The sequence below is a fragment of the Solirubrobacter ginsenosidimutans genome, from assembly GCF_027587205.1.
In genome coordinates this window covers 57,672-115,342 of the sequence record NZ_JAPDOD010000007.1, presented here as the reverse complement: position 1 = coordinate 115,342, position 57,671 = coordinate 57,672, and the positions used below count along the sequence as shown (strand labels likewise).

Here is a 57,671-nt window from a genome sequence, read left to right as displayed (position 1 = left end):
AAGCGCTCCTCCGCCAGCAGCTGCTCGGCCTGGCTGTCGAGCCAGTAGCGCGCGGCCTGCGAGGGGTCGCCGGGGTCGCTCACCGCCTCGAGCTCACGGCGCGCGGCGGCGAGGTTCCCGCGTTCGCGCTCGACGGCCGCCAGCCAGGCGGCGATCTCCACGCGGCCATTGGTCGCACCTCCGAGGGTGAGCTCTTCGATCCCGTCGCGCAGCGACGCCTCGGCCTCGGCCAGCTCGCCGGAGCGCAGGAGCGTGTAGCCGCGGCAGATGCTCGCCGCCGATTTGAACCCCAGCGATCCGCTCACATGCGCCTGGGTGAGCAGCGCGTCCCACACGTCGGTCGCCTCGGCGCGATCGGCGAGCACGACGACGATCGTCGCCGCGACCGAGGGAAGCAGGTGGCCGCCCGCGATCAGGTCACCGCCGTCCAGCGCGGCCAGGGCCAGCGGCGCGCACTCATCCGCCGAGCCGCCGCTGTACGCCCACTGGTGCGCCGCGATGCCCGCGAGGACCTTCGGCCCGATCCCCGGCGCCAGCGGCAACCGCCGGTGGCGGGCGATGCGCTCGGGTGTGTCCGGCTCGCTGACGCCGAAGATGGCCCCGGTCAGCCGGAGCGCCTCGAGCGCGGCGAGCAGGACGCCGGCGTCAGGCGGAAGCGCGTCCGCGGTCCGGCGGGCCAGCGCGACCGCCTCTTCGGCGCGGCGGGTCATCAGGAGCGTGTGGCCCAGTTGCAGCGCGGCGGCGCCGCGGGCGGTCGGATCGTCGGTCAGCTCGAGCGCCTCGCGCAGGTGCGTCTCGCTCCGCGTCTCGTTCAGCAGGTTCTCCGCGCTCCCGAGCGACACCAGGACGTCCGCCCGGCGCTCGCTCGGAGGCGGCTCGTCGAGCGCGCGGGTCAGGTACGTCACGGCGCCCGCGGGGGCGCCCGCGCGCGAGCCGGCTCGCGCCGCCCGCTCCAGCACGTCGACGACCCACGCTTCGCCGCGCGGCGGCGCCAGCACCAGCTGCGTGGCCACGGTCCCCGCGTCGACGCCTCGATCGCGCAGCAGCTGAGCGGCGCGCTCGTGCGCGAGCGCGCGCTCGTGGACCGGGATGTCCTCGTAGACGGCCGCGCGGATCAGTGGATGCACGAACGTCATCGCCACCTGGTCGGCGAAGACCTCGGCGTCGACCAGTTCGCCTGCGGCCGGCACGGCGGCGGCGTCGTCGAGGCCGGCGAGCTCGGCCACCAGCGCCAGCGCGGCGACGTCGCCCAGGACGGCCGTCGAGCGCGCGACCGCCGCGGCGTCACGGCTCAACCGGCCGATCCGCACGAGCACGGCGCGCGAGACCGCCCGCGGAGCGATCGCCTCGACGGCCGAGACATGAGCCGCGTCGGGCGGCACGCCCTCGGCGCGCAAGGCCTTCGCCAGCTCGACGAGCCACAACGGATTCCCGCCCGTCGCCTCGTGGCACGCTCGCGAGAACACCGCATCCGCGCCGTCGGCGAGCAATTCCCCGGTCGCGGCCTCGCTCAACGGCTTGGGGTGCAGGGTGACCGCGAGCGGATCGCCGGTCAGCTCGGCCAGCAGGTGCGCGTGCGTGTGGTGCTCGAACGGGCGCACGCCGCACAGCACGGTCACGCGCAACCCATCCAGCCGGCGGACGAGATAGTTCAGCCAGCGCAGCGACGGCTCGTCGCACCACTGGAGGTCGTCGACCGCGAGCAGCAGCGGCGCCGGCTCCGCGAGGTTGACGGTCAGCCGGTACAGCGCGTGAAGGATCGCGAACGAGGCGTCGTCGCCCGCCACGCCGCTCGCGGGCCCCTCGAAGACCTCGCGCGCCGCCGCGGCGGCGCCCTCCAGCAGCGGCTCCGAGATCGTCGCCTCGAACAGCTGGCGCACGACCCCGAACGCGAGCTCCTGCTCCAGCTCGCCGCCGCGCGCGCTGAGCACGCGCACCCCGGCCGCGCTCGCTTCGCGGCGAGCCTCGCTCAGCAGCCGCGTCTTGCCGATGCCCGCCGGCCCCTCGACCACCGCCAGTCCGGCATCGCCCTGCGCCGCCGCTCCGGCGAGCGCGCGCAGCACGGAAAGCTCCCGGTCACGTTCGAGCAGCACCGGTAGATCATGGCGTGCTCTTGACCCGGTCCTCGTCGAGGAGCTCCTCGACGGCCCGGACGAGTCCGACCCAGCCGGAGAAGGTGTGCGGGTCTCCGCCCTCCAGGGACGCGTGCCCGGTCGGTGCGGTGCCGTCGATGCGCACCTCGAGGAGGATCGAGAGGGGTCGGTTCATCGGTAGGGCAGACCATGGCGTGCGGCGGCCATGCGTACATCTCGGCAGACCCGAGACGGGGACCCTAGGGTTTGCTGCGAAATGCCAAAACCTAGGGTGCGGGTCTCGGGTTCACCGAGATGTGCCGGTGACCGCCGTGCCGTCCCGCCCGAGAGTTCATCCGGTTCGGATGACGTCGCGACCGCGATCCGCTGGCACGCTGCGCTTGATGTGTCACGTCGACGGCGTGGCTGAGCGGCTGAAGGGAGAGAGATGGCCATCGGACCAGTGCAGCTCCTTGTGCTTGGTTTCACCCATCCGGAGTTCCATGGCGAGATCATCACTGAGCTCGAACGCCTGCGCGAAAGCGACACCGTGCGCGTCATCGACGCGCTGGCGGTGCACAAGGGCGCAGAGGGAGAGATCGAGGTCGTGCATCTGAGCAACCTCTCGAAGGACGAGGCGATCGAGCTCGGCACCAAGGTCGGTGCGCTCGTCGGCCTCGGAATCGAAGGCGAGGAGGGCTTGATCGCCGGTGCCGAGGCGGGTGGCGCGGCGGCGGCCGACGGGGTGGAGGTGTTCTCCGACGACGAAGCGTGGGATGTCCTCGAGGACATCCCCAACGACTCCGCCGCGGCGCTGATCCTGCTCGAGCATCACTGGGCAGTCCCGTTGCGCGACGCGATCGCCCGCGCGAACGGCTTCCGCATCAGCGACGGCTTCATCAGCCCGCTCGACCTGGTCGAGATCGGGCTGATCTCGCGCGAAGAGGCGCAGGACCTCCACGCGCTCGAGACAAGCCACCAACCCGCCTGAGTCACGGTCAAGCACAACGATTGGAGGCATGATGTTCGCATCCCGCAGAGTCGCCAGGCGCACCTCGAGACGAGTCGCGCGGCGCCGCTAGGCGGCATGGAGTGAGCGACGACGCTGTGATGCCGATCTGCGTCAAGATCCGGCCATTCCTAGGTAGCCGTGCCGATTCAGGAGGCATCGCATGCGTCGTCCCATCACACTGTTCACGGGCCAGTGGGCGGACCTTGCGCTCGCGGACTTGGCCGAGAAGGCCGCGGGCTGGGAATTCGACGGCCTGGAACTCGCGTGCTGGGGCGATCACTTCGAGGTCGACCGTGCGCTCGCCGAGCCCGACTACCTGAGACGCAAGCGCGAGCTCCTGGACCGCCACGGCCTTGCGTGCCACGCCGTGTCGACCCATCTCGTCGGCCAGGCCGTGTGCGACCCGCTCGACGAGCGGCACCGCAACTCGCTGCCCGCGGAGGTCTGGGGCGACGGCGATCCCGAAGGCGTGCGCGAGCGGGCAACGGAACGCATGAAGGACACGGCGCGCGCCGCCGCGGCCTTCGGCATCGACATCGTCATCGGCTTCACCGGTTCCGCGATCTGGCATCGCCTGTACGCGTTCCCGCCGCCGGACTGGGACGTCGTCGAACGCGGGTACGAGCAGTTCGCCGAGCGCTGGAGCCCGATCATCGACGTCTTCGAGCAGGAGGGCGTCCGGTTCGCGCTCGAGGTCCATCCGACCGAGATCGCCTACGACTTCGTCACGACCGAGCGCACGCTCGACGCCATCGGACGCCGGCCGGGCTTCCGGCTCAACTTCGACCCCAGCCACATGGTCCCGCAGTTTCTGGACTCGGCGCTGTTCGTCGAGGAGTTCGGCGAGTACATCGCCCACGTGCACATCAAGGACTCCCTGCGACGCCTGGACGGGCGCCGTTCCCTCCTGGGCTCCCATCTGAACTTCGGCGATCCGCGCCGCGGTTGGGACTTCGTCTCGGCCGGGCGCGGTGACGTCGACTTCGAGGCGTTGATCCGCGCGCTCGGCAGCGTCGGCTACCGAGGCCCGCTGTCGATCGAGTGGGAGGACTCGGCGATGGACCGCGAGAGCGGGGCGCAGGAGGCGCTGCGCTTCATCCGCGGCGTCGACTTCGAGCCGTCGAAGCTCACGCCGATGGGACAGCTGGGCGTGGAAGCCGCGGTCTGACCCCGAGCGGGGCCAGACCGCAGCTCGCGTGCGTCAGGAGTCGGCGCCGAGGTCCACGAACGGGTTGAGCAGGTCGAAGACATCGGGCGCCACGAACACGTCGTCGTTGCCGGCGAGCGTATTGAGACGGAGGACGTCGTTGGCCTTCTCGGAACCGGTGATGAACGTCTCGGTCGGGAGACCGAACTCGACGACCTTGTCGCCCTCGCGGGTGAGGTTGACGTGGTCGGCCTTGGCGGTGCCGTTGAGGATCACGGTGTCGCCCGCGGCGTCGCCGGCGCCGTCGAAGCCGGCGAGGTTGACCGTCGCGGTGTCCAGCGGAGTGCCGGACAGGTCGTTGATCGTGACGATGTCAGCGCCGCCGAGCGCGCGGACGGACCACGCCTCGACGTTGGCGAGGTCCATCGTGATGTTGGCGACGTTGCGGGTGACGGTGACGTGCCGGTCGGCGGCGGCGGAGACCGTGATCTCCTCGCCGATGTTGGAGCCGTTGAAGTCCTGCACGTCGAGGCCGGACTGGCCGTCCACGACGTCCGAGCCATCGCCCGGATCCCACTGGAAGTGATCGTTTCCGGCACCCATGCGGGCGGTGTCGGCACCGATGTTGCCGTCGATCAGATCGTCGCCGTTGCCGCCGAGCAACAGGTCGGCCCCGTCGCCGCCGCGCAGGATGTCCTCGCCGTTGCCGCCGTCCTCGGTGAGGTGCGTCAGCGCGCCGATGCCGTTCTGAGCGGCGATCGTGTCGTTGGCCTCGCCGCCCTTGACGACGAGCTCCTCGACCGCGGTGATGCCCATGAGCGGGGCGCCCGGGGCGAACGCGCGCACGACGTTGTTGGCGTCGCGGGCGACGCCGATCTGGTCGTCGTCGCCGGTGCCGGTGTAGGTCGCGGTGTCCGTGCCGGCGCCGCCGTCGGCGTCGACGCGCGCCTCGCCGGTGGCCACGGCGCTGGAGACGATCGTGTCGTCGCCGTCGAGCAGCGCCGCCGTGGTGCTGTCCTGCGCCTCGGCGCCGGTCACCCGCACGACCGGCTTGAGGCCGGAGATGACCGCCGTCGCGCCCTCGGAGCCGAGCGTGACGCGGTCGGGCCCGTCGGTGCCCTGGGCGATCACGTGGTCGACCGCGCCGTCGCCGTTGCCGTCGAACCCGGCGAGGTCGACGGCGACGTTGCGCATGTCGGTGCCGGTGAGGTCGCCGACCGTGACGTCATCGGCGGAGCCGAGCGCGCGGATCGTGGCCGCCTCGACGCCGTCGACATCCTGCGTGATGTTGGCGATGTTGCGGAAGACCGTCACGCGCGGGCCGTTCGCCGCCAGCGTGATCTTCTCGCCGGCGTTGGACCCGTTGAAGTCGAGCGTGTCGGTGCCGCCGTCGCCCTCGACGATGTCGGAGCCGTCGCCCGGATCCCACTGCAGGTGGTCGTTGCCCGAGCCGCCGTGGACCGTGTCGACGCCGATGTTGCCGTCCACGAGGTCATTGCCGGCCCCGCCCTGGAGCGTGTCCGCGCCGTCGCCGCCGCGCACGGTGTCGTCACCGTTGCCGCCGTCGACCGTAAGCGACGTGAGCGTGCCGATGCCGTTCTGGCCGACGAGCGAGTCGTTGCCGTTGTTGCCCTTGACGAGCAGGCTCTCGACCGCGGCGACGTTCATGATCGGCGCGTCGGTGGCGAACGCCGCGACGTTCGTGCCGTTGCGGGCGATGCCGATCTGGTCGTCGTCGGGCGTGCCGTTGTACGTGGCGGTGTCGGTGCCCTCGCCGCCGTCCACGCCAACCTGGTCGGCGCCGGTCGCGGCCGCGGAGGCCGTGGCCGTGTCATCGCCGCCGAGCAGCGCGGCGGTCATCGTGTCCGCCGGCTCCATGCCGGTGGCGCGCACTCCGACCGAGAGGCCGCTGACGATGCCCGTCGTCCCATCCGTGCTGACCGTGGCGCGGTCAGGACCGTCGGTGCCGTTGACGATCACGCGATCGGCCGCCGCGTCGCCGTTGCCGTCGAACCCGGTCAGGTCGGTGTTGACGCCGCGCACCCCGGTGCCGGCCAGGTCGCCGACGGTCATCGTGTCCGCGCCGCCGAGCGTGCGCACGTTGACCTGCTCGATCGCCGCCAGGTCCATGTTGATGGCCGCGACGTTGCGAAGGAAGCGCGCGTGCGTGCCGTTCGCCGTGAGCGACAGCTCCTCGCCGATGTTGGAGCCGTTGAAGTTGAGCGTGTCGGTCCCGCTGTCACCGGCGACGGCGTCGGACCCGTCACCGGGATCCCACTGGAAGGTGTCGTTGCCGGTGCCGAGGGAGACCGTGTCGGCGCCCTGGTTGCCGTCGATGAAGTCGTCGCCGGATCCGCCGGCGAGCGTGTCCGCGGCGGCGCCGCCGAGCAGGGTGTCGTTGCCGGCGCCGCCGTCGACGGTCACGCCATCCAGCAGGCCCTGGATGCGCACCTCGTCGTCGCCGCCGCCGGCGGTCACGTTGACTGCCGTGACCGCCGATCGCGCGAAGCTGAAGTCGATCGTGCCGTCCTCGCCGACATCGGCGACGACGGTGTTCGCGTCCGCGAAGAGCAGGACCTTGTCCGACGCGCCGTCACCGGCGAGCCGGAGCGTCGTTCCGTCGAGGTTCGCGGAGTAGGAGGCCATCGCGGGAGCGGCGAAGGCCAGTGCAGCTGCGAGGCCAACGCCGAACGCGGCGCCTCGCAGTACGGAAGGGGACATCAATGTCTCCTTTTCAGGTGATCGAGGGGAGGAGTCCGCGACGGTAGGGCAGCCGCTCCCCTCCAGACAATCGGGAACAACCCCTGAACTTTCATCACTCGCCGGTCAACCGAACGGCGGTGGAGTAGCCTCGCGCCGAGGGGACTTCTTGCCCAAGCACGTCACAAAGATCCAAGTCTTCGCGGCGTCGCCCGGCGATGTCGCACCCGAGCGCGAGATCTTGGCACGCGTCGTCGACCGCCTGAACCGGACGCTGGGCAGGTCCGAGGACCTCGTGCTCGAGCTCGTTCGGTGGGAGACGCATGCCTGGCCCGGGTTCGGCGCTGACGCCCAGGACGTGATCAACGTCGAGATCGAGCCGTATGACGTGTTCGTCGGCGTGATGTGGAAGCGACTCGGCACGCCGACTCACAGGGCGGACTCCGGGACGGTCGAGGAGTTCGAGCGGGCGTACGCGCTGTGGGAGCAGGCCGGCGTGCCGCTCCTGATGTTCTACTTCAGCCGGATTCCGTTCTTCCCGCAGCCGGACGAGCTCGCGCAGTTTCAGGCAGTGCTCAGCTTCAAGGAAACGCTCGCCACCAGAGGCGGCCTCTGCTGGGAGTATGAGAGTCAGGAAGCGTTCGAAGCCATGCTCCACGAGCATCTCTTCCAGCAGGTGCGGACCCTGGTCGCCGTCGCGGATTCCCGGCGGTTGAACCGTTCACTGTCGGCGAGCGGGTTGGGCTTGGTGGATCTCGCGACCGCCAGCCGGTCGTTGGACGACGGGCCCGCCGCAGACGAGATCCGTCACCTGCTCTCATCGCTCCTGGAGCGCGTCGAGCGCCTCGACCAGGCCAGCTCCAAACGCGGCGACACCGTGCCGGCCGCGGCGCTCCTCGAGGCAGCCCATGGGTTGATGGCGGCCAGGAAGTGGTCTGAAGCCGCCTACTACTTCGACAGGTACGTCCAAGTCGACGCAACGAACTGGGACGCGATGTTCTCTCGCGCGGTGGCGCACGCCAACTCGCGCTCCGGAACCGAAGGCGACACAGCGGCGCTGCGTTCCTACAACGACGCCATTGCCCTCCGCCCGCAGGACCTCGACGCCAATTTGCTGGCCCGCTTGTATTCCTATCGAGGCGCGATGTTCAAGCGACTCGGACGGCTCGAGGAAGCCGAGGCGGATCTGCGAGTCGCGAGGTCGTGGGCGACTCGGGACTACGAGCGCGACGACATTCGGTACAACCTGGCCTGCGTTTGCGCCATGACTGACCGCCGCGCTGAGACATTCGAGCTCGTCGAGTCCCTACGCGGAACGCGGTTCATCGGTGCGATCAGGGCGAACCTGCATCGCTACTTCGCGGCGTTCGCGGCCGATCCGGAGTTCCTCGCACTCCTCTGATCAACCTGACGGGGCGGGCAGTTGCACGGTGACGCAGAGCCCCCCGGTGGCCCGAGGGGTGAGGGTGAGCGTTCCGTCGTGTGCCTGGGTGATGCTCTTGACGATCGCCAGGCCGAGGCCGACACCCGCGTGGTCGGTGCGGATGCGTTTGCTGCCGCGCTGAAACGGCTCGGCGAGCGTGGACACCAACTGCGGGGTGAGCTTCTCGCCGGTGTTCTCGACGGCGAGCACCACGCTCTTGTCGTGCACGCTGGTCGTGACCCACACGGTGCCCTGGCCGGCCAGGTTGTGGACGATCGCGTTGTGCACGAGGTTCGTCGCCAGTTGCTGCAGGAGCGCAGGTGAGCCGACGGTGGGGGTCACGTCGCCGGAGGTCTCGATGTTGATGCCGCGTTCTTCTGCGATGGGGAGCAGCGTTTCGGTGGCTTCTTCGGCGATGAGCGACAGGTCGACGTGTTCCCGGACGAAGGATCGCTGGTCGGCGCGGCTGAGCACGAGCAACGCCTCGGTGAGGTCGATCGCTCGGCTATTGACGAAGTGCAGGCGGTCGACCAGTTCGTCGTTGCCGCGGCTCTGATCGTTGCGGGCCACGTCGAGCAGGGTCTGCGTGATCGCCAGCGGCGTGCGCAGCTCGTGCGAGGCGTTCGCGGCGAACCGCTGCTGTTCGGCGACGTGTGCCTCGAGGCGCGCGAGCATCGCGTCGAACGCGTCGGCGAGCTCGCGGAACTCATCGCTGCGGCCTTCCAGCCGGACTCGGTGGGCGAGCGATCCGGTCGCGGCCATGCGCGTGGCGTCGGTGATGCGGGTCAGCGGCGCCAGCATCTGGCCGGCGAGGAGCCACCCACCCAGCAGGCCGAACACGAGCACGAACACCAACATGATGGCCGCCTTCGGAACGAAGGCGCGCAGGAGATCGGAGCGGGTGGGAATCGAGGGGCCCGGGGCGAAGACCATCGCGCGGTCGGGTACGTAGCGCAGGAGGAACACCCACACGACGGCGAGCAGCATGGCGCTGGCGACCATGACGAAGCCGGCGTAGCTGAGGGTGAGCTTGAGGCGAACGCTCAACCCCGGGGCTCTATCCACCGTCGCCTCCCTCACGTCCGGCGCCGGGTGCCGTGTCGATGCGGTACCCCGCCCCGGCGACGGTGGCGATGATCCAGGGTTCGCCGAGGCGTTTGCGCAGCGCCGAGACCGTGATGCGCACGGCGTTGGTGAAGGGGTCGGCGTTCTGATCCCACGCCTGTTTGAGGAGCTCTTCAGCGCTGACGACGCCGCCTTCGGCAGCGACGAGCACTTCGAGCACGGCGAACTGCTTGCGGGTCAGCGCGACGTAGCGGCCGTCGCGAGAGACCTCGCGTCGGAACGGATCCAGCCGCAGGCCCGCGATCTCTCGCACGGGTGGCCGGTTGTGGGCGCGCCGGCGATCGAGCGCCCTGAGACGGAGCACGAGCTCCCGGAGCTCGAACGGCTTGGTGAGGTAATCGTCGGCGCCGAGCCCGAACCCCGTGGCCTTGTCGTCGAGCCGGTCGGCGGCGGTCAGCATGAGGATCGGCATGCCGCTGCCGGAGGCGACGATGCGCTTGGCGATCTCGTCACCGGACGGCCCGGGGATGTCCCGGTCGAGGACGGCGATGTCGTAGGCGTTGACGCTCAGCAGCTCCAAGGCCGCGTCGCCGTCGAGCGCGATGTCTGCCGCGATCGCTTCCAGACGGAGGCCAGCGCGGATCGCCTCCGCCATGAGGGGTTCGTCCTCCACGAGCAAGACACGCACGCTCCGAGGCTACGCGCTGGTGCATATCGTCGGCGTATCGAAAACCGCATGCGGGCCGGGGCCGGCGCGGCCGACGAGCCCGATGGACGCCCTCTAGGCCGGGCGCGCGTGGCCGATCGCCAGCGGGCGGACGATCGGAGGCATCGCCCGCCAGACCGCGCCGGCCAGCTCGTCGAACTCGAAGCCGCAGGCGCGGATCAGCTCCACCGTCGCGCGGTCGCAGCGACAGCCGCAGGCGAAGTGCCGCCACGGCTCGTGGAGTCGTTGCTGCCAGCGGGCGAGTCGCGGCGTGGGCGCCCGGACGTGTTCCAGGAACAGCAGCTTGCCGCCCGGGCGCAGAACGCGCGTGATCTCCCGCAGCGCCAACCGCGGGTCGTCGACGGTACAGAGCACCAGCGTCGCCACGACGGTGTCGACCGAGTGGTCGCTGAAGGGCAGCCGCTCAGCGGGAGCGTCGACGATCTCGGCCGCTCGTCGCATGCGCCGCAGGCGCCGCGCCAGCTGCCGGCGCATCGCCGGGTCCGGCTCGACCAGCAGCAGCTCGTCGACCCCGTCGGGATAGTGGCGCAGGTTCAACCCGGTGCCTGCTCCGAGCTCGACCACGCGGCCGTGCGCGGCGGCGAGGAGTGCTCGGCGCTGCCGGCGCAGCCCGGTCAGCTCGCCGAGGGCGAGCACCGGGTCATAGAGCGCGGCGAACAGCCGCGCCCAACGGCCTGATGTGAGATCTGGGGAGATGGCGACGACTCTAGGTCGCGCACGGCAGGTGCGCATCGCCCACACCGGCCATCCCGCGGGCATGGCCGGTTTCGGCTACAGCAGGCCGAGCCTGGCCGCCTCGGCGACCGCCGCGGTCCGCGTGGAGCGTCCGAGCTTGTGGCGGATGTTCGCGACATGGCGGTGCACGGTGTGCGGGCTCAACACGAGCAGTTCCGCGATCTCCTTGTCGGAGAGCCCGCGCGCGACGAGCGCGAGCACCTCCCGCTCTCGCGGAGAGAACAACGCGGCTTGCGGCGACGAGACCGGCTGCCGTCGCTCCGGCGCCAGCGCAGTTCGCAGCGCGCGCACGACCGAGGCGGCGTCGTCGAACCACGGGAAGTGGGCGCTGCCGGCGAGCGGGACGAACGTCGCGTCCGGCACCGCGGCGGCGAGCTCCCGCCCCAACCGGTACGGGATCGCGCGATCGCCCCGCCGGTGCGCGACCAGCGTCGGCACGCGAACGCGCTCCAGCTCGGCTCGGACGTCGAGCCGGTACACCAGCTCCAGCAGCGCGGCCGCCGTCTCCCCGGTCGCGGCCTCGCGCTGAAAGCGGGCGAACCGATCCTGCGCTTCGCGATCGGCGTCGCCCAGGAAGATGTCCGCGAGCACCCGCGAGCCGAGGCCCCAATGCGCCCGCACCGACGCGAGGATCGCCTGGCGCACCTCGGTCGTCGTGATCTCGTTCCCGTCGGCGAACGTGCCGTACAGGAGCAACTGCTCCACCCGCTCGGGCTGACGCGCCGCGAACGCGATCGCGGCCGCGCCGCCGCCCGAGGCGCCCAGCAACGTCACCCGCTCGAACCCGAGGTGGTCGACCAGCGCCGCCAACAGCGCGACCTCATGCTCGAGCGTCAGGTCGTCCTCATGCAGCGACCGGTCCGACAGGCCCACCCCGAGCTGGTCGTAGCGAACCAGCGTGAACCCTGCCGTCAACGCCTCCCAGAACTGCGCGACGCGCGTATCGCGCTGTTCGAGCTCCAGGTGGCTCACCCACCACGCCGGCGCGACCACCGGCGGGCCGGTGCCGCTCAGCTCATACGCGACGCGCCGATCGCCGAACGGCAGGAACCGGATCTCAGCTGCGCGCGCCATCACGCAATGTCATATCGCGCGCCACCCCCTTCAGCGCACCGGCACGACCAGCTTGCGTGGTGCCGTGGCCCAGCCGATCAGGGTCACGTAGTGCACGCCCGCGGCGGGCATTGTTGCGGTGAACCGCCGCCTGCGCTTGTCGTCGGCCAACCGGGTCTGCGCGACGGGAAGCTCGAACCTCGAGCGCGTCCCGGTGCCGTAGACGTCGAAGAAGGACATCACCCGTACGTCAGTCGTCCAGGAGACATCGATCCGGTTGCCGTGGCGGACCGCCCGCAAGCCGTGCGCACGCGGCACGGTCTGCGATCGCGGTCGTTGCTGCGACAGGCGGAGCGAGAACGTCCGTGTCGCGGACCGTGCGCCGCCGGGCGGTCCGTACGTCAGCGCGAGCTGGACCCGTCCGGGCCGGCGGGAAGCGATCGGTGACGCGTACGCATCGATGACGAGCGTCCCCTCGCCGCCGTGTTCGAGCGTGAGCGACGCGTCCGAGTCCGAGTGCCCGAGCAGCCGGCCGCGCACCTCGCACGGACCGCTGCAGCGGAGCGGGAGGCGGAGCTTGTCCCGGCTGGTGAGCGCGGTCTTCAGCGGGCGGCCGACCTGCACCTCCGGCAGTGGCGTGGTGGCGGTCTCGGCGCCCTCGACGGCGAGTCGCAGGCGATCCCGGTCATCGAGCCACATCAGTGCCGGTGCGCCGTCGGTCAGCGTGACGCGGGTGACCTTGCGGGCATCGGCGATCTGCCCGCCGACCGTCTGCGTCGTAGCGCGTGAGCCGTCGAACGGGAGCGTGGCGAGGGCCGCGGCGTCGTAGCGGAAGCCCGCGGAGGTTTGTGGAGACTCCCAGGAGACCCAGGCGCCGCCCGCGTCGAGCCCGGTGTGGACGTCCGCGCCGCCGAAGTACCAGCCGCCCGCGGGGATCTCGTAGCTGAGACCGCCGTCCATCACGAGGGCGACGTCAACCGGCAGGCGGCGCACCGCGGGCGCGAGCGCGACCGGCGAAGTGAACGCGCCCGACGGTGCGCGCGTGACTGCCGTCACTCCGCCGAACGCGACGCCGCTCCATGCGATCGCGGCGCGCCCAGCGGCGTCCAGCGCGACGCTCGTGCCCGCGCCGACCGGATCGGTGAGCTCGGCCACCCGCACCGGCTCCCCGAACGATTGACCCGGGGCGCGCTCGGCGGCGCGAATCGACGTCGCGTCGGTCAGTGAGATCAGCGCGTGGCCGTCGGGGGCGACCGCGAGCGAGGCGTGCGAGAGTCGCGGCATCGCGGCCAGCTTTTGCGGCGCGCTGAAACGCCCACCGGGCGGAGCGGTCACGACCATCACGTCGACGGTGTTGCGCCGCGGCCCCGCGTGCTCGCCCTCCGGCAACTCGTACAGCACGACCGTCTCACCGTCGGCGGTCATGGCCGCCTGGAAGGACTCGAGAGTCGGTACGGACAGGTCGAACCCGAGTCGGAACGGACCGGCCACGAGCTCCGGCGCACCGAACGTCGCGCCGGGCGCCCGGCGCACCGCGGACAGGCGCAGCTGATTGCCACGCGCCCGCGCGAACAGGACGATCGCGTCCCCGCGCTCGGACACGGCCGTCGTGAGCGCCCGGACGTCGCCGCCATCGTCGTCGGTCAACTCGGAGGGCTCGCCCCACGCCCCGCCCGGCTCGCGGACCGCGGCCGCCGGCTCGTACCCGTATTGGCAGCACGCGATCACGCCGGCGCCGCTCGCCGCGGTCGACGCCGCCGCGCATTCCGTGACGTCCGGCCCGCTGAACACCGGCGCGGCCGCGGCTTTGAAGCCCTCGCGCGTAGCCCCGAACAACCGTGGACCCGTCTTCGTCGCGGCAAGCACCTCACCCGCGGCACCCATCACCTGCACGCAGTCCGAGCGCGCGCCGCCGACCTCGATCGGCGGAGTCTCATCGAGTGCGGCAGACGCGCTCGCCGGGAACGCGAGCAGGAGCAGAGCAAGGAGAAGGAGTCGGCGCATGGCGGCCGCAAACTAAATCAAGACGCACTCAGCGAGAAGCAAACATCCGTCTAATCTCCCCTCGCTCAGCCGGCGGTGGCGCTGCTGCGCGCCGTCGTCGAGCAGGTCGCCTGAGCTGACGTGCCAAGGTCTGCGCGTGGGCGTCAAGCAGGTGAACATCGTCAGCGTCGCGTTGGACGAGGCTCTCGACGAGGCGGGCTTCCGTCATGTCGCGGCCTCGCTGGGAGAGCGGCTGGGCGCTCAGCGAATCGGCGCCGCCGTCTATGACGCCGAGGCCGGCACACCGATCTGGCCGTACCACTACCACCACGGAGTCGAGGAATGGCTCTACGCGATCGCCGGCACCCCGGTGCTGCGCGAGCCCGCCGGGCACCGGACGCTGACGCCGGGCGACCTCATCTGCTTCCCGTCCGGCCACCTCGGGGCCCACGCCGTGATGGGGCCAGGCCGGTTCGTGATCTTCGCCACCGGTCAGCGCCACGGCCCGTGGTTGAGCGTCTATCCCGACTCGGACAAGGTGAGCGGCCCGGGCGGCATCTTGCTCCGTAGCAGCGCGGTCGGCTACTGGCACGGCGAAGGAACGACGGGATCGTCCGAGCCGGTGGAGATCGTTCGCGAGCCCAGGAGTTCGCCGCCGCGGCCGGCCGTGAACCTCTTCGCCCTGAACGCCCGGACACAGCTCGGAGGAGTGTTGGGCGCCGAGCGGTTGGAGGCGACGGTGGTGGAACTGGCTGCGGGCGAAGGCTCTGAGCCGTATCACTACGTCTATGGGCGCGAGGAGTGGTTGCTGGTCCTGGCCGGCACGCTCGGCCTGCGCCACCCACACGGCGAGGATCAGCTAGAGCCCGGCGATCTTCTCTGCCTTCCAGAAGGCCCAGCCGGTGCACGCCGGCTGCTCAACCGCGGCACGTCGACGGCGCGTGCGCTGGTCCTCTCGACCACGGGCCTGCCGGCCAATGTCCACTCCCCCGACACCGGCGAGTGGACGATCTGCAATGCATCCGGCGTCGAACCCGTCGTCGTCCACGCGACCGATTCATCGGTGGTCGGGGGACGCCGAATTTGACGCGCCTCGAAGCAGTTCGCTGCAAGCATGCGCGCCGCCGCGCGAGCGGTGCCCCAAGCCCTTAGTATCCGGGATATGAGGAGACGCTCGCTGTGACGCCCACTGGTCTTGAGCCCTGGATACTCCCTGCGGTCAATGCATCGCTTGCGATGTATAAGAACCAGGATCAGATCAAGGATTTTTGGGGCAAGTTTCTCAAGCTCTTCGGCAGCAAGAAGGCAATTCTCGCGGTAACTGGGATGCCTGCGGTCGGGAAGACCGTCCTGCTGGAACACGTTTCCGGACAGGCGTATCGCGCAGGTTACGTCCCTCCTGGCAAGTCCGACAGGCCCGAGAAGGCAAAGGTCAAGGGCGCCAGGACCCTCGTTGTCACCGCCTTCCCCGGCCAGCAGACACCGGTTCGCGCCGACGCGATGAACAAGGTCTTTGAGGGTAAGACCCCGGTAGCAGGGGTTCTACACGTCGTCAGCAACGGGTACACGAAAACGCGCGGCGAGTGGTCGCCCGCAGTTCTCCAGCAAGCGGGAGCGGACACACTCGACAAATTCCGAAGCTGGCAAATGGCGGAGGAAGTCAAGGACTTGCAACGCACCGGCGTGGAGATCCGGCGCTCGTGGCAGAAACACAGGCGTCCGATGTGGATGATCGTTGCGGTGAACAAAGTCGACTTGTTCGCCGAGCCTGAGCAGCTCGCGGCCGCCCGAGATTCCTACACGGCAGCGTCTTCGCCATTTCGGGAAGAACTCGACCAACTCACTGAGCACATCGGCTCGGATAACTTTCATTGGACGACGCTCCCCGCCTGCAACTGGCTGGAATCCTTCACGTGGGGATCACAACAGATCCCGTCGACACTCAACGTCGGCCAGCGCGACGTGCTCGTGTATCAACTGTCGCGGAGTCTGCAGGCTCACGCGTCGGCATATGACTGAGCTTCGACGTTGCCGATGCAAGCCGAAAGCGGGAACGCACCGTCATCGAGATCGGGACCGGAGACCGGAGCGACTCTGCGGCGCCTCCTGGACCTGGCGGACGAACTGCAGGCCTCACGTGATTTCGCGATGCGAAGGCTCGGGCTAACTCGGGCGGCCGAGGCCGGTGTCGTTGCGGGCCTCGTCGTCGCGCTGGTCGTGGTGTGGACTTTGCTGGACGGCCAGTCGCCGTGGTACGCGTGGCTCTCGAGCGCAACGATTGCATACGCTGCCGGATTCGCTTTGTACTTCGTAGAGCGATTTATCGTTCGGTCGTGGAGAATGCAGATCAGGCGCGAGCGGTACGTCCTGCGCGAGGCGATTGCGACACTTCGCGAGACAGAGTCCGTCCTGATCAACCAGGTGCAATGGTCGGCGCTCGAGCGGGCGGAGTACCAGATGCGGCTTTCACGTCACGACCCGTAGCCGATGATGTCCCGCGAGCGATTCACTCTCGTGCGGGCAATGGCCTACTACGAAAGCGGTCGCGGCCGCAGCGCGAAGAGCATGAACCCGGCGGTCATCGCAGCCGCCACGCCGGCTATGAGATCGTCGCCGGCACCGCCTTTGATCAGGAGGTCGCCCGCCGCATAGTGGCGGTATCCGCGGTGTATCCACAGGTCGAATGGGGAGCCGAGCAGCCTGGCGGAACTCGAGGGCTCGCGGGATTCGCGAAAGGTCTCGACGAGTTGCGCATGTCGCAGGTGCGGGACACGGTACGTCACCCAGACGGTCGGTCGTAGCGGGAGTCGTGTGGCCGGCGCGCGAACGGGTTCACGCGCGTGGGCTCGCCAAGCGCAGTGAGCTGGGCCGGGACGTAGCACCAGTTGGCCGGGCCGGCGCCGGGCCCTCCAGCGCCGTGCCGCGGGCGGGAGCGGTTGCTCCGTCTTCGCGCTCCGCGATCTTCGCCTCGGCGACCTCGAGCGCGAACCGACGCGGATCGGGAGACCACCCGGGTGCGGCGGCCTCGAGTCCGTTCGGATCTCGACGCTCGCCGCGATGCTCTACGCCGCCGAGAACGCCGGCCGCCCGTTCCACGTCTGGCACTTCATCGGTCATGGCCGCCACGTCGAGCGCGACAACCTGACCTACCTGGTGTTCGAAAGCCCCAACGGCACGCCCCGGCTGGTGAGCGGGTTCGAGCTTGGCGCGTTGCTCGCTCCCCACTCAGGGTTGCGGCTGGCCATTCTCAACGCCTGTGAGGGTGGGCGAGCCGCGCCGGAGGACTCGCTGACGACGTCGGCGCCGCGCTCGTCGCCCGAGGACTCCCGGCAGCGATCGCCATGCAGTTCTCCATCACGGACACCGGGGCGATTCGCTTCGCCGACGACTTCTACCGCGCCCTTGCCGATCGCGGCTCGATCGATGGCGCCGTCGTCGATGCCCGGCGTTCGATCTTCTTCATGCCGAACGAGAGCGAGTGGGCGACGCCGGTGATCATTTCCCGCGCCTCCGACGGCATGCTCTTCGACTTCGCCGGGTCGGCCCGATAGCCGACGATCTCCTCCACCACGTCCCGGGGCTTGACCGACCGTGGACGCGCCGGGAAGGAATCCGTAGGCTCGCTGGCGATGTCCGAGGGCACGACCCCGACGCTCCGGACGCTGCTCGACGCACGCGCCGCGGACCTGCCGGGGCGCGATCGCGAGCGGGCGGCGCTCGTGGCGCTCGCGGAAGACCAGCAGCCGCTGGTGGCGATCGTGCACGGCATCGCCGGAGTTGGGAAGTCCGCGCTGCTGCGAGCCGCCGTTCACGATGCCCGCGCGCATGGCGCGACGGCGGTGCTGCTCGACGGCCGTGCCATCGAGCCGACCGAGCTTGGCTTCCTGAACGCGCTTGGGACCGCGCTGGGCGAGCACCTGCATTCCGTGGGCGAGGCAGCGGCCGCGCTCGCGGCGCTGCCCGGGCGGGTCGTGCTGCTGGTCGACGCCTACGAGCGCTTGCCGCTGCTGGACTTCTGGATGCGCGTCGTGCTCGTGCCCGCGCTGCCGGCCAGCGTTCGCCTCGTGCTCGCCGGCCGCGACGTCCCCATCGCATGGACGCGGGAGTTCGGCGATCACGTGCGGCTGCTGCGGCTTGGGAACCTCGAGCGCGATGCGGCACGGAAGCTGCTCGCTCGCGCCGGGATCGCGGACGGCGCGCGCGCCGACGCGATCGATCGCGTCGTCCGGGGGCACCCGATGGCGCTGCAACTGGCGGCCGCCGCGCAGCCGGACGGCGGCACGATGACGCCCGCGCTCGAAGAGTTGGCGGGCCGCTACCTGGAGGGGCTCGACTCGCGGACACGGCGAGCGCTCGAGGCCGCGTGCGTGGTTCGGCGGGCGACCATCCCCCTGCTCGCCGCCATGGTGCCCGACCAGCCGCCCACCGAAGCCTTCGCGGCGCTGCAGGCGCTGCCGTTCGCGGAGGTCGGCCCCGACGGCCTGCTCGTCGACGACGCGGTGCGCGAGGCGACCGCCGCGCTGCTGCGAGCGACCGACCCGGTGACATATCGCCACCATCGCGTCGCCGCGTGGCGGCAGTTGCGCCGCGAGTTGCGCGACGCCGCGCCGGCCGACTTCTGGCGCTACACGGCCGACATGCTGCACTTCGTGGAGCACCCGGTCGTGCGCGACGCGTTCTTCCCTTCGGGCGCCGAGCGCTACGTGGTGGAGCCGGCTCGCGGCGACGACGGCGACACGATCGCGTCGATCGCCGCCGCGCACCTGCCGCCCGCGGCGGCGGAGCGGCTGCTCGCCTACTGGGCCGCGGCGCCCGGCACGTTCCGTGTGAGCCGCGACTCCGACGGCGCCGTCGCGGCGTTCGCGTCGATCTTCGAGCTCGAGGACGTCAGCGGCGCCCTGCTGACGGGCGACCCGGTCGCGGCCGCGTGGCGTGAGCACCGCCGCCTCGCTCCCATGCCGCGCGGTCAGCGCGCCCTGCACGTGCGGCACGAACTCTCGCGCGAGAGCGGGACGTCGCCGTCGGTCGCGTCGGCCGCGTTGTGGCTCGACATCAAGCGCGACTACCTCGAGCTGCGCCCGGCCCTGCGGCGCGTCTACATCGCCGCGACGGACGTCGCCACGCTGGCGCCCGCGCTCGCGCCGCTCGGCTTCGCACCGCTCGCCGACGACCCGCTGGTCGTCGACGGCGTCGGGGTCGTGATCTTGCTCAACGACATGGGACCGGCGTCCGTCGACGGCTGGCTCGGCGACGTGGTCGGGCGCGAGCTCCAGGCGGCCGAGGACGGCGTGCTGGACGCGGCCCGTCGCCGGCTGGTGCTCGACGGCCGCGACGTCGACCTGACCCGGCTCGAGTTCGACGTCCTGCGCTACCTGCAGGAACATGAGGGGCGCGCCGTCGAGCGCGAAGCGCTGCTGCGAGACGTCTGGGGCTATGACTGGACAGGCGGCTCGAACGTCGTCGAAGTCGTGGTGAGTGCGCTGCGGCGCAAGCTCGGCGAGCGCGCCGGCGCGCTGGAAACGGTGCGCGGCGTCGGCTACCGGCTCCAGCGCCTCGCCTGACCTCATCTGGGCCTTAGGAACTCCTCAGCAAGCGGCCCGTGCGCGGCCGGACGATGGATCCATGTCCCTCACGATTGACGAGACCCGCGTGGAAGCCTTCGTCGGCCTCATCGCCACCGATGTCGGCGCCGCCCTGAACACCGCGCTCGTCGCCATCGGCGACCGGCTCGGCCTCTATCGCGCGATGGCCGACGCCCAGCCCGTCTCCGCGGCCGACCTCGCCGCGCGCACGAGCACGCAGGAGCGCTACGTGCGCGAATGGCTCAACACCCAGGCCGCCAGCGGCTACCTGACCTACGACGCGGCGACCGACCGCTACACGCTCCCCGCCGAGCACGCGTTCGTGCTCGCGGACGAGTCGAGCCCCCTCGCGATGGCCGGCATGTTCCACGCCGCCGGCGCCGTCATCGACGGCCGCGCGCGGGTCGAGGAGCGATTCCGCAGCGGCGGCGGCGTCGGCTGGCACGAGCACGATGACGGGCTGTTCTGCGGCACCGAGCGCGCGTTCGCCGCCAACTACCGCGCGCAACTCGTGCAGGCATGGCTGCCCGCGCTCGACGGCGTCGTCGAGAAGCTCGAGCGCGGCGCGCGAGTCGCCGACGTCGGCTGCGGCCACGGCGCCTCGGCGATCCTCATGGCCCAGGCGTTCCCGGCGTCGACCTTCGACGGCTTCGACACCCACGCCGCCTCGATCGACACGGCGCGGCGGCGCGCCGCCGAAGCCGGGGTGGACGACCGCGTGCGCTTCACGCTCGCCGCGGCCCACGACTACCCGGGCGAGGACTACGACCTCGTCTGCTTCTTCGACGCGCTCCACGACATGGGCGACCCGGCCGGCGCTGCACGGCACTCGCGCGCGGCGCTCGCCGCGGACGGCACGGCGCTGATCGTCGAACCGTACGCGGGTGACCGCATCGAGGAAAACCTCAACCCCGTCGGCCGCTTCTACTACGGGATGTCGACGCTCGTCTGCACGCCCGGTGCGCTGGCACAGCCGGGCGGCGTCGCGCTCGGCACCCAGGCCGGCGAAGCCCGCCTGACCGAGGTCCTGCGCGCCGGCGGCTTCACGCACGTCCGCCGGGCCGCGGAGACCCCGCTCAACCTCATCCTCGAGGCCCGGCCGTAGCGACGCCTCGTGTGGAGGTCGCGGCGGCCGGAACGACGATGACCTTGCCGGGCAGAGCGCCCGCGGCCGCACTGGCGTGGACCGTCGGCAGCTCAGCCAGCGGCACCCGCTGGGCGACGGCGACGCGCAACTCGCCGCGGTCGATCAGGGCCACGAGCCGCGACAGCTGTTCGGCGTCGCTGCGGACGTAGACGTTGATGCCGCGCACTCCGCGCTCCTCGTCGGCGGGCGCGGGCATCCACACGGTGGTGTTCACGACGACGCCGCCCGAGCGGACCAGGGCGGCCAATGCCGTCAGCTGGGCCGGCTCGATCGGCGCGAGGTTGAGCAGCACGTCGACCGGCTCGGTCACCGCCGCGGCCACGTCGGTCGCCGTGTGGTCGATGACCTCGTCCGCGCCCGCGGTCCTGACGCTCTCGCTGCTGCGCGGGCTGGCCGTGGCGATCACGTGGGCCCCGGCCCGCTTGGCGAGTTGCACGGCGTAGCCGCCGACCGCTCCGCCCGCGCCATTGATCAGCACCCGCTGGCCGGCCGCGAGCTTGCCGAGCTCGAACAGCGCCTGCTGTGCGGTGAGGCCCACCGACGGCAGGGCGGCGGCGTCGCCCAGCGGGATGCTCGACGGCGCCGGCGTCAGGATCTCGGCCGGCGCGACGACGTACTCCGCGGCCGCGCCATTCGCCGTCATCGGCAGGAACCCGATAACCGCGTCACCGAGCTCCAAGCCATCCACGCCCTCGCCGATCGCGTCGACCGTGCCGGCGACGTCGATGCCGGGGATGTGCGGCAGCGTCACCGGGAAGGCGTCGCGCAGGTAGCCCCCGCGGATGCCGTCGTCGACGGGGTTGAACGCCGTCGCGGCGACGCGCAGCCGCACCTCCCCGGCGCTCGGGGCGGGCAGGTCCACGTCCTCGTAGCGGAGGACGCCGGAGTCGCCGTACTCGTGGAATCGCATTGCCTTCATTGGGAGCCTCGCTTTCGCTGAAGTGCCGATGTGCTTCAAATTTGAAGCACCTGGTGTCCACCGTAGCACTGCTTCGAATTTGAAGCAAGTAGACTTCCGGTCATGCCCGACCCGCCGCCGCCGTCCCTCGACGCCGTCCAGCTCGGCGCCTACTTCGCGCTGATCGAAGTGACGAGCCTGCTTCGGCACGCGATCGAGCAGCAGCTGCGCGAGGCCGGCAACCTCAGCTACGTCCAATTCCAGCTCCTGGCGCGTCTCGGCGACGCACCGACGGGGTCTCACCGCATGACCGACCTCGCCGACGGGGTCGTCTACAGCCGCAGCGCCCTGACCTACCAGGCAGGGCTGCTCGAGAAGGCAGGTCTGGTCACGCGCGGCCCCGCCTCCGACGACGAGCGGGGCATCACGGTCACCATCACCGATGCAGGCCGCGCGCGACTGGCAGAGGTGTTCCCCGGCCACATCGAGATCGTCAGCAACCTGCTCTTCGAGCCGCTCTCACGCGACGACGTCGAGACCCTCGCCGGCGTGCTGGCGCCGGTGCGCGACCACATGCGCTCGACGCCGCCCCGCTCAGCCGCGCCGCGCCGCCGCAAAGGCGGCGGCGGGTAGGCGCGGGACCCTATGAACGCGTGGTGCGTTCCTAACCTCCAGCTCGAAAGCGCTGCATACATGCCATAAACGCGATGACTGAGCGCTCAACTTTGCCGTAGCGGATAGCGGCGGGCGAGACTCGCCCAATGGGCGAACGGAGGAGACGCGTGTGGCAGGCGGCGGGGCTGTTCGCGGTGGCCGCGTGCCTTGCGGCCGGCGCCGAACCGGCAACGGCGCGGGAGCCGTCGCGCGCACACGTGCTGACGAGCTACGGCGCGCTGCCACTCGGGTTCGTGCCGAACGCGGGACAGTCGGATGCGCGGGTGCGCTACATCGCGCAGAGCGGTGGCACGACCTTCTTCTTCACGGACCGCGGCGTGACGATGGTGGTCTCCGGGTCCCGGCGGGCGGTGGCCCTCAAGCTGCCGTTCAGGCATGCGAACCGGAAGCCGCGGATCGTCGCGTCGCGGCGTTCGGCCGCGGTCGTGAGCTACTTCGGGAAGGGGCGTGACGCCCAGCAGGCCGGCCTCCCGAGCTACGGGGCGATCACCTATCGCGGACTGTGGCCCGGAGTGGCCGTGACCTTCCGCGGCACGAACGCGCGCCTGACGTACCGGCTCCGCGTGGCTCCGGGCGCCGACGCGAGGAAGATCAAGCTCGCGTGGGAAGGGGCGGATCGCCTGCCCGGTCGCGATCGCGCGCGGGCGCTGCGGATCGAGTCCGCGGTGGAGTTCTCGACGCTGCTCGGCGGCGCGGGCTTCGACGCGGGCAACGACGTCGCGGTCGATGCCCAGGGCAGCGCCTACATCACGGGCGAGACGTTCTCGACGGCGTTCCCGACGACCGCCGGCGTCTTCGACTCGCTCCACAACGGCAGCGGCGACGTCTACGTCACCAAGCTCAACCCGTCGGGCACGGGGCTCGAGTACTCGACCTTCCTCGGGGGTGACGCGGTCGACAGCGGTGTGGGGATCGCGGTCGACGCACAGGGCAGCGCGTACGTGACGGGAGTGACGACCTCGGACGGGTACCCGACGACCGCCAACGCCTTCGACAAGACCTACAACGGAAGCTTCGACGCCTTCGTGACCAAGCTCAATCCGGCCGGCACCGGGCTCGAGTACTCGACCTTCCTCGGCAGCGCGAACGCGGACGAGAGCAACGGGATCGTCGTCGACGCCCAGCGCAACGCGTACGTCACGGGCGACACGCAATCGCCGGGGTTCCCGACCACGGCGAACGTGTTCGACTCGACCCACAACGGCAGCCTCGACGCCTTCGTGACCAAGCTCAACGCGTCCGGCTCGGGGCTCGCCTACTCCACGTTCCTCGGCGCCTCCGAGGCGGAGGACGGCTTCGGGATCGCGGTCGACGGCCAAGGCAGCGCGTACGTCGTCGGGTCGACGGAGTCGCCCACCTTCCCGACCAGCGCGAACGCGTTCGACAGAGGCTTCAACGGAGATCTCGATGGCTTCGTGACCAAGCTCGACCCTGTCGGCAGGACCCTCGGCTACTCGACGCTGCTCGGCGGCGCCGGCAGCGACGACGGCCGCGCGATCGCGGTCGACGCACAGGGCACCGCGTTCGTCGCGGGCGTGACCGATTCGCCCGGGTTCCCGACGACCGCAGGCGCATTCGACACCGGCCACAACGGCGGCGACGACGCCTTCGTCACCAAGCTCGACGCAACCGGGAACGGGCTCGTCTACTCGACCTTCGTCGGCGACGCCGCGTCCGACGTCGCGAACGCGATCACCGTGGACGGGCAAGGCGAGGCGTTCGTCACCGGCGTGACCGACTCGCCCGGGTTCCCGACCACCGGCGGCGCGTTCGACACCGGCTACAACGGCGGCGACGACACCTTCGTGACCAAGCTCACGCCGGCGGGCACCGGGCTGGCGTACTCGACGTTCGCCGGCTCCTCGCTCAACGAGGGCGGCTTCGGCGTCGCGCTCGACGGGCGGGGCGGCCTCTACGTCGGCGGCAGCACGAACTCACCGGGCTTCCCCACGAGCGCGGGCGCCGCCGACACCACCCACAACGGTGACTTCGACGCCTTCGCGATGAAGCTGGACGTGATGCCGCCGGACACGACGATCACCGACGGCCCGAGCGGGCAGACGGACTCGACGACGCCATCGTTCTCGTTCACCTCCGACGACGCGAGCGCCGGCTTCCGCTGCCGGCTCGACGGGCCCGGAGCCGCGTCCGGCAGCGAGCAACCATGCGGCTCACCGCAGGTCGTCGGACCGCTCGCCGACGGGGCGTACACGTTCAATGTGCGCGCCGTCGACGCCCGCGGCAACGCGGACGACACGCCCGCCTCGCGGACCTTCACCGTCGTCACCCCACCGCCGGCCCCGCAGCCGTGCACCGGCGCCGGCCGCAACGACGGCGAGCCGATCGGGGTCAGCATCGCCGCCGGCGCGCGCTACACCAAGCGCCCCAAGCTGCAGTTGACGATCATCCCGCCGGACGGCGCCACCGGGCTGTCGATCTCCAACGACGGCGGCTTCAAGCGACCCTTCGGCGGCCAGGTCGAACCCGGCCGCCGCTACCCGTGGGCGCTCGACTCGTCCGGGCCTGAACGGCTGCCGAAGACGGTCTACGTGCGGTTCAGCGGCCCGTGCCTCGACCCGTCGCAGACCTTCCAGGACGACATCATCCTCGACGAGACGGCGCCGACGCTCTCCACACCGACCGTCCGCGGCCCGGCCAAGGGACGCCGCGGCGCGTTGACCCTGACGCTGAAGGCCGTCGACAACGCCTCGGGCGTCAAGCGCGTCGAGGTGCGACGCCGCAACGCGCGGATCTTCGCCGCGGCCTATAAGCGCAGGCTCCGCCTCAAGGGCTCGCCGCGGAAGCTGACCGTCCGCGTCACCGACGGCGCGGGCAACGCGTCCCGCTGGAAGCAGGTCAAGGTCGTGCGGCGCTGACGACGCATCGCGCACGGTGCATTTCGCCAACCGCTCGCCGTGGACCGGGCGCCGGCCCGACAGGACCGGCGCCGTCGCGCCCGCATCTAACCGAGCCCGGTGAACGCGTAGGCGGCGCCGTTGCGCGGACCGTCGCCGCCGATCTGCGGTGCACCGAGCAGGCTCACGCTGCTGTCCGCGCTCAGCGCCGCCGCCCAGCCGAAGAAGTCACCGTCGGCGCGGTCGTCGGCCTGGAGCCGTTGCCGCTGGGTGAAGCCGCCGGCGAAGCCTCGCCCGAACACGTACGCCGCGCCCTTCTCGGCGTCGGTGCCGGAGGCGCCCACCAGCGCCCGCGTGCCGCCGCGGTCGAGCGACACCGCGTTGCCGAACTGATCGTTCGCGGCACGGCTCGCGGGCTGGAGCTGCTGCTGCTGGGTGAAGCCACCGACCACGCCGCGCGCGAACACGTACGCCGCACCCGCCCCACCCGCCGGGCCGACGGCCTTGTCAGGGGCGCCGATCACGGCCGTCCGCGCGTCACCGCTCAACGACACGGACTGCCCGAACCCGTCCCCGGCCGCGAGGCCCGCGGCGAGCAGTTGCTGCTGCCGGACGAAGCCGCCGGCGAGGCCGCGCGCGAACAGATACGCCGCGCCCGTACCGTCCTTGGAGGGCGCGCCGATCAACGCCGAACGCCCGTCCGAGCTCACCGACACCGAGTACCCGAACGCGTCGAACGAGGCGCTGTTGACCCCGAGCTTCTGCTGCAGCGTCCAGCCGACGAGGCCTCGAGCGAACGTGTACACAGCACCACCGCCCACGCCACCGCTGCCCGACGGCGGGGAGGGCGCCCCGACGAGCGCCGTGCGCCCGTCCGAGCTCAGCGACACCGAGTTGCCGAACTGGTTGCCGGAGAACGCTCCTGCAGGGTTCAGCAGCTGCTGCTGCTGGCTGAAGCCGCTGAAGGCGGTCCGCGCGAACACGTACGCGGTATCCGCGCCGCCGACCGCCGGGTTGCTGCCCTGCGCGCCGATCAACGCGGTGCGCCCGTCCGCGCTCAGCGACACCGAGAACCCGAACCGGGTGATGCCGACCGGGCTCGGAACGGCGGCCTTGAGCTTCTGCTGCAGAACCCAATTCCCCCCGCTGCGAGCGAACACGAACGCCGCCCCCTGCGCGCTATCGGTGCTCGGCGCGCCCACGAGCGCCGTACTGCCGTCCGCGCTCAGGGCCACCGACAGGCCGAACAACGCGCTGTTCGGCGCCTGCAACCGGGTGACCGCGGCCTGCGCCGTCCCGGTCAGCGCGAGCACCGACAGCAGCATCGTCAATGCCGCGATCAAACGTCCACGACGTGGCATCTGCCACTCCCTTCTCTGGGGGCTAGAAGGCCACCGAAGGCGTGACGATGAAACTGCGCGCCCCGCTGGTCATCGGCGGCGGGGATCGTCCCAGGCGGCGCAAAACGCCGTCAATCCTCAGTGGACGGGGCCGCCCATTTGGGCGGCCCCGGTGGTCGCTTCGCAGCCGTCGTCCTCAGGCCGGCTCCGGCTCCTCCGTGGTGTGCGAGTCGGTGAGGGTGAGCGCGCCGGCCGCCGCGACCAGGCCGACCACCACCGCGAGCACCGCGTAGGTGATCCGCTCGCCGTGGAAGAACGACGCCACCAGGTCGCTGCTCCAGGTGCCGGCGGGCAGCGTGGTGGTGACCAGCACGGCGATCAGCGTGCCGATCACGGCGGTGCCGATGCTCGTGCCGACCTCCTGCGCGGTGTCGTTGAGCGCCGCGCCGATCGACGTGCGGTTGCTCGGCATCGCGTCGACGAGCGCGACGGCGCAGATCGTCATGACGGTGCGCAGGCCGACGGTCATCACGACCATGCAGACCGCGATGGCGAGGTACCCGTGGTCGACGCCCCATGCGAGCCCGGCCAGCGAGCCGCCCAGGAAGGCCGCGCCGACGAGGCAGGCGATGCGGTGGCCGAAGCGCCGCGCGAGCCACTCGGACAGCGGGGTCGCGGCGATCATCGTCACGATGATCGGCAGGTTCGCCAGGCCGGCCCGCACCGGGCTCCACCCGTAGGCGTACTGGAAGTGGAGGATCAGTCCGAACATGACGCTGGCCATGGCGATCGACGTTCCCATCTGGGCGATGGAGGCGCCGCGGACGGTGCCGTTGGAGAAGAGGCCGAGATCCAGCATGGGCGACGTGGTGCGGCGCTCGTGGAGCACGAACGCGACGAGCGCGCCCACGGCGCCGAAGATCGACCCGAGCGTGATCGCGGAGAGCCACCCGTGCTGGACACCGCTCGTCAGCGAGTAACACGCGAGGCCGATGGTGGTGACGCTCAGCGCGGCGCCCGGCAGATCAAGCCGGTCGTCGGTCAGGTCCTCCGGCCGGTCGGCCGCGACGCCGAGGCGGACGCCGAGGCATGCGATGAGCGCGATCGGGGCGTTGACGACGAGCAGCCACTCCCACCGGATGTGGGCCAGCGCGGTGCCGCCGAGCAGCGGGCCGAGGATGAATCCGGACATGCCGACGGTGATCATCAGCGTCACGGCGCGCATGCGAAGCGCCTTGTCGTCGAAGAGCCGGAAGACCAGCGAGTTGGTGATCGGCGCCATCGCCGCGGCGGCGATGCCGAGCCCGGCGCGCAGGGCGATGAGCTCTCCCGTCGTAGTGACGAAGACGACGCTCAGGCTCAGCAGGCCGAATACCGCGAGTCCGACCAACAGCACGCGTCGGCGTCCTAGCCGGTCGGCGATCGACCCGGAGGTGAGCAGCAGACCGCCGAACGTCAGCGAGTAGGCGCCTGTGACCCACTGCAGCGCGGTCGTGCCACTCCCGAGATCACGACCGATCGTCGGCAGCGCGATCGACAGCAGCGTGTTGTCGACCATCTCCACGAAGAACGCGAGGCAGAGGGCGGCCAACGGGATCCAGGCTGCACGGAGAGAGCTGTAGGTACGCGAGGCCGGCTTCGTGGCGGTGGTGATCGTGGTCATGGCCACAGCATCGGCACGGCCGCTCACACCGCACGCGCATGGCGCTCACACCGCGCTCGCAGCCCCGGTTACGCCTCCTTCGCGTGGTAGGGCACGTGGAGGCGGTCGAAGAAGAACGTGTAGTAGTCGGTGACCAGCGCGACGGACTGGTCCAGCGACTGGCCGATGCCGTGGCCGCCGGACTCCATGCGCAGCAGGATCGGCTGGTCGGAGGAGGTGGCCGCCTGCAGGCGGGCGACCGTCTTCTTGGCGTGGTGGGCCTCGACGCGCGTGTCGAACTCGCCCGCCGTGAACAGAACCGGCGGATACGCCGTGCCGTCGAGGACGTTGTGGTAAGGCGAGTAGGCGTAGAGCGTCCTGAACAGCTCGGGGTCGCGGACGGTCCCGAACTCGGTCACGTTGAACGCACCGTTCGGCGTGAGCTCTGAGCGCAGCATGTCGAGCACCGGCACGGCGCAGACGACGGCGGCGGCGATCTCGGGCCGCTGCGTGAGGACCGCGCCCATCAGCAGCCCGCCGTTGGAGCCGCCCATGATGCCCAGGCGATCGCGACGGGTCACGCCCGTCCGCACGAGGTGGTCGGCGCAGGCCGCGAAGTCGTCGAAGCAGTTCTGCTTGGCTGCGAGCCGCCCGGCGTCGTGCCATTCGCGGCCGTACTCGCCGCCGCCGCGGAGGTTCGCGACGGCGTACACGCCACCCTGCTCGAGCCACAGCAGCCGTGACGGCGCGAATGACGGCTTGAGCGAGATCGCGAAGCCGCCATAGCCGTAGAGCACCGCCGGGGCCGAGCCGTCCTTCGACGTGCCCGACCGATACAGGAGGTTGATCGGGACTTGGGTGCCGTCCTTGGAGGTCGCGAACACGCGCTCGACCTCGATGCCCGCGGAGTCGACCGGCGTGGTCGTGCCCAGCGCGGTGCGGCGAGGCTCGGCGTCGTCGTCGGCATGGACCCACCACGAGCGCGGCGAGACGAACGTCTCCACCGCCCACGCGACCGCGCCGGCCCCGAGCTTGCACGGCCCGTCGATCGAGCTGATCGCCGGCAGCGACAGCTCCGGCAGAGCGTTTCCGTCGTGGTCGAAGACCCGGATGCTCGAAGGCCCGCCGTCGATGTCCACCGCCCACAGCCGAGCGTCGCTCGCCACGATCTCCTCGATCGCGAGCTCGCCCTGCGGCACGACCACCGTCGCGTCGGCGACGGTCACCGCGTCGTCGAGCTCGAGGCGCAGCACCTGCCCGCGCGGGGCGTCGCGGACCGACAGCACGAACAGCGACTCCCCGCCGAACACCGCGCGGATGCACGCGTCGCCGAGGTCGGCGACCATCCGCCAGCCTGCATCGCCCTGCTGCCGGCGTGCGAAGATCTGCCACTCACCGCCATCGCCCTTCTGGACGAGATCCATCGTCCAGCGCCCGTCGGGCGACGCGGACAGGAAGTTCTCGGCGATCCGGTTCTCGGCGAAGACGCCCGCGAGCTCCCGCCGGTCGTCGCTGGAGCCGAGCTCGTGAAACCAGACCTCCTGATAGAAGCCCACATCACTGTCCGGGACCGTCCCCGGCGCGGCGGTCCACGTGCACCAGAACCCACCGGAGTCCGCGCGCCAGGCCAGCGAACCGCCCGCCATCCCGGAGTTGACGTGCCGCAGCGGTGCGTCGACGGTCTCGCCGGTCGCCGTGTCGTAGACGTACACCGTGCCGTCCTCGGTCCCGTGCTCGGAGAGCGAGATGGCGACGAGCGAGCCGTCGGGCGAGGGGCAATACCAGTCGATCGTGGTCTCGCCCGAAGCGTCGAGCGCGTTCGGGTCGACCACCACTCGCTCGCCCGCCGTGTCCTCGAGACCGTCCAGCGCCACGAGGAACGCCTGCTGCAGCGGCGGCTGCGTCTTGAGCGCGAAGTAGGTCGAGCCGCCGAGCGACAGGCTGTCGTACGCGGTCGACTCGACCTTGAGGATCTCCTCGAACCGCTGCCGGATCGCATCCCGAGACGGCAGCGCATCGAGATAGGCGCGGGCTCGCGCGTCCTGCGCGGCGGTCCACTCCCGCGTCGCCGCGGAGCCCTTGTCCTCAAGCCACCGGTACTCCTCGACGACCTCGACGCCGTGGTAGGTGTCGGAGACTGGCTCGCGTGGCGTGTCGATGGCGGGCAGCTCGGTCATCCACGGGGGATATCAGAGAATTGGTGATCGGCGACGTCGCGGACGGCGACGAACGAGAGCCGATCTCCCGGTTAACATGTCCTTAGCAAGGTGCTTTCACGATGGAGGGCTTGCGCGCCACGTATTCGACTCGCCCGGTGATGTGAGTGCTCCACGGCCGGCGCACTGAGCTCGAGCGGCTTCAGCGGCAGCTCGAGCAGATGCGGCGCGGGCAAAGCGCCGTGCTCGTTCTCCGTGGCGAGGCCGGGATCGGCAAGACGTCGCTGCTCGAGTACGTCGCCGAGCAAGCGTTCGGGTGTCGCGTGGCGCGTGTCGCGAGCGCGCAGTCGGAGATGGAGCTGGCGTTCGCCGGTCTGCACCAGCTGTGCGCTCCGATGCTCGACGACGTCGCGCGGCTGCCGCGTCCACAGCAGCACGCGCTGCGCGTGGCGTTCGGGCTGCAGGACGGCGAGGCACCCGACCGCTTCCTTGTGGGACTCGCGGTCCTGAACCTGCTGGCCGAGGTCGCCGAGACACAGCCGCTCGTTTGCCTGATCGACGACGTCCAGTGGATCGACGAGGTCTCGGCGCAGCTGCTTCAGTTCGTGGCGCGACGCCTGCTTGCCGAGCCGATCGCGATGGTGTTCGCGAGTCGCGAGCCCAGCGGCGGCGCCGAGCTCGCCGGGCTACCGGAGCTCATCATCGATGGGCTCGCCGACGACGATGCGCGGCAACTGCTGGACGTGGCCATGCCGGGACTGATCGACGAGCGCGTCCGCGAGCGGATCGTCGGCGAGGCGTGCGGCAACCCGCTCGCGATCCTGGAGCTTCCGCGCGGCTTGACCCCAGCCGAGTTGGCAGGCGGATTCGGGATACGCGACTCGCGTCCGCTCGCGGATCGCATCGAGCGCAGTTTCCACCGGCGGTTCGAGGCGCTCCCTTCGGACTCGCGGCTGTTTCTGCTGGCCGCCGCAGCGGAACCGGTGGGTGATGTCGCGCTGGTACGACGTGCCGCCCAGCACTTGGAGATCGGCGTAGAGGCGTATGCGCCGGCTGAGTCCGCCGGGTTGATCGAGGTTGGGGCCCGCGTGCGGTTCCGGCATCCGCTCGTGCGTTCGGCGGTCTACTGGTCCGCATCGCCGTCCGAGCGCCGCGACGTGCATCGCGCGCTTGCCTCGGCGACCGACGCAGCCGCGGATCCCGATCGCCGTGCCTGGCATCGCGCCTACGCCGCGTCAGGGTTCGACGAGGCCGTCGCCGAAGAGCTGGAGCGCTCGGCCGCCCGCGCGCTGCGCCGCGGCGGCGCAGCCGCTGCGGCCGCCTTTCTCGACCGCGCCACCGAGTTGACGCCCGATCCCGGGCGGCGGGGTGCGCGGGCGCTCGCCGCTGCGGAGGCGAAGCTCGACGCGGCCGCCCCCGAAGCCGCGCAGGCGTTGCTCGCGACCGCCGCGCACAGCCCGCTCAACGATCTCCAGCGTGCCCAGGAGCAGCGGTTGCGCGCGCAGACGGCGTTCATGCTCGCGCGCGACAGCGCAGCCCCGTCGCTTCTGCTCGCCGCCGCCAAGCGCCTCGCTGCGCTCGATCCCGAGCTCGCGCTCGAGACGTGTCTCGAGGCGCTCGCCGCGACCACGTTCGCCGGCAGCCCCGGCGATCGTCGCGACGTGCTGGAGGTGACGGCGGCGGCCAGGGACGCGCGCGCCGCATCCGGGCCGCCCGGTGCCCTCGATCTGCTCCTTGCCGGCCTTGCGACGCGCTACACGGAGGGCTTCGCGGCGAGCGCGCCCGCGCTACGGGCCGCGTTGCAGGCGTTCCGCGCGGACCAAGCGGACACCAACCGCTGGCTTTGGGTCGCCTGCCGCGTCGCCGCGGATCTCTGGGACCACGAGTCCTGGCACGAGCTGTCTGAACGCGGGCTGCGGCTCGCCCGCGATACGGGGGCGCTCAGCACGCTTCCGCTGCTCGCCAGCTACCGCGCGGGTGCGAGCATGCACGCGGGCGCGTTCTCCGCCGCGGCGGTCCTGATGGACGAGTCCGATGCGATCACGCAGGTCGCCGGCATCGCGGAGATGATCCACGCCCAGCCGCTCCTCGCCGCCTGGCGCGGCAGCGAGGTGGAGGCGCTCGCGCTCATCGAGGATGCCCGCCGTCATGCGTCGGCGCGCGGCCCGGGAATGGCACAGAGCATGATCGACGGAGCGGCCGCCGTGCTCCTCAACGGCCTCGGCCGCTATACGAAGGCGCTCGAGGCGGCGCAGCGTGCCTGCGCGCACCACGAACTGGGACTCTATGGGCAAGCGCTCGCCGAGCTCGTCGAGGCCGCGGTGCGCGCCGATCAGCCCGCGCTGGGCGTCCCTGCGCTCGATCGGCTGGCAATCCGGGCCCGCGCGAGCGGTGGCGACTGGGCGCTCGGCCTGGAGGCGCGCTCGCGCGCCCTGCTGAGCAGCGGCCCGTCCGCCGAGGCGCTGTACGAGGAAGCGATCGAGCGGCTGTCGGGCGGCAACGTCGCTCCCCATCTGGCTCGCGCCCGGCTCGTCTACGGCGAGTGGCTGCGGCGCGAGCACCGGCGCGTGGATGCCCGCGCACAGTTGCGCGCCGCACACGAGCTGTTCAGCGACATGGGCGCCGAGGCGTTCGCCGAGCGCACGCGCCGCGAGCTTTCCGCGACCGGCGAGAGCGTGCGCCGGCGCAGCGCGGCGACGTTGGACGAGCTCACCTCACAAGAAGCCCAGATCGCCCAGATGGCACGAGACGGCCAGACGAACACCGAGATCGCCGCGCAGCTGTTCATCAGCCCACGCACGGTCGAGTACCACCTGCGCAAGCTGTTCCCGAAGCTCGGGATCAGCTCCCGCAAGCAGCTCCGGGACGTGTTCGCACCGTGCTAGAGGGCGCACCCGCACTACGGCGCGTACACCGTTCACGCGCCGACGGACTGGCATCGAAGATGACGCCAAACTCCCACGTCGACGAGAAGCTTTCGCTGGCTCGCGTCAGCGATCCCACGGGTCTCGGCGTAGGTGCCGGTCGAGAAAGCGTTCGATCAGTTCGAACGTCGCCGATGGGCCGCTGGCGATCCGCTCGCCGCGCGACGGGACGAACGACCGGATGCTGACGGGAGGGCACGGCCGGGACTCGAACTGGCGCCCGGTGAGGAACGCGTGGCCGAGCCCGTCGATCAGGCACAGCGTCGCTTCGACGCCCGCCGCCGCGAGCGCGGCATGCAGGATCTCGCTCTGTCCCGGAGGCACGAGCAGGTCCGCCGTCCCGTGCAGGATGAGGAACGGGGGCGCCGCGGGCGTGATGTGCGCGATCGGGTTGACGGCACGCAACAGGTCCACGTCCGCCTCGCCGAGCGGCACACCGAGCAACTCGCTCTCGGGTGAATCGGCGGGCGCGTGCGGCATGCCCCCCGGCAACGCCTGCGCGTCCGCGAGCGCGAAGTCGGTTGGCCCGTAGCCGTCGACGACGGCCTGCACGCGATCGCGGTCGTCGGTGGCGGTCGTGGCCGCGAGCGCGGCCAGATGACCGCCCGCCGAGGAGCCCCACAGCCCGATCGAGCTCGCGTCCAACCCGAAGTCGTCGGCCGAGTCGCGCAGCCAGCGCACGGCTGCCCGGACGTCGTCGAGTTGCGCCGGGAAGGTCGCCTCTCCTGACAGCCGGTACTCCACGTTGGCCATCGCATAGCCGCGAGCCGCGAAGTAGCGATCGAGGTCTGGCGCGAAACTGCGATCCCCCTTTCGCCAGCCGCCGCCGTGCAGCCACACGACGACCGGAGGCACTACCACGGTTCGCGCGGGCAGATGCAAGTCGAGCAGCAGCGGACCGGTGGCCCTGCGCGCGTACTCGAGGTCGCGCACGACGACCGTTTCCGGCTGGTCAGGCGATCCGACGTCCGTCCGCGCGAAGCGTCGCGTCGTCGCCGGCGCGAAGGTGTGCGCTTCGTCGGGAGACGTGTCCGAGTGAGTCATGACTGCCCGCGATTGCATGCGGAACGACCCGCCGGCGCAAATGACTTTCGTCGATGAAGGTCATCGCCCGTGCAGATGGATCGGCCGGAGCGATAGCGTCGCAAGCGCACGCGATGGCCGAACTCCCGCAAGACTCGCAACGGTCGGCGCTGGCCGGTGTCGACCTGAACCTTCTGGTCGCCCTCGACGCGCTGTTGACCGAACGGAGCGTCACGCGCGCCGGTCAGCGCCTGTCGATCACGCAGTCCGCGATGAGCGGAGCCCTCGGGCGATTGCGTGGGTTGTTCGGCGACGAACTGCTGGTTCGCTCGGGTCAGTCGATGCGGCTCACCGCCTTTGCGGAATCGCTCCAGGTCCCGCTGCGCGAGGCACTCGCACAACTCGAGGGGACCATCTTCTCCCGTTCGTCCTTCGATCCGCGGCGCGAACAACGGACGTTCACGCTCTCCGCGACCGACTACACGAGCCTCGTGCTGCTCTCGCGCTTCCAGGCTGCGTTGGCCGCGATGCGCACGCAGGTACGCGTCCGCGTCGTGACGAGCGACGTCGGCGGCTCGATTCCCCGCCTCGAGGCAGGCGAGATCGACCTCGCGATCTTGCCGGCGAACTTCAGCCGCTTCCCGGCGCTGTCCTCGCAACGACTCTTCGACGAGCGCTTCGTCCCGACCATCTGGGCTCAGAACCAGGCCGTCTCGGAGCCGCTGACCTTCGAGGCGTTGGCGGGCGCTCGGCTGTTGAGCTATCGCCTCGGCCCGCTTCCGACCATGGTCGAACGCCGTTTCGAGGAGCTCGGCGTCCATCTGCAGCCCGCGGTCGTGCTCGATCGGTTCGTCGACGGCGCGTTCTACCTGCGCGGCACCGACTACGTGACGTTCCTCCAGCGGCGGCTCGTGGAGCAACTCGCCGACGCCGCCGAGCTCCGGATCCTGAGCACCGACATCGACCTCCCGACGTTCGCCGAGACGATGTGGTGGCACCCGAAAGCGGCCAACGACGCCGCGCACGCCTGGCTGCGAGAGCGGGTCCTGGAGGCCGCGGCGTCACTTGACGGCCATCCGCCGCGTGGATGACCGCAATCGCGAAAAGTGATTTGCGGGCCTAGCCGGAGAACGGTCCAATGGCCATGTGAGCGGCGCGTCCGGCGTCCGTCGCACCGTCATCTTTGGAGGAGACCACTGATGCGCAGAGTGTTTGCGTTCGCGACCGTCGTGGGCGTGTGGCTAGCGGGAGGCGTCGCAACGGCGTCGGCTGCTGCGAGCCCCCCGTGCACGACCACGCCCACGCCGGTCGCGACCGTGCCGTCGAGCCCGTTCGGGGCGAACGTCACGATCTTCAATCCGTCGATGTCGGTCGCCTCGATCAACGCCGCCCTCAACGCGGCGTCTCCGAACCAGCGTCGGCAGTTCTTCTTCCTGCCAGGCACGTACGGCGACCCGTCGATCACCCCGGCCACGGCGACCGCGAACAACGTCATCCAGGCGCAGGTCGCCAGCGGTACCAAGGTCTCCGGCCTCGGCCGGGGTCCGTGTGACGTGGTGATCAACGGTGCCCTGGACATCAAGAACGGCGGGCTGGCGATCCGGCCGAGCCAGCTGTCCAACCTGACGATCAACCCGATCGAGATCGGATCGCCGGATCACTCGATGCTCTGGTACACGTCCCAGACGGCGACGTGGCGACGGGTCAACCTGCTGGGCAACCTCTACGTCTCGCCCGTCATCCAGAGCCCGGGGAAGTGCCAGAACCCGTGCACCAATCCCGCGGACATCAACCTCGTCCCTGGCGTCGCCAACGGCTTCGTGATGGCGAACTCGGTCGTCACCGGCAAGATCATCAACGGGGACGGGCTGAACCGCCCGGGCGTGGAGGGCTTCGGGGGCAATTCGGACATCTACTTCCAGCAGGACTCCATCGGCGGGTACACGGGCTTCGGGTCCCAGATGGTGTTCGCCGGCACCCTCGGCGCTCCAGCGACCGACTTCCGCCCGGGCGTGGAGGGCCCCAACGGCACGTTCGCGGTCACGCCGGGTCACATCACCACCGTTGACACGGTGCCGGTCGTCCGTGAGGAGCCGTACGTCTACTACGACGGCACGCAGTTCCAGGTGTTCCGCCCGTCGGCCCAGTTCGACGTGCGCGGCCCGAACTGGGACCAGACCGGCCAGGGCGACTCCCTGCCGCTGAGCAGCTTCTACATCGCGAATCCGACGACCCCGACCTCGAGCGCCACCCCGGATACCGCGGCCACCATCAACGCCCAGCTCGCCGCGGGCAAGCACATCATCCTCAACCCGGGTACCTACGTCCTGGACGCGCCCCTGACCGTCGCCTCGTCCGACAAGGTGATCTTCGGCCTGGGCGATCCGATCCTACGGGCCGACAACACCTCGACCATCGTGGTCAAGGACTCCGCTCCGGGCACGGTGCTCGGCGGCTTCAACGCGGACGGCCGCGCCTTCAACGCGACTGACATGGGGGCGGTGCCCTTCGCGGAGAACCAGGTCGTGATCGGCGACACGCCCCACGGCGCCGGTTCGAAGACCGATCCGACGTCGCTGAACGACATCAGCTCGGTCAGCGGCGCCAAGACGGACGTCCTGATCAACCAGGACCACGTCGTGATGAACCAGGGCCAGATCCAGAGCAACAACAACAGCGGCAACGGCTACACCACCACCAACTGGACGGCGGACAGCAGCACCTACGGGATGGTCATCAACGGCGACCACTTCACGTGGCAGGGCATCTGGCTCGAGCACTTCAAGAAGACGCAGGTCACCTGGAACGGCGAGGACGGGCAGGTGTTCTTCTTCCAGAACGAACGGCCGTTGACGGTGCCGTTCGACGTCCCCGGTGAGATCGGTGTCCAGCCCCACGTGTGGAAGATGGCTCCCGACTTCGACGGTTACCCGGCCCTGGCCGTGTCGAACGACGTCAACCGGTTCACGCTGCACGGCTTCCAGTCCTGGAGCCGGCTCGGGAACGGCTGCTACTGCAACGTGACCAGCCTGATCACGACGCCCGTGAAGCCGGGCGTGAAGCTCTACAGCCTGTTCACCGGCATGATCCTCGGATCCACGCCTCCGGGGACGACGCCGACCGGCACCACGGTCGGCGGCGTCTTCAACCTGGTCAACCAGGACGGCGTGTCCTCGACGACCCCGTTCAGCACCGGACCTTGGGGCGCGACTTCGGCCTGGCCGTACTCCGATGTGGCCGGCCATGCGAACACGGCGAGGTTGACGAGCTTTCCGAGCACGACGGATGCGTCGGGCACGGTCGGCGCCGTCGTGCCGGCGACCCTGTCGCTGAGCCTCGGCGGGCCGGCGACGTTCGGCGCGTTCACGCCGGGCGTGGACCGTGACTACCTGGCGTCGACCACGGCGAACGTGATCTCGACGGCGGGCGACGCGTCCCTCTCGGTCGCCGATCCGAGCGCGGTCAGCACCGGCAAGCTCGTCAACGGCGCGTTCTCGCTGGCGCAGGCGCTCCAGGCCTCCGCGTCCAGCACGGGCGGCACGGGTTCGGCGTTCGCACCGGTCGGTGGCTCGGCCAACCCGACGACGCTGCTGAGCTACAGCGCTCCGAAGAGCAACGATTCGGTCACGCTGAACTTCAAGCAGACGATCGGTCGTACCGAAGCGCTCCGTACCGGCGCCTACGGCAAGACGCTGACGTTCACCTTGTCGACGACGACCCCGTAAGCGAACCCGTTCTTCGAAGGGCCCCGGGCGACCGGGGCCCTTCGTCGTTGCGCCGACGTCTCATCGGCGTTCGCGCAGCAGCACCTTCAGGCCGTGAGCGGACATGGTGAAGCCGAAGCGCTCCTCGACCTCGGGGGCGTTCGGAGGCAGGCTGACCTCGAAGTTGCGGGCGAGCATGGCCAGCGCTGAGCGCGCCTCGAGCAGCGCGAGATTGCGCCCGGGACAGAAGCGCGGGCCGGCCCCGAACGCGAGCTGGCGCTTCTCGTCGGCCGCGTCGGCCTCGGCGTAGCGGCTGAGACCGATCACGTGCGTGCCCTTCGGCAGCTCGACGCCGCCGACGGTCGTGTCGTGCAGCGGTTCGAGGAACAGCAGCGGCGCCGCCGACTTCATCCGGATCGTCTCGCGCAGCGTCGCGTCGGCGTGCTCGAAGCGGTCGGCCGTCTGCGGGTCCCGCGCGTGCGTGTCCTGCCCGAGGATGTCGCGCGCCTCGGTGAACAGGATCTCCTGCAGGGCGGGCGAGGAGGCCATGTACCACGAGGTCCAGGCGAGCGAGTGCGCCGTCGTGTCCTCCCCCGCGAGCAGCATGGTGAGGACGTTGCCGAACACCTCCTCGTCGGTGTAGGACTCCTCGGCGAGCAGCATCGACTCGAGGAAGTTGCGCGGCGGCTCGTCCGGGTGGGCGGCGATGCGCCCGCGCGCCTGGCCGATGAACTGCGCCACGGCAACCCGCAGCTCGGCGAGGCTGCGCAGCGCTGCTCGGTCCTTCGGCGGCGTGACGATCCGCCAGTACGGGAACGGCGCGGAGATGCGGCGGGAGACGAGCGGCAGGACGCGCTCGAGGTGCTGCTGCAGTTCGGTCTCGCGCTCGAGCGTGTTGAGGTCGTAGCCGAACGCCAGCCACGCGGTGATGTCGGCCGTGTACGCCATGAACGCGGACTGGATGTCGTACGGCTCGCCCGCTCGCGCGGCGGTCTCCAGGACGCCGTGCAAGCGCTCCGTGCAGGCGCGGATGATCTCGTAGTAGCGGCGCAGGTGATCCGTGTTGAGCGCCGTGACCGCCAGCCGGCGCTGGCGCTTCCAGTCGGCTCCCTCGCTGGAGAAGACGCCGTGGATGCCGAGCTCGCGGAAGACGCTCTCGATCTCCGTCCAGCGGCGGAAGCCGTCCGGGCGTTCGCGCAGCATCGCGTTGATCGGGTCGGCCTCGCCGAACACGACGATCGTGCGGCGGCCGATCGCGAAGCGGAAGATCGGGCCGTGCGCCTGCGCCCACTCCTCCAGCTTGAGGTGCAGGCGGTCCGCCTTGAGCTGCAGGGCGTTTCCGGCGCCGGGCAGCCCGCGCGGCCCGGGCAGGTCGGCAAGGGTGCGGGTGGCGGCCTCCGTGAGCATGGTCGCGACGGTACGCAACGCGGGCGGACGAGCCAATCGGGAAGCCACCCCGAACTTAGCCGAGGGCTCGCAGCAGGTACGGGCCGAGCGTCTCTGAGAACGCGCGCGTGAGGTGGTCGTCGTCCTTGAGCACGAGGGCGCCGCCGACCACGGGCGGGCAGAGCGTCGCCGTGCACATGGAGTCGGAGAGGTCGAGCAGTCGCACGCGGTCGTCGCCGGGGGCTTGCGCGGCCTCGACCTGTGGATCGGGCGGAAGGGCGCCTGCGCGCGGCTCGGCGCAGCGAGAGCCGATCGCGTGCCGCGCGCGCAGCAGCCGCTCGACGCACGGGCTGGTGTCGAGACTGACCCGGCTCGGCGTGTCGCGGAGCACGTAGATGCGCTTGACGCTCTTGGCGACCGACTGCCACGCCGACCGGTAGCCGGCGACCGCGTCGCCGGCGAACTGCGACATGTCGTTGGCCGAGACGAACACCGTGTGCACCTCGGGGTGGTCAGCGACCCAGTCTCGGGCGGCGACGTTGAAGCTCTGGCACTCGGCGGCCTGTGGCGGCGGGTAGTGCCGCACCGGGGTGTCGGTGAGCGGGCAGCCCCCGCGCGTCATCGCGACAACGCGCCAACGCTTGGCTTGCGCCACGACGTCGAGGGCCGCGCGCCAGTGCTCCGCGTGGCTGTCACCGACCAGCGCGACCCACTCGCGAGTCTCGCTCGGGGCGACACCGAAGTGGCACGGGGCCAGGATCGGCGTCGCGTCGAGCACGGTGCACGGCGCGCCCGGGATGAGCAGCGCCTCCTCCGGTGTCGGGGTGGCGACCGTCCGCAGCGCCGAGTTGGTGCACGGCGACTGCGCGTCCAGCGCGGCCGCGCCGAAGCACTTGGGTTCCGCCAGCAGCCGGGCGCGCGCCGCGATCGTCCCATGGCTGGGCAGCGCGTCGGTGCCGTCGTCCCAGCGGCTGCGAACCGACCACCGGAACGGGCCGAACGGTAGGCCCGCGTCGACGGGCGTGAACTTCGCCGTGAGCGTTGTCCTCTTCCGCGTCACCGTCGCGGCGATGCGCTTGGCCGGCCCGGATCGGTCGAGCGGGACGCGGCGCAGGACCAGACGGTCGCGGAACCTCCCGACGCACAGTTCGGCCTTCTCCCGCGGATGCCCGTAGACGAGGTCCAGACACAGCACGCGTTGCCCGTGACCCACGAGCTTGGCGGGCTTGTCGCTGCCGCGCGTCGTGATCACGAGCTTGAGCTTGGTCCCGTGCTGCCCGAGCGAGGCCGACGCGAGATCCAGCGGCGCGGCCCGGGGCGTCGCCGGCGACACATGGACGACCGGCGTCGGGTTCCACGGCGGCGCCGGCGCGTCGAACACGTGCGCACCCTACTGCTCGACAGCGCGGGCGTTCTCACGTACCTGCGCGGGCGATGTCGCGCCCAACAGCACCGATGTCACGCGAGGCGCTCGCGCGGCGAACTGAATGGCCAGCGCGACCGGGCTCGTCCCGAGATCCGCGGCGCGTGCGCGCAGCCGCTCCGCCTCCGCGAACGCGGCGGCGAACCGCGCGTCCTCAAGCTGGCCGGAGAGGCGACCGGCACAACCGTCCGCGTACTTGCCCGTCAGCGCGCCGCCGGCCAGCACCGCGGAGGCGACCACGCCCATCGGGCCCATCGCGTCGACCATCGCCGGGTCCTCGACCATCGAGCGGAAGACCAGCGAATACGGCAGCTGGGCCGCCACCGGCTGGATCGGGGACAACGCACGCGCCTCGGCGATCTTCTCCGGCGTCCAGTTCACGACGCCCCAGGCGCGGACCTTGCCTGCCTGCACCAGGCCGACCACCGCGTCGACGACCTCCTGCATCGGGACGTCGGGCGGGGGCGGGTCGGAGTAGATGAAGTCGAAGTGGTCGATGCCCGTGCGCTGCAGTGACGCGTCGAGCTCCTCGGCGACCGACTGTTCGGGCCAGAACTCCCACCACAGCTTGTTGGCCAGCACGACCTCATCGCGCGGCCAGCCGGACGCACGGAAGATCTCGCCGAAGACCACCTCGGAATAGCCCGTGGCCAGCGGTGCGTCCGGGCCCGAGGCGTTGTAGCGCGCCGTCTCTAGAAACGTGATGCCGACGTCGCGTGCGGCATTGAGCACGGCGACGCCGTCGGCGCGCGGAATGCGCTCGTACGTCTGCCACGAGCCGAGGGCAAGGATCGAGACCGAAAGCGGGCCGAGCGCGCGATGCTCCATGGCCAGAGCGTACGGCGAGGCCGGCGCTGAGCGGATTGAGTAATCCATGTCGAGAAGCGCTGACCGGCTCCGCTCACCAAGCGAAGGGCCGCGAGCCGCGCGGCCCACGACGCAGGGAGACCACGATGCCGAACGATCTACAGCACGACGACTACACGCCGCAGGAGCTGACCGGAGGCCGTTCATGACCGTCCTGCGCCTGGAGCACATCGGCATCGTCGTCGACGATCTCCCGGCGGCGACCGCGTACTTCACCGCCCTCGGGCTCGAACTGGAGGGCGAGGCGTCCGTCGAAGGCGGCTCGGTGGATCGCATCAACGGGCTCGAGGGCGTGCGGGCGGATGTCGTGATCCTGCGGACTCCGGATGGCAACGGCAAGGTCGAGCTGGCCAAGTACCGCTCGCCCGCATACGAGGGCGACGACGGCCCGGCGCCGGCCAACACCCCGGGCCTGCGCCACCTCCTCTTCGCCGTCGACGACATCGAGGCATCCCTCGCCGCCCTGCGAGCGCATGGCGGCGAGCTGGTCGGCGAGCTCGTGAACTACGAGAACAGCTACTGGCTCTGCTACGTGCGCGGCCCGGCCGGGATCATCGTCGAGCTGGCGGAGAAGATCAGCTGATGGGTGTTCCATTGTTTGGTCAGGAGCACGTCGACCGATACCGCGAAACCGACGGCGAGAACGGCCACGACTGGCAGGGAACCACCGTGTTGCTGCTCACCACCACCGGCCGCAACTCGGGTGTCGAGCGGACCACGCCGCTGATCTACCAGCGGCACGGAGACGCCTACCTCGTCGTGGCCTCCAACGGCGGCGGCGATCCCCCCGGCTGGTTTCTCAACCTTCAGGACGATCCGAGCGTGGCCGTGCAGGTCAAGGGCGACCACCACACCGCTCGCGCGCGGGTCGCCACGGCCGAGGAGAAGCCCGAGCTGTGGCGCATCATGAACGCGACCGGGACGCCCTACGACGAGTTCCAGGCCAACGCCGACCGCGAGATCCCGGTGGTGGTCCTCGAGCTGGGCTAGGCCGAATCGACGCTCAACTCCACGACGCCAAACGCGCTCGGCCCGGAACAAGCCGCACGGCTCCACACGCCGTTGGACGGCTGTTCAGACTCCCGGTCGGATCCGCGAAGCCGCCGTCGCGCATCGTCCGAGAACGCAGACGCGACCTCGTCGGTCAGCGAAGTCCATCGTCGTTCGACGAGCTTCTTGCGATGTCGCGCCTGCAGCCCTGTCGTGGTCGAACCGAAGTACGTGAAGGTGCTCTCGAAACAACGGCGTCTGCGCCAATCGCCCGACGAGCGCTATGCGTAATCCACTACGGGAGTTGCGATGCGATCTCGTCGAGCAACGCGGCCGGGTCGTCGGCCTCGACGATGCCCTCCCAGAAGTGGTCCCGAGGTGCCATCGCGTTGGTCTTCAGGCCGGTCGCGTTGACGAGAGCATCGCGGAACGGTTTCATCTCGCGCTTCGGCCCGGGACGGGCCGGAAGCCGGGCCTCGATCGCGGATGCCTGGTCCCAGACCCGCGCACCGTCGCGACCGATCGCGGCGCAACGTGCGGCGAACTGGATCATCCGCATCCGCGCGCGCCACGCGGCACGACCGATCCGGGCAGTGCTCGGAACCTGCGTCTGCTGGAAGGTCTCGACCGCGTGGCCCTGTTCCTGGTCCTCGTCAAGGCGGGCCCAATGTGCCAGCCGCTGCTCGATCCCGGGCCACGGCTCGCCATCCTCCGGCTCGATCTCGTTGACCCCGCACTCCTTCACGTAGAGCGCACGCGCATACTCCTGGATCTCGGCCCAGGCTTCGTCGCCCTCGACCTGGGGCACGAGACCGGCGAGGTCGTAGACCTGCCGCGGAAGCACGCCCTCGCGTCCGACATCGAGCCCCACGGGAGGGTCGGCCAGCGTCAGGAGCTTGAGCGCGACTTGGTACGGGACGCGGGGAACCCTTGCCCGGACTGGCTGCGGAAGAGCGAAATGCGGGCTGATGATCGTCTCGGACGGGGGCAGCTCCTTGATGTCCACGTGGAACTCGATCTTGAGTTGGTGCAAGCCGTTGAACGTCTCTGCGTAGACCGCCGGCGCGCTCATGTGGTACGTGCACAGCGGAAGTGGTCGCGCGCCCTCTGGCACGTAGAGCTCAGGCACGAAGTACGGGGCAAGCGGTGCGAATCGTTCGGCGAACGCCGCCATAAGCGCGTCGATCTCGGCCTCCGACGCATCCGTGAGGTAGTCGTTGTCACGGCTGCCGCGCTGGCTGGTGACCTCCATGCGGAGCGCAGCTGCGTTCCCGCCCATCAGTACGAGCGTGATCTCCAACTCGCCCGCGAGGTCCGTGAGCTGCTCGTTGATCTCGGCAAGCCAAGCCGCCGTCTCGATCGTGAGGTGATCCGCGCCTCTCGGGCGCGGGAGCCTTGACGGGTCGCTCTGCCAGTCGAGTTTGAACCGCCCTAGGTGGGGCGTCAGATCGAACGCACTCATGCGGTGTACCCGGCGCGCAGTGCGTGGAGCTCGCGCGAGTCGTCCGGCGTTGTGCCCTCGGTCGCGGCTCGTACCCGGTCGGCGTAGCCGAGCTGGGTCGCGTACCGCCTCAGAAAGCGCATATCGGCGCCTCGGTCCACGAGGATCCGGAGCAGCCTGCCGAGCTCGAACGGCTCGATGTTGATGACGCGCCGGCTCGACTCGCGCAGCGCATCCACCCAGGCCTTTTCCCGCGACGCAACGTGACCGTACACCGAGTAGCGCTCTGGGTCCGGCTGGCCGCGAAGGACGACAGTCTCGACGCTCTCCGGGACCCTTACGCCAGCTGCGATTTCCGCTCGCAGCACGACGAGATCGTTGGCCTCGAGCTCGAACTCGGTGCTCTCGAGCGCGAGCGGTTCGGCATAGACCAGATGCGATAGCCGGCGCATGTGCTGATGGGCATCCGGCGCGAGGAGATCGAACCCCGTCAGGTGCGCAGCCAGGCGCGCGGTCTCCAAAATCTCGACAAGCTTCATGGCCGAGCGGGACAATCCGAGATGCTGGCGAGCGAGCTGGTATTTGCCACGCGCACGCTCGACCACGATGCCGTCGCCGGCGAGTTGCTGGAGCTGGCGGCGCACGGTGTTGCGGTGCACGCCGAGCGCTGACGCGATGTCGGCCACCGTAGCCGTACCTCCACGTCGACGGAGCTCTTCGTACACACGCTCAGCTTCAGTGCGCTGTGCGGGCGCCATCACCTGTGCATCATAGTGCAGATCCACAGAACAACTGCGCAATACAGCGATTCTGCCCAACGCGGAATGACAGAATCGCGGCTGCACTCTGCGATTCTGCACTCCTCGAGGGCGCCCGGAGCCCTCGAGGAGCTGGGTCGGCCGCACGATGGGGCGGACCGGTTTGAAGAGCGGGACGATCTACCCCGCGCTGCACCGGCTGGAGGCCGAGGGCTGGCTGCGTAGCTGGAGCGAGGACGTCGACAGCTCGGCGGTCGGGCGCCCACCACGGCGGCTGTACGCGATCACGCCGACCGGGCTCGCCGCAGCCGAGGCGGCGCTGAAGCCCTTCCGCGAAGCGCCCAAACCCACGGCGAAGGTGAGGTTCGCATGACCGACTGGCTCGTCGCGCGGGCGTTGGCGCGACTCCCCCAGGACCTGCGAACCCGCTACGCCGCGGAGTGGCAGGCCACCGCGCGGCACTCACGGGGCTCGTCGCATTCCGATGGGCGCTCGGCCTGCAACGCGCGTCGGCGGAGCTGTGCCAGCAGACCGGCGTCAAGCGCCGATCGTCGCTCCCGCACTTCGCGCTCGACGGGCTCACGCTCGGCCTCGTGTACTGCGCGGCCTACATGGTGCGCTTCGGCGGTGACATCCCCAACGCCTACAAGGAGCTGCTCGTCCAGACGCTCCCGGTCGTGGTCCTCGGCGGGGTGGTGTGTCTCGCCGTGACCGCGAGCCCGATCAAAGGCGTCGGGCTGACGACGCTCGTGCTGATCGCCTACGTGACGATGCTGCAGCTCAGGTCGGCAGCGTGGCGGCGCGCTTCCACCTCCGTGCCACGGGCGTAGCCGCCCGGGTTGGGCGAAACCTCGGGGTGGGTCCCCGATTGCATGGCGCCGAACGGACCGGCACGATCGCCTGCGTGCCACGTTTCCTTGTCCTCGCCCTCGCGCTGGTGCTGCTGGTTCCGAGCCGCGCCGACGCGAAAGTGACGTGCAACTCGGGCAAGACGCTCTACGAGCACGCCCGCACGCGCGTCTTCACGCTGTACCAGCGGACCGAGTTCTACGCGTGCAGCGCCGTCCTGCGCCGCCCGCGACTCTTCGCCTACGGCAACGACGGGTCGCTGGACGACGTCTACGACTGGAAGCCGTACGGGCACAGGCTCTCGTTCATCCGCGAGTGGGTCGGCGGCGACAACCTCGGCTGGACGGCCGGCTGGGTCGACCTGCGCACCGGCGCGTCCGCCGAGGCGAGCATCCAGCCCGATCACGACATCCCGTTCGCCGAGACCGGGCAGGCGGTCGTGGTCGCGCCCGACGGCTCGGTCGCGATCCTCCAGCACGTGGAGAACTCGACCGCGCAAGTGATCGCCTACGCGCAGTTCGGCAAGCGCAAGTTCCACGAGGCGCACCTGCTGGCGACCGTGGACGCGGGCGATGTGGACGCGAAGTCGCTGGCCATCACCACCGGATCGGTGACCTGGACGACGACGTCGGGCGTCCCCGGCAGCGTCCCGATCATGCGATCGGGGTGATGTCTCGGGAGTCGGTGTGCGCGACGCTCCGTGCGCTTCGCGACCCGCTGCGCTGACGCGGATCCGGGCATGACCGCGTCCGCGACTGAAGGATCGACAAATGGCTGCCTCTGACGTCCCGCGTTCGGTCCTTCCGATCCCGCACCGAGCCCACGTGGGGTTGACGACTTACGACGCGAAGGACCCGGACACGTCGTACCCGCCGATCGAGCCGCTGCGGCCGCCGGCGGGTGCACCGAACGTGCTGGTGGTGATGCTCGACGACGCCGGGTTCGGGTCGTCGAGCGCGTTCGGCGGGCCGTGCGAGACGCCGACCTTCGAGCGCCTCGCGGACCAGGGGCTGCGGTTCAATCGCTTCCACACGACGGCGTTGTGCTCGCCGACCCGGCAGGCGCTGTTGACCGGCCGCAATCATCACGCGGTGGGGATGGGCGGGATCACCGAGATCGCGACGTCGGCGCCCGGTTACAGCTCGATCCTGCCCGATACGGCGTCGCCGCTGGCCGAGACGATGAAGCTCAACGGCTACAGCACCGCGCAGCTCGGCAAGTGCCACGAGGTGCCGGTGTGGGAGACGAGCCCCGCGGGCCCGTTCCGCCAGTGGCCGCTGGGGAGCGGGTTCGAGTACTTCTACGGCTTCGTCGGCGCCGAGACGAACCAGTACTACCCGGCACTGTATGACGGCGTGACGCCGGTGGAGCCGTCGAAGACGCCGGAGGAGGGCTACCACTTCACCGAGGACATGACCGACAAGGCGATCACCTGGATCGGTCAGCAGAAGTCCTTGATGCCGGACAAGCCGTTCTTCATGTACTTCGCGCCGGGCGCGACGCACGCGCCGCATCACGCCCCGCCGGAGTGGAGCGCGAAGTACAAGGGCCGCTTCGACGCCGGCTGGGACGCGATCCGCGAGCAGACGTTCGCGCGTCAGAAGGAACTGGGCGTGATCCCCGCGGACGCGGAGCTGACGGCCCGCCCGGACGAGATCAGCGCGTGGGACGACCTGCCCGCGGACCTCAAGCCGGTGCTGGCGCGTCAGATGGAGGTCTACGCGGGCTTCATGGAGCACACCGATCACCACATCGGCCGGCTCGTCGATTCGCTCGCCGAGCTCGGGATCCTCGAGGACACGCTCGTCTACGTGATCATCGGCGACAACGGCGCCAGCGGGGAAGGCACCCTGAACGGGACGTTCAACGAGATCATCTCGCTCAACGGCGCCGCGCAGCTGGAGACCACGGAGTTCATGGCGGCGCACATCGACGCCTTTGGAACGCCAGCGGCCTACAACCATTACGCGGTCGGCTGGGCACACGCGATGGACACGCCGTACCAGTGGACCAAGCAGGTCGCCTCGCACTTCGGCGGCACCCGCAACGGCGCGATCGTGCACTGGCCCAACGGCTTCCAGGCGCGCGGCGAGATCCGCTCGCAGTTTCACCACATCATCGACGTCGCCGCGACCGTCCTCGACGTCGCCGGCCTGCCGCAACCGACGTTCGTCAACGGCATCCAGCAGATGCCGCTGCACGGGGTGAGCATGGCCTACGCGTTCGACGACACCGCTGCGCCCGAAGCGCGCGAGACGCAGTACTTCGAGATGTTCTGCAACCGCGGCATCTACCACAAGGGCTGGACCGCGGTCACGCGCCACAGCGTCCCGTGGGAGTTTCACGACGCGCTGCCCGCGCTCGACGACGACGTCTGGGAGCTCTACGACACCAGCACCGACTGGACGCAGGCGCGCGACCTTGCCGCCGAGCGCCCGGACAAGCTCGCCGAGCTCCAACGCCTGTGGCTGATCGAGGCCGTCAAGTACAACGTGCTGCCGCTGGACGACCGGCGCATCGAACGGTTCAACTCCGACCTCGCCGGCCGCCCGGTGCTGGTCAAGGGCAACACGCAGATCCTTTATGGCGGCATGGGCCGCTTGAGCGAGAACTCGGTCTTGAACCTCAAGAACAAGTCCCACGCCGTCTCCGCGCAGGTCGAGATCCCCGATGGCGGTGGCCAGGGCGTGATCATCGCCCAGGGCGGCGCGTTCGCCGGCTGGTCGCTGTACCTGCACGAAGGCCGTCCCAAGTACTGCCACAACCTCGCCGGCCTCAATCGCTTCTACGTCGAAGCCGACACACCCATGCCCGCCGGCGAGCACCAACTGCGGATGGAGTTCGCCTACGACGGCGGCGGCCTCGCCAAAGGCGGCCTGGTGACCCTCTACGTCGACGGAGACAAGGTCGGCGAAGGCCGCGTCGAAGCGACCGTCCCGATGCTCTACTCCGGCGACGAGACCTGCGACCTGGGCCGCGACGTCGGCACCCCGGTCAGCGAGGACTACACCGGAACGACCAGCGCCTTCAACGGCAAGATCAAGTGGGTCCAGCTCGACGCCGGCCTCAACGACAACGACCACCTCATCACCGCAGAGGAACGCTTCCGCATCGCCATGGCCATCCAATAACGCGACGTCACCCTCCGCGACAAAGGTCAGATCGGGAGCGAATCCACCTTAAAGCCCGGCGCGGGCCGGTCGAGTATGGGACCGAGGCGACATGGAGTTGCCTCGAAGTCAGCCCTCCCACCCGATCAACAAGGAGTTGAATCATGGGCCTTCGTATTCAGAACAACGTCGAGGCGTTCAACACCCACCGTCAGCTGACGGCCACGGCGTCCGCCGCGTCGAAGTCGATGGAGAAGCTTTCCAGCGGCTACCGCATCAACCGCGCCGCCGATGACGCCGCGGGTCTCGCGATCTCCGAGAAGATGCGTGGTCAGATCGGCGGCCTCGCCCAGGCGCAGCGCAACGCCCAGGACGGCATCTCGCTGGTCCAGACGGCGGAAGGCGCGCTGACCGAGGTTCACTCGATGCTGCAGCGCATCCGTGACCTGAAGGTCCAGTCGCTCAACGACACGCTGGCGACCGAGGACAAGGACGCCATCGCCGCCGAGGTCAACCAGCTCGGCACCGAAATCACGGCCATCAGCTCCGACACGGCCTTCAACGGCACCAAGCTGCTGAACTCCACGAACGCCCTGAGCTTCCAGGTCGGCGCCAACGACGGCGAGACCATCGCCGCCAGCGCGGTCGACCTGGCCGGCGGCTCCGCGGTCGCCGTCGTCCTCGCCGCCTCCGACACCACGACGCTCGCGGCCATCGGCGTCTCCGACATCGACGCCGCCATCAACGACGTCTCGACCGGCCGCGCCGCCTTCGGCGCCGTGCAGAACCGCCTCGAGCATCGCCTGAACAACCTGGCCACCTACCAGGAGAACCTCACCGCCTCCGAGTCGCGTATCCGCGACGTGGACATGGCGGAGGAGATGACCAAGTTCACGAAGCTCAACATCCTGCAGCAGGCCGGCACGAGCATGCTCGCGCAGGCCAACCAGGCCCCGCAAGGCGTTCTCTCCCTGCTCCGCTAGCGCTTGCACCCGGGGGAGTTTGATGTCCCACACAACAAATAGACCTTTACCGTGCCGCTCCGCGCTTCGGTGCAGGCGCCACAGGGCATTCCCCAAAGGAAAACCTGGAGCTGAATCATGAAGCTCTCATTTATCTAGGCGAGCAACAAACGTCGAGAAGTCCTTGACACTTGGAATTCTCGGGAGTTAGGCTCGGCGGCGTCTCGACGCACGAATGCGTCAGGTCAATGCGCCCTGGGTCGCGAGGAGAGCCATGTCCATGAGGGAATCGAGCCGTCGGCAGTGGCCGTCGGCGTTGCCGGCTGCCGTCGTCGGATCCGTACTGAGCTTGGCGGTCGTCTCGCCCGCGCTGGCAGCCGACACGGTGGCGCCGGTCGTGGCGCCGGCGGCGTTCTCGGCGCCGCCGAACGGCAATAGCAACTGGCGCATCACGGCGCCGCAGACGCTGACCCTGTCGGCGACCGACGACGTCGCGGTGTCGAAGTTCCAGTATTCGCTCGACGGTGGCGCGACCTATGTCGACGTCCCGGTCACGGCGGGTCCGGCGGCGACGGCCAGCGTGCCGCTGTCGCAGGAGGGCAACACATCGGTGCGCTACCGCGCGGTCGACAGTTCGGGCAACCTCTCCCGCGGCGCGACCACGAACACGACCTTGAATCAGGCCTCGACCGCGGGCGCGACCGCGGTCCGCCTGACGAGCACGACGGGCCGCGGTGCGGGCGATTCGCTCCTCATCGACACCGGCGCCGGCCAGGAGACCGCGACGATCGCGACGATCGTCACCCCCGCCCCCGCCGCCCCCGCTCCCAACGTGACGCTGACGGCGCCGCTGGCCAACGCGCACGCCGCGAACGCCACGGTCGCCGGCACGGCGTTCTACAACACGATCACGTTGCAGATCGACACCAAGGCCCCGATCGCGATCTGGGGCCCGACGCCGACCACGCTGCAGCCGAACAACGCGACGACGGGCGCTCCGGCGGCCGCCGCCGGCGACACGCAGATCCGCCTCGCGAGCCTGACGGGCCGCGCCGCCGGCGACACGCTCCAGCTCGACCGCGGTGCCAACGCGGAGACCGTGAAGATCGCCAGCGTCGTCAGCCCCGCGCCGGCGGCTCCGGCGCCGAACGTCGTGCTGACGAGCGCGCTGACCAAGAATCACCTCAACGGCGTCTCGGTGTACGTCCCGCAGGTGGTGGACGGCAAGATCCTCCAGTCGCAGACCCTGACGCCGACCTTCGCCGATCCGCGCCTGGCTGACCCGACCGACACCGTCACCAACGGCGCCGGCGGCTCGGCGCCGCGGCTGATGACGCTCGACGGCACGCAGGTCATCCCGAAGGCGGTGGCCCTGAACACGCTGACCGTCGGCAAGCACACCGAGACGGTCTCGCTCCAGGACAGCGCCGGCAACGCGTCGAAGTACACGAACACGTTCGCGGTCACGACCTCGTTCGCCGACCTCTCGACCGTGATCGACCAGCTCGCGAACAACGCGCTGACGACCACGCTCAACGGCGCGACGGCCGTGGGCGCGACCGGCCTCCGGCTGGCGACCCCGTGGGGCTTCCGTCCCGGCCAGCAGCTCGTGATCGACTCGGGCGCCAACCAGGAGACCGTGACGGTCTCCAAGGCGCTCAGCCCGCCGCCGACCGTCTCGACGACGCTCACCGCGCCGGCGTCCGCCGGTGCGAACGCGGTCCGCATCGCCTCCTACTCGTCGGAGGTGCTCCCGGGCGGCGCGCAGCCGCCGAGCAACAACGGCCCGGTCGTCGGCCAGCCGATCGTGCTCGACACGGGCGCCAACCAGGAGGTCGTCACCGTCGCCAAGCACATCTCGCCGCTGCCCGCGGCGCCGGCGCCGAACGTCATCCTCAGCGCGCCGCTGGCCCATGACCACGCGTCCGGGACGGCGACGAACCTCAACAACGTCATCCTCGCCACGCCGCTCACCAAGGCGCATGCGACAGGCGTCACCATTTCCAACCCGCGTCCGATCATCACTGCCGCCAAGCAGACCGAACTGCAAGGGCTGCTCGCTGACGCCAAGACCAAGTCCGACGGCGGCGACACCGCGGGGGCGATCACCTCGCTGCAGTCGTTCGTCACGGCCGCCGGCGGCAACGCGGTCCTGTCGTCCGCCGGCTCCGCGCTGCGTTCACAGCTGCAGGGCACCGCGGTCGACACGTCCGGCACCGGCGTGACGGTCGGGACCCCCGAGCCCGGCGTCCAGGCGATCCGGTTCTTCTACAACCCGGTCGTGCCCGTCTCCATTCCCAACGCGAAGTACAAGGTCCTCATCACGGGCCGCGCCGGCGGCTACCGGCACGAGTCGATCGTCGACTTCGAGTGGATGATCCAGCAGCTCGGCGCCCAGAACGGCTTCGACATCGACATCTGGGATCCGGCCATCGGCACCTCACCGGGCCGCAACGCTCCGGCCGGCGTGTCGCTGACGACCAGCCCGTTCCTGGACCCGGCGAAGCTCGCGCAGTACAAGACGATCGTCTTCGACTCGACGGTCGGGCTGAGCGGTACGTCGACCGTCAACGGGACGGAGTTCGCCAACCTGCAGCAGTACATCCGCAACGGTGGCGGCTTCGTGTCGATCCATGGCGCGACCGACTCGCTGGAGAACAACCCGTGGTACATGGACCTCAACGGCGCGGGCTTCACCAACCACGGCAGCAACTCCAACGGCGGCATCCTGGTGGACACCGGGGCCGGCGGCAGCGTCGAGTACACGACCGCCGATCCCGCGCACGCGTCGATGGCGCAGGTGCCCAACCGGTTCTTCAGCGTCGACGAGCTCTACAACACCAACCGCAACCCGGTTGAGATGGGGATCGTGCACCCGCTGCAGTACGAGAACGAGGACTCGGTCATCAACCAGATCGGCTACAGCCCCGGGCCGCTGATGAACAGTGACGTGCACCCGATGACGTGGTGCCGCAACTTCGAGGGTGCCCGCTCCTACACCACGGTGCTCGGCCACAACTGGCAGTACGCCAACGAGAAGTGGTTCCAGTCGATGATCCTCAACGCCATCCAGTGGACGAGCGGCCAGACGTACGACAACTGCGTCACGTTCAACGAGGTCAAGGACATGCTGGCGGCCGCGGTCGCGGGCGGCGGCGTCAACGCCGCCGGCAACACCGCGCTCAGCGCTTCGCTCGCCAGCGCCGACGCCGCGCACCGCGCGGGTGACGACGCGGGTGCGGCGACGTTCGCCAAGCAGTTCGTCGCCCAGGCCAAGAACGTGGCCAACGTCGGCAGCGACGGTGGCAAGGCCCTGCTCGACATCCAGTCCAAGGGCGTCGAGCTCGTCAACTGGATGACCGGCAACGAGGTCGCGCCGCCGGCGCCGGCCTACACGAACGACCAGCCGGGCACCGTCGGCGGCGCCGTGCCGGCCACGCTCGCGCTGACCCTCGGCGCACCGGCCACGTTCGGGGCGTTCACCCCCGGCGTCGCCAAGGACTACACGGCCGCCACCACGGCGACCGTGGTCTCCACCGCCGGCGACGCGACCCTCTCGGTCGCCGACCCGAGCGCCACCGCGACGGGCAAGCTCGTCAACGGTACCTACTCGCTTCCGCAGACGCTGCAGGCCAGCGGCGGCGGGGCGTTCGCGCCCGTGGGCGGCTCCGCGGCTCCGACCGCGCTGAAGTCGTGGTCTGCGCCGACCTCCAACGAGTCGGTCCCGGTCACGTTCAAGCAGTCGATCGGCGCCAACGACGCGCTGCGCACCGGCAGCTACAGCAAGACCCTGACGTTCACGCTGTCGACCACGACTCCGTGATCTGAGTCGAGTCGCGCCGCCGCCAGCAACACGGCGGCGGCGCGACTCAGTCATCCCGGTGCCGTCGTCAGAGCCCGGTCACCGCTTCGATTCGCCCAGAGGCGATGGCCGCGCTGAACGCGGCGAAGTCGCGCTCGTTCTGGTCGGCGTAGGCCTCGGCGAACGTCGCCAGTGCGCGGTCGAACGTGTCGGCGGCACCGAGGTAGGAGGCGATCGCGACCGCGTCGCCTGAGCGTGCGTGCGCGTGCGCCAGCGTCCAGCCGCACATCTCCGCGTACGCCGTCAGCGCGGCGGGTTCCATCGTCTCGACGATCGCCGATCCCTTGCCGTCCCACAGCTGCCGGAAGTAGAACTCGTGATCGACGCCCTCAGCGTCCGTCGAGCGCGTCCAGCCGAGCATGATGTCGCTGGCCGACTGCATCAGCCGCTGTCCCTCGACCACGCGCTGGCCGCTGTGTCCGAATCTGCTGGCGCCGAGATAGGGCTCCAGCACCGACGCCTCGGCCTCCTTGAGTTGCAAGAACAACGGGTCGCTCTCGTCGCGCCCGAGCAAGAGGACGATCCAGGCGCGCGTGCCGACGCTGCCGACACCGACGACCTTGCGGGCGGAGTGCGCGTACTCGAATCCCTCGAGCAGATGGCGGCGGTCGTTCTGCATCGAGCGGCGGTACGAGCGCAGCACACTGCGGACCGTGTTCTCGACTGCCACGGACTCGCCCTCGAGCTCCTCGAGCGGCACGATCAGCGGCGGGTCGCTGATGATCCGGACGCGGCCATCCACGACGTGGGTGAGCTTGTCCGAAGCTCGGAGGCTGTCCTTCGTGCGTGCCTTGGCGACGTTGCGCTCGAAGCGCTTGACCTGCTTCGCGCTGACATCCGATGACCAGCGCGCGGCCAGCTGCTCGATGTCCAGCCGGGCATACCAGACATCCAGCCGTCGCATCTCCGCGAACTCGCGCACCGCGACACGGTATGACCGCACCGCGGCCAGGATGGACTGCTGTCGTTGCTTGGCGTCGAAGCCGCGGTCGCGCCCGGCGACCGCGAAGCTCGCAGCGAGGCGCTTGACATCCCATTCGAACGGGCCGGGCAGCGTCTCGTCGAAGTCGTTGAGGCCGAAGATCAGGCGCCGATCGGGAGCCGCGAACGCTCCGAAGTTCGAGAGATGCGCGTCGCCGCACAGCTGCGTGTGCAGTGCCGTGCGCGGCGACCCAGCCAGGTCGGCGGCCATCAGGCCGGCGGTGCCGCGATAGAACGTGAACGCCGACACCAGCATGCGCCCATGCCTGATCGGAACGAGGTCCCGAACCCTGGTCTGCTCCTCCTCCAAGAGCAGCTCGATCGGATCGCGCCGGTCCGCCGGCGGCTCCCACACCGCATGCGAAGAGCGCGGGACCTCAGCGCGCGCGGCCTTTCCCGCGGCCGCACGCTCGGCCTTCGAAGGATGCGCCACGCGGCGAGGCGGCCTGGACGGACCTCGCGCGGCACCTGCGTCGCCGTTGGCGCTGCTGTCTGCGGTTGCGGTGCTCACCGAGCGTCTCCTTGCCATTGCGGCGAAACCTCCTGACATCGCTATTGCTATCCGCTGTCCCTCAGGCCCGCATCACCCACTCAGGACGAGATCGCAGCCTCGAATCATCCCCAACGGGTGACGCCTGGGTCGCTGCGGCGTGTTGGAGTCCAGCCGGTCGCACGACCAAAGGGGGCACAGATGGAGATCTTCGAGGTAGAGCAGAAAGAGCGAGTCGGGCGCGAGGAGGCCGCGGCGCGGCTGCACCGTCTCGCTGACATGCTCGCGCGTCACAACGACATCGAGTTCGACCGCGGCGGCATGCGCTTCAAGGTGAAGGTCCCTGACGAGCTCGACCTCAAGCTCGAACTCGAGGTCGGCGACGACGGGTGCGAGTTCGAGATCGAGTTGAGCTGGTAGCCCCTATCGGACCTGCCCGGCCCGTCCCGCGGCGATGGCGACCGCTTCGCGCCAAGTGGCGAGCATGCTGTCCGGAATCCTTGTCGAGGGCGATGCACCGGGGTGCGCGCGGGCGATCCGCACCCGGAGCACACCCGGGCGGATGGCGAACCGGAGCGGGGCTTCGAGCATCAGCGCCTCACCGTCGATGCCCGCCGCGATCGGCCCGTCGGAGCGGACCTCGAACTCCGGCGCCGTCCATTCACGCCATGGCCTCTGCAGGCGCCGTCGCCCACCGCGCCCTCGAGGTGCGCCGGCAACGGTGATCCCGAGCAGGCCGTCGTCGATGCGCGGGCGGGTGCCCGACCCGACCGCCCTGCCGAGCCGGTAGCGGTTGTTGGAGACGAGGATCGCGGCACCGGCGGAATGCTCGCTCCCGCTCGGCCCGGTCCAGCGCAGGTCGAGCCCGGTGCCCTCAGGTCCCAGGACCTCGGGCAGCGCGCCCAGGATGGTTCTGAGCTTCGCCTCGCGATACCCGTCACGCTGGACGGCGTCCGCGTATAGGCCGAGTGAGACGTTATTGACGAACACGCGGCCGTTGACCTCGGCGAGGTCGACGCGTCTCTCGCCGCCACTCACGAACGCGTCGAGCGCGCCGACCACATCGTTGCGATCGACGCCGAGGTCGAGCGCGAAGTGGTTGCGAGTGCCGGCCGGGATGCACGCATAGGGCAGCCCACACTCAGCCGCGATCGCGGCCACGATCGCCTGCGACCCGTCGCCGCCGGCCATCGCCAGCGCATCGGCGCCGCCGGCGACGGCGTCGCGTACAAGCTGTTCGAGGTCCCACGGCGGGCCGAGCTCGATCGGTTCGATGCCCCGCGCGCGAGCTTCGTCGGCGAGCTTGAACCGCTCCGCCTTGCCGCCGCCGGACTTCGGGTTGAAGAAGAGCACCGGCCGCGCCGGGTCGGGTGCGCTGGGCAGCGACAGGTGAATCGAGAAGAGCGCCTTGGCGGTGGCGAAGGTCGCGAACGCCGCGACCACGATCAAGACCAGCTCGAGCACACCGGAGTCGACGATCACCAGCACGACGGCCGCGACCGCGAGCGCCCCAGCGGCGATCAGCGCCGCGACCCGCCGAGCATCCGTGCGCAGCAGCCCAAACCACGCGCTGCCGGCCGCGGCGATCAACAGCACCGCCAGGATCAGGCCGCGCGGGAAGTTGGCGACCGCCGCGTACACGGCGGCCGCACACGTGACCGCCGCGAGGACGATCGCCAACCCCGCGAGGAGCCGCAGCTTCACGCGCTGCTGTCCGTTCTGACGCTCGAAGCGATCCGCGGAGGCTTTGCGTCAGCCTCTCTGCTGGCTCTCGAGCTCGATCGCGAGCACCTCCCCGATCTTGGCGATCGCGGACGCCACCCGCGGCGTGCCGATGATCGGCGCGACCGCGGCGAGAATGCCGCTCACCACGTCGGCGTCGAGTCCGACGTTGCCCGCCGCCTCGAGGTTCATCGCGTACGAGATCGCCGGTGCGTCGACTGCGGCGAGCGCGGCGATGCGCGCCACCATCAGCACTTGCGGACTCAGGCTCGAAGCAGCGACCGATTCTGCGGTCATGCTGGCGACCAGGTCGAGAACCGGAGTATCGCTGGTTGGATCGGCCACGGCGCATCCTTTCGTGAAACGTCGGTCATCGTGAGCTACCTGCCGAGCCTATGCGCGGCCCGTCGCCTTTCTCGTCATCCCGAAGGGATGAATCGGAGCTCGCCGGGTCACGCGGGTTCCGGGTGATCGGGCTTCGCCCTGCGGCGGGGACGCACGGTCAGGGCGAGCAGTGGGCCTGCGGCCAGCAGTGCGGCGAGTGCTGCGTAGCCGGTCGCCAGCGTCGAGGCGGTCGCGACACCGGCAACCAGCAACGGTCCTCCGGCGTCACCGAGCTCGCGGCCCAATTCGGCGGAGCCCATCGTCTGTCCCATGCGCTCCTCCGGCGTCGACGCTGCCAGTGCGGCGAACCCAAGTGGGGTGATGAGCCCGGTGCCGATGCCGATCAACGCGGCGGCGAGCAGCACCCCCGCCACACCCGGAAGCGTCGCCGCCGCGAGCCCGGTGGCGGTGATCAGCAGGCCCGAGAGCAGGCCGGTGCGGGTGCTCAAGCGCCGCTCGTCCAGGGCGCGGCCGGCTCTGGGCTGGACGATCGCGGCGCTGGCGGCGAGGACCGAGACGGCGGCGCCCGTGGCCACGCTGCCGAGCCCGGCGGCGGCGCCGGAGACGGGCAGGAATCCCACGC

45 protein-coding genes and 1 pseudogene (2 of these 46 cut by a window edge) are annotated in these 57,671 nt (G+C 70.2%); 23 read left to right on the top strand and 23 right to left on the bottom strand.

What is annotated here, in order from left to right:
- On the bottom strand, positions 1–2,093 hold the 5' portion of the coding sequence (locus OM076_RS11080) for a helix-turn-helix transcriptional regulator (protein ID WP_270039894.1). Its footprint begins 664 nt before the window's first position; the window shows 2,093 of its 2,757 coding nt (coding positions 1–2,093); its start codon is at positions 2,091–2,093; its stop codon lies off the left edge, out of view.
- A 7-nt stretch (positions 2,094–2,100) separates the two neighbouring features.
- A complete protein-coding gene (locus OM076_RS11075; RefSeq protein WP_270039893.1) occupies positions 2,101–2,268 on the bottom strand; it encodes a hypothetical protein in 168 nt (55 codons plus the stop codon).
- Between the two features lie 252 nt (positions 2,269–2,520).
- Between OM076_RS11075 and OM076_RS11070 the strand changes: the two genes are divergently transcribed.
- Together OM076_RS11070 and OM076_RS11065 are read left to right on the top strand one after the other, a co-directional pair.
- Positions 2,521–3,063, top strand: a complete 543-nt coding sequence (locus OM076_RS11070; protein ID WP_270039892.1) for a hypothetical protein — start codon at positions 2,521–2,523, stop codon at positions 3,061–3,063.
- Between the two features lie 181 nt (positions 3,064–3,244).
- Positions 3,245–4,252, top strand: a complete 1,008-nt coding sequence (locus OM076_RS11065) for a sugar phosphate isomerase/epimerase family protein (protein WP_270039891.1) — start codon at positions 3,245–3,247, stop codon at positions 4,250–4,252.
- A 33-nt stretch (positions 4,253–4,285) separates the two neighbouring features.
- Here the strand turns inward: OM076_RS11065 and OM076_RS11060 are convergent, their stop codons facing one another.
- Positions 4,286–6,952: a beta strand repeat-containing protein gene (locus OM076_RS11060; protein WP_270039889.1), complete on the bottom strand. Its 2,667-nt coding sequence runs from the start codon at positions 6,950–6,952 to the stop codon at positions 4,286–4,288.
- Positions 6,953–7,289: 337 nt separating this feature from the next.
- Between OM076_RS11060 and OM076_RS11055 the strand changes: the two genes are divergently transcribed.
- Positions 7,290–8,333, top strand: coding sequence for a tetratricopeptide repeat protein (locus OM076_RS11055; RefSeq protein ID WP_270039887.1), 1,044 nt, complete (start codon positions 7,290–7,292; stop codon positions 8,331–8,333).
- Here the strand turns inward: OM076_RS11055 and OM076_RS11050 are convergent, their stop codons facing one another.
- The 5 genes from OM076_RS11050 to OM076_RS11030 all read right to left on the bottom strand — a co-directional run bounded on the left by OM076_RS11050 (position 8,334) and on the right by OM076_RS11030 (position 13,938).
- A complete protein-coding gene (locus OM076_RS11050; protein WP_372518026.1) occupies positions 8,334–9,419 on the bottom strand; it encodes a sensor histidine kinase in 1,086 nt (361 codons plus the stop codon).
- Complete coding sequence (locus tag OM076_RS11045; RefSeq protein WP_270039884.1) at positions 9,412–10,107, bottom strand: response regulator transcription factor; 696 nt, start codon at positions 10,105–10,107, stop codon at positions 9,412–9,414. The genes OM076_RS11050 and OM076_RS11045 overlap by 8 nt, the downstream gene beginning before the upstream one ends.
- 93 nt (positions 10,108–10,200) lie before the next feature.
- The gene (locus tag OM076_RS11040; RefSeq protein ID WP_270039882.1) at positions 10,201–10,905 is read right to left on the bottom strand and encodes a class I SAM-dependent methyltransferase; all 705 of its coding nucleotides are present in this window, start codon (positions 10,903–10,905) and stop codon (positions 10,201–10,203) included.
- 12 nt (positions 10,906–10,917) lie between these two features.
- Positions 10,918–11,955: an alpha/beta fold hydrolase gene (locus tag OM076_RS11035; protein WP_270039881.1), complete on the bottom strand. Its 1,038-nt coding sequence runs from the start codon at positions 11,953–11,955 to the stop codon at positions 10,918–10,920.
- Positions 11,956–11,985: 30 nt separating this feature from the next.
- Positions 11,986–13,938, bottom strand: a complete 1,953-nt coding sequence (locus tag OM076_RS11030; protein WP_270039879.1) for a hypothetical protein — start codon at positions 13,936–13,938, stop codon at positions 11,986–11,988.
- Between the two features lie 136 nt (positions 13,939–14,074).
- On the opposite strand from OM076_RS11030, the gene OM076_RS11025 reads away from it, so the two are divergent.
- The 3 genes from OM076_RS11025 (at position 14,075) to OM076_RS11015 (ending at position 16,401) form a co-directional block, all read left to right on the top strand.
- Positions 14,075–15,004 carry a hypothetical protein gene (locus OM076_RS11025; protein WP_270039877.1) on the top strand — a complete coding sequence of 310 codons (930 nt, stop codon included), beginning with the start codon at positions 14,075–14,077 and terminating at the stop codon, positions 15,002–15,004.
- 92 nt (positions 15,005–15,096) lie between these two features.
- Positions 15,097–15,936, top strand: a complete 840-nt coding sequence (locus tag OM076_RS11020) for a hypothetical protein (RefSeq protein ID WP_270039875.1) — start codon at positions 15,097–15,099, stop codon at positions 15,934–15,936.
- Positions 15,937–15,951: 15 nt separating this feature from the next.
- Positions 15,952–16,401 carry a hypothetical protein gene (locus OM076_RS11015; protein ID WP_270039874.1) on the top strand — a complete coding sequence of 150 codons (450 nt, stop codon included), beginning with the start codon at positions 15,952–15,954 and terminating at the stop codon, positions 16,399–16,401.
- A 47-nt stretch (positions 16,402–16,448) separates the two neighbouring features.
- Here the strand turns inward: OM076_RS11015 and OM076_RS11010 are convergent, their stop codons facing one another.
- Positions 16,449–16,700 (bottom strand): hypothetical protein, encoded by a 252-nt coding sequence (locus OM076_RS11010; protein ID WP_270039871.1) that lies wholly within the window; start codon positions 16,698–16,700, stop codon positions 16,449–16,451.
- Between the two features lie 522 nt (positions 16,701–17,222).
- Here OM076_RS11010 and OM076_RS11005 point away from each other — a divergent pair.
- The 3 genes and pseudogenes from OM076_RS11005 to OM076_RS10995 form a co-directional block, all read left to right on the top strand.
- Positions 17,223–17,468: pseudogene (locus OM076_RS11005) on the top strand (CHAT domain-containing protein); the annotation flags it as partial.
- Between the two features lie 78 nt (positions 17,469–17,546).
- The gene (locus OM076_RS11000) at positions 17,547–19,478 is read left to right on the top strand and encodes a winged helix-turn-helix domain-containing protein (protein WP_270039869.1); all 1,932 of its coding nucleotides are present in this window, start codon (positions 17,547–17,549) and stop codon (positions 19,476–19,478) included.
- 61 nt (positions 19,479–19,539) lie between these two features.
- Positions 19,540–20,604: a class I SAM-dependent methyltransferase gene (locus tag OM076_RS10995; RefSeq protein ID WP_270039868.1), complete on the top strand. Its 1,065-nt coding sequence runs from the start codon at positions 19,540–19,542 to the stop codon at positions 20,602–20,604.
- Here OM076_RS10995 and OM076_RS10990 read toward each other — a convergent pair.
- A complete protein-coding gene (locus OM076_RS10990) occupies positions 20,582–21,565 on the bottom strand; it encodes an NADP-dependent oxidoreductase (protein WP_270039866.1) in 984 nt (327 codons plus the stop codon). The genes OM076_RS10995 and OM076_RS10990 overlap by 23 nt on opposite strands.
- A 102-nt stretch (positions 21,566–21,667) precedes the next feature.
- Between OM076_RS10990 and OM076_RS10985 the strand changes: the two genes are divergently transcribed.
- Complete coding sequence (locus OM076_RS10985; RefSeq protein ID WP_270039865.1) at positions 21,668–22,177, top strand: MarR family winged helix-turn-helix transcriptional regulator; 510 nt, start codon at positions 21,668–21,670, stop codon at positions 22,175–22,177.
- 128 nt (positions 22,178–22,305) lie between these two features.
- Complete coding sequence (locus OM076_RS10980) at positions 22,306–25,095, top strand: SBBP repeat-containing protein (RefSeq protein WP_270039863.1); 2,790 nt, start codon at positions 22,306–22,308, stop codon at positions 25,093–25,095.
- An 86-nt stretch (positions 25,096–25,181) separates the two neighbouring features.
- Here OM076_RS10980 and OM076_RS10975 read toward each other — a convergent pair whose 3' ends face one another.
- The 3 genes from OM076_RS10975 to OM076_RS10965 all read right to left on the bottom strand — a co-directional run bounded on the left by OM076_RS10975 (position 25,182) and on the right by OM076_RS10965 (position 30,233).
- Positions 25,182–26,399 carry an FG-GAP repeat protein gene (locus OM076_RS10975; protein WP_270040001.1) on the bottom strand — a complete coding sequence of 406 codons (1,218 nt, stop codon included), beginning with the start codon at positions 26,397–26,399 and terminating at the stop codon, positions 25,182–25,184.
- A 211-nt stretch (positions 26,400–26,610) separates the two neighbouring features.
- Positions 26,611–28,077: an MFS transporter gene (locus tag OM076_RS10970; RefSeq protein WP_270039862.1), complete on the bottom strand. Its 1,467-nt coding sequence runs from the start codon at positions 28,075–28,077 to the stop codon at positions 26,611–26,613.
- A 68-nt stretch (positions 28,078–28,145) separates the two neighbouring features.
- Positions 28,146–30,233 carry a prolyl oligopeptidase family serine peptidase gene (locus OM076_RS10965; protein ID WP_270039860.1) on the bottom strand — a complete coding sequence of 696 codons (2,088 nt, stop codon included), beginning with the start codon at positions 30,231–30,233 and terminating at the stop codon, positions 28,146–28,148.
- 146 nt (positions 30,234–30,379) lie between these two features.
- Here OM076_RS10965 and OM076_RS45990 point away from each other — a divergent pair, with 146 nt between their 5' ends.
- A complete protein-coding gene (locus OM076_RS45990; protein ID WP_270039858.1) occupies positions 30,380–33,097 on the top strand; it encodes a helix-turn-helix transcriptional regulator in 2,718 nt (905 codons plus the stop codon).
- A 105-nt stretch (positions 33,098–33,202) separates the two neighbouring features.
- Here the strand turns inward: OM076_RS45990 and OM076_RS10955 are convergent, their stop codons facing one another.
- On the bottom strand, positions 33,203–34,180 hold the full coding sequence (locus OM076_RS10955) for an alpha/beta hydrolase (RefSeq protein ID WP_270039856.1): 978 nt from the start codon (positions 34,178–34,180) through the stop codon (positions 33,203–33,205).
- A gap of 113 nt (positions 34,181–34,293) precedes the next feature.
- Here OM076_RS10955 and OM076_RS10950 point away from each other — a divergent pair, with 113 nt between their 5' ends.
- On the top strand, positions 34,294–35,250 hold the full coding sequence (locus OM076_RS10950; protein WP_270039855.1) for a LysR family transcriptional regulator: 957 nt from the start codon (positions 34,294–34,296) through the stop codon (positions 35,248–35,250).
- A gap of 108 nt (positions 35,251–35,358) precedes the next feature.
- Complete coding sequence (locus OM076_RS10945) at positions 35,359–37,884, top strand: pectate lyase-like domain-containing protein (RefSeq protein WP_270039853.1); 2,526 nt, start codon at positions 35,359–35,361, stop codon at positions 37,882–37,884.
- Positions 37,885–37,944: 60 nt separating this feature from the next.
- On the opposite strand, the gene OM076_RS10940 is transcribed toward OM076_RS10945, so the two are convergent.
- Genes OM076_RS10940 through OM076_RS10930 form a run of 3 tightly spaced genes read right to left on the bottom strand, consistent with a single transcriptional unit; the run spans position 37,945 to position 41,500 of the window.
- The gene (locus OM076_RS10940) at positions 37,945–39,270 is read right to left on the bottom strand and encodes a cytochrome P450 (protein ID WP_270039852.1); all 1,326 of its coding nucleotides are present in this window, start codon (positions 39,268–39,270) and stop codon (positions 37,945–37,947) included.
- A gap of 55 nt (positions 39,271–39,325) precedes the next feature.
- On the bottom strand, positions 39,326–40,630 hold the full coding sequence (locus OM076_RS45985; RefSeq protein WP_270039850.1) for an SGNH hydrolase domain-containing protein: 1,305 nt from the start codon (positions 40,628–40,630) through the stop codon (positions 39,326–39,328).
- Between the two features lie 9 nt (positions 40,631–40,639).
- A complete protein-coding gene (locus OM076_RS10930) occupies positions 40,640–41,500 on the bottom strand; it encodes an aldo/keto reductase (RefSeq protein ID WP_270039849.1) in 861 nt (286 codons plus the stop codon).
- Between the two features lie 184 nt (positions 41,501–41,684).
- On the opposite strand from OM076_RS10930, the gene OM076_RS10925 reads away from it, so the two are divergent.
- Together OM076_RS10925 and OM076_RS10920 are read left to right on the top strand one after the other, a co-directional pair.
- Positions 41,685–42,122, top strand: coding sequence for a VOC family protein (locus tag OM076_RS10925; protein ID WP_270039847.1), 438 nt, complete (start codon positions 41,685–41,687; stop codon positions 42,120–42,122).
- Positions 42,122–42,529, top strand: coding sequence for a nitroreductase family deazaflavin-dependent oxidoreductase (locus OM076_RS10920; RefSeq protein WP_270039845.1), 408 nt, complete (start codon positions 42,122–42,124; stop codon positions 42,527–42,529). The genes OM076_RS10925 and OM076_RS10920 overlap by 1 nt, the downstream gene beginning before the upstream one ends.
- Positions 42,530–42,824: 295 nt before the next feature.
- Here OM076_RS10920 and OM076_RS10915 read toward each other — a convergent pair whose 3' ends face one another.
- Positions 42,825–43,781, bottom strand: a complete 957-nt coding sequence (locus OM076_RS10915) for a hypothetical protein (protein ID WP_270039843.1) — start codon at positions 43,779–43,781, stop codon at positions 42,825–42,827.
- A gap of 206 nt (positions 43,782–43,987) precedes the next feature.
- On the bottom strand, positions 43,988–44,728 hold the full coding sequence (locus OM076_RS10910) for a helix-turn-helix domain-containing protein (RefSeq protein WP_270039999.1): 741 nt from the start codon (positions 44,726–44,728) through the stop codon (positions 43,988–43,990).
- Positions 44,729–44,891: 163 nt separating this feature from the next.
- On the opposite strand from OM076_RS10910, the gene OM076_RS10905 reads away from it, so the two are divergent.
- From OM076_RS10905 to OM076_RS10880, 6 genes are all read left to right on the top strand, one after another.
- Positions 44,892–45,101 (top strand): PadR family transcriptional regulator, encoded by a 210-nt coding sequence (locus OM076_RS10905; protein WP_270039842.1) that lies wholly within the window; start codon positions 44,892–44,894, stop codon positions 45,099–45,101.
- 67 nt (positions 45,102–45,168) lie between these two features.
- Positions 45,169–45,558 carry a hypothetical protein gene (locus tag OM076_RS10900; protein ID WP_270039840.1) on the top strand — a complete coding sequence of 130 codons (390 nt, stop codon included), beginning with the start codon at positions 45,169–45,171 and terminating at the stop codon, positions 45,556–45,558.
- 74 nt (positions 45,559–45,632) lie between these two features.
- Positions 45,633–46,247, top strand: a complete 615-nt coding sequence (locus OM076_RS10895) for a hypothetical protein (RefSeq protein ID WP_270039838.1) — start codon at positions 45,633–45,635, stop codon at positions 46,245–46,247.
- A 100-nt stretch (positions 46,248–46,347) separates the two neighbouring features.
- Positions 46,348–48,708, top strand: a complete 2,361-nt coding sequence (locus OM076_RS10890) for an arylsulfatase (RefSeq protein WP_270039835.1) — start codon at positions 46,348–46,350, stop codon at positions 48,706–48,708.
- A 143-nt stretch (positions 48,709–48,851) separates the two neighbouring features.
- On the top strand, positions 48,852–49,670 hold the full coding sequence (locus OM076_RS10885) for a flagellin N-terminal helical domain-containing protein (RefSeq protein WP_270039833.1): 819 nt from the start codon (positions 48,852–48,854) through the stop codon (positions 49,668–49,670).
- A gap of 259 nt (positions 49,671–49,929) precedes the next feature.
- Positions 49,930–53,472 carry a ThuA domain-containing protein gene (locus OM076_RS10880; protein ID WP_270039831.1) on the top strand — a complete coding sequence of 1,181 codons (3,543 nt, stop codon included), beginning with the start codon at positions 49,930–49,932 and terminating at the stop codon, positions 53,470–53,472.
- A 67-nt stretch (positions 53,473–53,539) separates the two neighbouring features.
- Here the strand turns inward: OM076_RS10880 and OM076_RS10875 are convergent, their stop codons facing one another.
- Complete coding sequence (locus OM076_RS10875) at positions 53,540–54,925, bottom strand: DUF2252 domain-containing protein (protein ID WP_270039830.1); 1,386 nt, start codon at positions 54,923–54,925, stop codon at positions 53,540–53,542.
- Between the two features lie 258 nt (positions 54,926–55,183).
- Here OM076_RS10875 and OM076_RS10870 point away from each other — a divergent pair, with 258 nt between their 5' ends.
- Positions 55,184–55,402 carry an amphi-Trp domain-containing protein gene (locus OM076_RS10870; RefSeq protein ID WP_270039827.1) on the top strand — a complete coding sequence of 73 codons (219 nt, stop codon included), beginning with the start codon at positions 55,184–55,186 and terminating at the stop codon, positions 55,400–55,402.
- Positions 55,403–55,405: 3 nt separating this feature from the next.
- On the opposite strand, the gene OM076_RS10865 is transcribed toward OM076_RS10870, so the two are convergent.
- From OM076_RS10865 to OM076_RS10855, 3 genes are all read right to left on the bottom strand, one after another.
- Positions 55,406–56,686, bottom strand: coding sequence for a diacylglycerol/lipid kinase family protein (locus tag OM076_RS10865; RefSeq protein ID WP_270039824.1), 1,281 nt, complete (start codon positions 56,684–56,686; stop codon positions 55,406–55,408).
- A gap of 48 nt (positions 56,687–56,734) precedes the next feature.
- Complete coding sequence (locus OM076_RS10860) at positions 56,735–57,001, bottom strand: hypothetical protein (RefSeq protein ID WP_270039822.1); 267 nt, start codon at positions 56,999–57,001, stop codon at positions 56,735–56,737.
- 155 nt (positions 57,002–57,156) lie between these two features.
- Positions 57,157–57,671, bottom strand: partial view of an MFS transporter gene (locus tag OM076_RS10855; RefSeq protein ID WP_270039821.1) — the 3' portion only. Its footprint extends 646 nt past the window's final position; only the last 515 of its 1,161 coding nucleotides appear in the window; the start codon falls outside the window, past its right edge; the stop codon is at positions 57,157–57,159.

Excerpts from the sequence above, each read along its gene's own strand:
- OM076_RS10975 (WP_270040001.1), bottom strand. The coding sequence starts at position 26,399 with ATGCTGCTGTCGGTGCTCGCGCTGACCGGGACGGCGCAGGCCGCGGTC.
- OM076_RS11060 (WP_270039889.1), bottom strand. The coding sequence starts at position 6,952 with ATGTCCCCTTCCGTACTGCGAGGCGCCGCGTTCGGCGTTGGCCTCGCA.
- OM076_RS10885 (WP_270039833.1), top strand. The coding sequence starts at position 48,852 with ATGGGCCTTCGTATTCAGAACAACGTCGAGGCGTTCAACACCCACCGT.
- OM076_RS10860 (WP_270039822.1), bottom strand. The coding sequence starts at position 57,001 with ATGACCGCAGAATCGGTCGCTGCTTCGAGCCTGAGTCCGCAAGTGCTG.
- OM076_RS11065 (WP_270039891.1), top strand. The coding sequence starts at position 3,245 with ATGCGTCGTCCCATCACACTGTTCACGGGCCAGTGGGCGGACCTTGCG.
- OM076_RS10930 (WP_270039849.1), bottom strand. The coding sequence starts at position 41,500 with ATGGAGCATCGCGCGCTCGGCCCGCTTTCGGTCTCGATCCTTGCCCTC.
- OM076_RS11040 (WP_270039882.1), bottom strand. The coding sequence starts at position 10,905 with ATGCCCGCGGGATGGCCGGTGTGGGCGATGCGCACCTGCCGTGCGCGA.
- OM076_RS11015 (WP_270039874.1), top strand. The coding sequence starts at position 15,952 with ATGCAAGCCGAAAGCGGGAACGCACCGTCATCGAGATCGGGACCGGAG.
- OM076_RS10920 (WP_270039845.1), top strand. The coding sequence starts at position 42,122 with ATGGGTGTTCCATTGTTTGGTCAGGAGCACGTCGACCGATACCGCGAA.
- OM076_RS10970 (WP_270039862.1), bottom strand. The coding sequence starts at position 28,077 with ATGACCACGATCACCACCGCCACGAAGCCGGCCTCGCGTACCTACAGC.
- OM076_RS11030 (WP_270039879.1), bottom strand. The coding sequence starts at position 13,938 with ATGCGCCGACTCCTTCTCCTTGCTCTGCTCCTGCTCGCGTTCCCGGCG.
- OM076_RS11035 (WP_270039881.1), bottom strand. The coding sequence starts at position 11,955 with ATGGCGCGCGCAGCTGAGATCCGGTTCCTGCCGTTCGGCGATCGGCGC.
- OM076_RS10910 (WP_270039999.1), bottom strand. The coding sequence starts at position 44,728 with ATGGCGCCCGCACAGCGCACTGAAGCTGAGCGTGTGTACGAAGAGCTC.
- OM076_RS10890 (WP_270039835.1), top strand. The coding sequence starts at position 46,348 with ATGGCTGCCTCTGACGTCCCGCGTTCGGTCCTTCCGATCCCGCACCGA.
- OM076_RS10915 (WP_270039843.1), bottom strand. The coding sequence starts at position 43,781 with ATGGAGGTCACCAGCCAGCGCGGCAGCCGTGACAACGACTACCTCACG.
- OM076_RS10880 (WP_270039831.1), top strand. The coding sequence starts at position 49,930 with ATGAGGGAATCGAGCCGTCGGCAGTGGCCGTCGGCGTTGCCGGCTGCC.
- OM076_RS10995 (WP_270039868.1), top strand. The coding sequence starts at position 19,540 with ATGTCCCTCACGATTGACGAGACCCGCGTGGAAGCCTTCGTCGGCCTC.
- OM076_RS10965 (WP_270039860.1), bottom strand. The coding sequence starts at position 30,233 with ATGACCGAGCTGCCCGCCATCGACACGCCACGCGAGCCAGTCTCCGAC.
- OM076_RS10870 (WP_270039827.1), top strand. The coding sequence starts at position 55,184 with ATGGAGATCTTCGAGGTAGAGCAGAAAGAGCGAGTCGGGCGCGAGGAG.
- OM076_RS10945 (WP_270039853.1), top strand. The coding sequence starts at position 35,359 with ATGCGCAGAGTGTTTGCGTTCGCGACCGTCGTGGGCGTGTGGCTAGCG.
- OM076_RS10940 (WP_270039852.1), bottom strand. The coding sequence starts at position 39,270 with ATGCTCACGGAGGCCGCCACCCGCACCCTTGCCGACCTGCCCGGGCCG.
- OM076_RS10950 (WP_270039855.1), top strand. The coding sequence starts at position 34,294 with ATGGCCGAACTCCCGCAAGACTCGCAACGGTCGGCGCTGGCCGGTGTC.
- OM076_RS11075 (WP_270039893.1), bottom strand. The coding sequence starts at position 2,268 with ATGAACCGACCCCTCTCGATCCTCCTCGAGGTGCGCATCGACGGCACC.
- OM076_RS11000 (WP_270039869.1), top strand. The coding sequence starts at position 17,547 with ATGTCCGAGGGCACGACCCCGACGCTCCGGACGCTGCTCGACGCACGC.
- OM076_RS10980 (WP_270039863.1), top strand. The coding sequence starts at position 22,306 with ATGGGCGAACGGAGGAGACGCGTGTGGCAGGCGGCGGGGCTGTTCGCG.
- OM076_RS10985 (WP_270039865.1), top strand. The coding sequence starts at position 21,668 with ATGCCCGACCCGCCGCCGCCGTCCCTCGACGCCGTCCAGCTCGGCGCC.
- OM076_RS10955 (WP_270039856.1), bottom strand. The coding sequence starts at position 34,180 with ATGACTCACTCGGACACGTCTCCCGACGAAGCGCACACCTTCGCGCCG.
- OM076_RS10990 (WP_270039866.1), bottom strand. The coding sequence starts at position 21,565 with ATGAAGGCAATGCGATTCCACGAGTACGGCGACTCCGGCGTCCTCCGC.
- OM076_RS11070 (WP_270039892.1), top strand. The coding sequence starts at position 2,521 with ATGGCCATCGGACCAGTGCAGCTCCTTGTGCTTGGTTTCACCCATCCG.
- OM076_RS10925 (WP_270039847.1), top strand. The coding sequence starts at position 41,685 with ATGACCGTCCTGCGCCTGGAGCACATCGGCATCGTCGTCGACGATCTC.